Source organism: Streptomyces sp. B6B3 (assembly GCF_039871525.1).
GTDB lineage: Bacteria > Actinomycetota > Actinomycetes > Streptomycetales > Streptomycetaceae > Streptomyces.
On record NZ_JBDPLU010000030.1, the window covers coordinates 1 to 57,671 of the forward strand.

38 protein-coding genes (1 of these 38 running past the window's edge) are annotated in these 57,671 nt (G+C 72.7%); 21 read left to right on the forward strand and 17 right to left on the reverse strand.

Annotated elements, in window-relative coordinates:
• Positions 1–133: 133 nt before the first annotated feature.
• From ABGB06_RS35985 to ABGB06_RS36020, 8 genes are all read left to right on the forward strand, one after another.
• The gene (locus ABGB06_RS35985) at positions 134–1,885 is read left to right on the forward strand and encodes an AMP-binding protein (RefSeq protein WP_347598654.1); all 1,752 of its coding nucleotides are present in this window, start codon (positions 134–136) and stop codon (positions 1,883–1,885) included.
• Positions 1,882–2,997, forward strand: a complete 1,116-nt coding sequence (locus ABGB06_RS35990) for a serine hydrolase domain-containing protein (RefSeq protein WP_347598657.1) — start codon at positions 1,882–1,884, stop codon at positions 2,995–2,997. Before ABGB06_RS35985 ends, ABGB06_RS35990 begins: the two co-directional genes overlap by 4 nt.
• Before the next feature lie 5 nt (positions 2,998–3,002).
• Positions 3,003–4,946 carry an ABC transporter ATP-binding protein gene (locus ABGB06_RS35995; protein ID WP_347598660.1) on the forward strand — a complete coding sequence of 648 codons (1,944 nt, stop codon included), beginning with the start codon at positions 3,003–3,005 and terminating at the stop codon, positions 4,944–4,946.
• On the forward strand, positions 4,943–6,805 hold the full coding sequence (locus ABGB06_RS36000) for an ABC transporter ATP-binding protein (protein WP_347598663.1): 1,863 nt from the start codon (positions 4,943–4,945) through the stop codon (positions 6,803–6,805). The genes ABGB06_RS35995 and ABGB06_RS36000 overlap by 4 nt, the downstream gene beginning before the upstream one ends.
• 265 nt (positions 6,806–7,070) lie before the next feature.
• Positions 7,071–7,322, forward strand: coding sequence for a hypothetical protein (locus ABGB06_RS36005; protein WP_347598666.1), 252 nt, complete (start codon positions 7,071–7,073; stop codon positions 7,320–7,322).
• Between the two features lie 544 nt (positions 7,323–7,866).
• The gene (locus tag ABGB06_RS36010; RefSeq protein WP_347598669.1) at positions 7,867–9,462 is read left to right on the forward strand and encodes a peptidoglycan-binding protein; all 1,596 of its coding nucleotides are present in this window, start codon (positions 7,867–7,869) and stop codon (positions 9,460–9,462) included.
• Positions 9,463–9,592: 130 nt separating this feature from the next.
• The gene (locus tag ABGB06_RS36015; protein ID WP_347598672.1) at positions 9,593–10,939 is read left to right on the forward strand and encodes a family 43 glycosylhydrolase; all 1,347 of its coding nucleotides are present in this window, start codon (positions 9,593–9,595) and stop codon (positions 10,937–10,939) included.
• A gap of 105 nt (positions 10,940–11,044) precedes the next feature.
• Positions 11,045–12,364 carry a histidine kinase gene (locus tag ABGB06_RS36020; RefSeq protein WP_347598676.1) on the forward strand — a complete coding sequence of 440 codons (1,320 nt, stop codon included), beginning with the start codon at positions 11,045–11,047 and terminating at the stop codon, positions 12,362–12,364.
• 36 nt (positions 12,365–12,400) lie between these two features.
• Here ABGB06_RS36020 and ABGB06_RS36025 read toward each other — a convergent pair whose 3' ends face one another.
• Both ABGB06_RS36025 and ABGB06_RS36030 read right to left on the reverse strand, forming a co-directional pair.
• Positions 12,401–13,999 carry an alpha/beta hydrolase gene (locus ABGB06_RS36025; RefSeq protein WP_347598679.1) on the reverse strand — a complete coding sequence of 533 codons (1,599 nt, stop codon included), beginning with the start codon at positions 13,997–13,999 and terminating at the stop codon, positions 12,401–12,403.
• Between the two features lie 226 nt (positions 14,000–14,225).
• Complete coding sequence (locus tag ABGB06_RS36030; protein WP_347598682.1) at positions 14,226–15,491, reverse strand: MFS transporter; 1,266 nt, start codon at positions 15,489–15,491, stop codon at positions 14,226–14,228.
• A 72-nt stretch (positions 15,492–15,563) separates the two neighbouring features.
• Here ABGB06_RS36030 and ABGB06_RS36035 point away from each other — a divergent pair, with 72 nt between their 5' ends.
• From ABGB06_RS36035 to ABGB06_RS36055, 5 genes are all read left to right on the forward strand, one after another.
• Positions 15,564–16,403: a LysR family transcriptional regulator gene (locus tag ABGB06_RS36035; RefSeq protein WP_347598685.1), complete on the forward strand. Its 840-nt coding sequence runs from the start codon at positions 15,564–15,566 to the stop codon at positions 16,401–16,403.
• A 301-nt stretch (positions 16,404–16,704) separates the two neighbouring features.
• Complete coding sequence (locus ABGB06_RS36040) at positions 16,705–17,715, forward strand: helix-turn-helix domain-containing protein (protein WP_347598688.1); 1,011 nt, start codon at positions 16,705–16,707, stop codon at positions 17,713–17,715.
• A 250-nt stretch (positions 17,716–17,965) separates the two neighbouring features.
• Entirely contained in the window at positions 17,966–21,079 is a 3,114-nt protein-coding gene (locus tag ABGB06_RS36045) for a tetratricopeptide repeat protein (RefSeq protein WP_347598691.1), read from the forward strand.
• Positions 21,080–21,151: 72 nt separating this feature from the next.
• On the forward strand, positions 21,152–21,490 hold the full coding sequence (locus ABGB06_RS36050) for a metalloregulator ArsR/SmtB family transcription factor (protein WP_347598694.1): 339 nt from the start codon (positions 21,152–21,154) through the stop codon (positions 21,488–21,490).
• Positions 21,487–21,963: an SRPBCC domain-containing protein gene (locus ABGB06_RS36055; protein WP_347598697.1), complete on the forward strand. Its 477-nt coding sequence runs from the start codon at positions 21,487–21,489 to the stop codon at positions 21,961–21,963. The genes ABGB06_RS36050 and ABGB06_RS36055 overlap by 4 nt, the downstream gene beginning before the upstream one ends.
• A gap of 89 nt (positions 21,964–22,052) precedes the next feature.
• On the opposite strand, the gene ABGB06_RS36060 is transcribed toward ABGB06_RS36055, so the two are convergent.
• Positions 22,053–23,309, reverse strand: coding sequence for a hypothetical protein (locus ABGB06_RS36060; protein WP_347598700.1), 1,257 nt, complete (start codon positions 23,307–23,309; stop codon positions 22,053–22,055).
• Positions 23,310–23,454: 145 nt separating this feature from the next.
• Positions 23,455–24,174: a hypothetical protein gene (locus ABGB06_RS36065; RefSeq protein WP_347598703.1), complete on the reverse strand. Its 720-nt coding sequence runs from the start codon at positions 24,172–24,174 to the stop codon at positions 23,455–23,457.
• A 478-nt stretch (positions 24,175–24,652) separates the two neighbouring features.
• Here ABGB06_RS36065 and ABGB06_RS36070 point away from each other — a divergent pair, with 478 nt between their 5' ends.
• Together ABGB06_RS36070 and ABGB06_RS36075 are read left to right on the forward strand one after the other, a co-directional pair.
• Positions 24,653–24,988, forward strand: coding sequence for a metalloregulator ArsR/SmtB family transcription factor (locus ABGB06_RS36070; RefSeq protein WP_347598706.1), 336 nt, complete (start codon positions 24,653–24,655; stop codon positions 24,986–24,988).
• Positions 24,988–25,800: a cation transporter gene (locus ABGB06_RS36075; RefSeq protein WP_347598709.1), complete on the forward strand. Its 813-nt coding sequence runs from the start codon at positions 24,988–24,990 to the stop codon at positions 25,798–25,800. The genes ABGB06_RS36070 and ABGB06_RS36075 overlap by 1 nt, the downstream gene beginning before the upstream one ends.
• A gap of 40 nt (positions 25,801–25,840) precedes the next feature.
• On the opposite strand, the gene ABGB06_RS36080 is transcribed toward ABGB06_RS36075, so the two are convergent.
• Both ABGB06_RS36080 and ABGB06_RS36085 read right to left on the reverse strand, forming a co-directional pair.
• Positions 25,841–29,782, reverse strand: coding sequence for a glycoside hydrolase domain-containing protein (locus ABGB06_RS36080; RefSeq protein ID WP_347598712.1), 3,942 nt, complete (start codon positions 29,780–29,782; stop codon positions 25,841–25,843).
• A gap of 70 nt (positions 29,783–29,852) precedes the next feature.
• Complete coding sequence (locus ABGB06_RS36085) at positions 29,853–33,860, reverse strand: glycoside hydrolase domain-containing protein (protein ID WP_347598715.1); 4,008 nt, start codon at positions 33,858–33,860, stop codon at positions 29,853–29,855.
• A gap of 470 nt (positions 33,861–34,330) precedes the next feature.
• Between ABGB06_RS36085 and ABGB06_RS36090 the strand changes: the two genes are divergently transcribed.
• The gene (locus ABGB06_RS36090; RefSeq protein ID WP_347598718.1) at positions 34,331–35,326 is read left to right on the forward strand and encodes a LacI family DNA-binding transcriptional regulator; all 996 of its coding nucleotides are present in this window, start codon (positions 34,331–34,333) and stop codon (positions 35,324–35,326) included.
• A 90-nt stretch (positions 35,327–35,416) separates the two neighbouring features.
• Here the strand turns inward: ABGB06_RS36090 and ABGB06_RS36095 are convergent, their stop codons facing one another.
• Positions 35,417–36,052 (reverse strand): LysE family translocator, encoded by a 636-nt coding sequence (locus ABGB06_RS36095; protein ID WP_347598721.1) that lies wholly within the window; start codon positions 36,050–36,052, stop codon positions 35,417–35,419.
• A 310-nt stretch (positions 36,053–36,362) separates the two neighbouring features.
• On the opposite strand from ABGB06_RS36095, the gene ABGB06_RS36100 reads away from it, so the two are divergent.
• Positions 36,363–37,241, forward strand: coding sequence for a formate/nitrite transporter family protein (locus ABGB06_RS36100; RefSeq protein ID WP_347598724.1), 879 nt, complete (start codon positions 36,363–36,365; stop codon positions 37,239–37,241).
• 111 nt (positions 37,242–37,352) lie between these two features.
• Here the strand turns inward: ABGB06_RS36100 and ABGB06_RS36105 are convergent, their stop codons facing one another.
• From ABGB06_RS36105 to ABGB06_RS36125, 5 genes are all read right to left on the reverse strand, one after another.
• Entirely contained in the window at positions 37,353–39,047 is a 1,695-nt protein-coding gene (locus ABGB06_RS36105; protein ID WP_347598799.1) for a putative PEP-binding protein, read from the reverse strand.
• Between the two features lie 5 nt (positions 39,048–39,052).
• On the reverse strand, positions 39,053–39,349 hold the full coding sequence (locus tag ABGB06_RS36110) for an HPr family phosphocarrier protein (protein WP_347598727.1): 297 nt from the start codon (positions 39,347–39,349) through the stop codon (positions 39,053–39,055).
• An 87-nt stretch (positions 39,350–39,436) separates the two neighbouring features.
• A complete protein-coding gene (locus tag ABGB06_RS36115; protein ID WP_347598730.1) occupies positions 39,437–41,536 on the reverse strand; it encodes a fructose-specific PTS transporter subunit EIIC in 2,100 nt (699 codons plus the stop codon).
• Complete coding sequence (gene pfkB, locus ABGB06_RS36120) at positions 41,529–42,578, reverse strand: 1-phosphofructokinase (RefSeq protein WP_347598733.1); 1,050 nt, start codon at positions 42,576–42,578, stop codon at positions 41,529–41,531. Before pfkB ends, ABGB06_RS36115 begins: the two co-directional genes overlap by 8 nt.
• Positions 42,575–43,336, reverse strand: a complete 762-nt coding sequence (locus ABGB06_RS36125; protein ID WP_347598736.1) for a DeoR/GlpR family DNA-binding transcription regulator — start codon at positions 43,334–43,336, stop codon at positions 42,575–42,577. Before ABGB06_RS36125 ends, pfkB begins: the two co-directional genes overlap by 4 nt.
• Before the next feature lie 1,018 nt (positions 43,337–44,354).
• On the opposite strand from ABGB06_RS36125, the gene ABGB06_RS36130 reads away from it, so the two are divergent.
• Positions 44,355–46,814: a SpoIIE family protein phosphatase gene (locus tag ABGB06_RS36130; protein WP_347598739.1), complete on the forward strand. Its 2,460-nt coding sequence runs from the start codon at positions 44,355–44,357 to the stop codon at positions 46,812–46,814.
• Between the two features lie 52 nt (positions 46,815–46,866).
• On the opposite strand, the gene ABGB06_RS36135 is transcribed toward ABGB06_RS36130, so the two are convergent.
• The 5 genes from ABGB06_RS36135 to ABGB06_RS36155 all read right to left on the reverse strand — a co-directional run bounded on the left by ABGB06_RS36135 (position 46,867) and on the right by ABGB06_RS36155 (position 52,354).
• Complete coding sequence (locus tag ABGB06_RS36135) at positions 46,867–47,160, reverse strand: hypothetical protein (RefSeq protein ID WP_347598742.1); 294 nt, start codon at positions 47,158–47,160, stop codon at positions 46,867–46,869.
• A 124-nt stretch (positions 47,161–47,284) separates the two neighbouring features.
• The gene (locus ABGB06_RS36140; protein WP_347598745.1) at positions 47,285–47,761 is read right to left on the reverse strand and encodes a barstar family protein; all 477 of its coding nucleotides are present in this window, start codon (positions 47,759–47,761) and stop codon (positions 47,285–47,287) included.
• The gene (locus tag ABGB06_RS36145; RefSeq protein WP_347598748.1) at positions 47,758–48,690 is read right to left on the reverse strand and encodes a hypothetical protein; all 933 of its coding nucleotides are present in this window, start codon (positions 48,688–48,690) and stop codon (positions 47,758–47,760) included. The genes ABGB06_RS36140 and ABGB06_RS36145 overlap by 4 nt, the downstream gene beginning before the upstream one ends.
• 730 nt (positions 48,691–49,420) lie before the next feature.
• Positions 49,421–49,789: a hypothetical protein gene (locus ABGB06_RS36150; protein WP_347598751.1), complete on the reverse strand. Its 369-nt coding sequence runs from the start codon at positions 49,787–49,789 to the stop codon at positions 49,421–49,423.
• A gap of 135 nt (positions 49,790–49,924) precedes the next feature.
• A complete protein-coding gene (locus ABGB06_RS36155; RefSeq protein ID WP_347598802.1) occupies positions 49,925–52,354 on the reverse strand; it encodes a SpoIIE family protein phosphatase in 2,430 nt (809 codons plus the stop codon).
• A 664-nt stretch (positions 52,355–53,018) separates the two neighbouring features.
• On the opposite strand from ABGB06_RS36155, the gene ABGB06_RS36160 reads away from it, so the two are divergent.
• From ABGB06_RS36160 to ABGB06_RS36170, 3 genes are all read left to right on the forward strand, one after another.
• The gene (locus ABGB06_RS36160; RefSeq protein WP_347598754.1) at positions 53,019–55,184 is read left to right on the forward strand and encodes a hypothetical protein; all 2,166 of its coding nucleotides are present in this window, start codon (positions 53,019–53,021) and stop codon (positions 55,182–55,184) included.
• Complete coding sequence (locus ABGB06_RS36165) at positions 55,181–56,812, forward strand: hypothetical protein (RefSeq protein WP_347598757.1); 1,632 nt, start codon at positions 55,181–55,183, stop codon at positions 56,810–56,812. Before ABGB06_RS36160 ends, ABGB06_RS36165 begins: the two co-directional genes overlap by 4 nt.
• A 243-nt stretch (positions 56,813–57,055) precedes the next feature.
• Positions 57,056–57,671 carry the 5' portion of a DUF3500 domain-containing protein gene (locus tag ABGB06_RS36170; protein ID WP_347598760.1) on the forward strand. Its footprint extends 470 nt past the window's final position, so 616 of the gene's 1,086 nt are visible here — the first part of the coding sequence; the start codon lies at positions 57,056–57,058; its stop codon lies off the right edge, out of view.

The window sequence follows — 57,671 nt, forward strand, 5'->3', positions numbered from 1 at the left end:
TCAGCGGGCCGGGAGAACTCAGGAGTCCATCCGGCGCCCACGCGGCCACCGCGAAACCCGTCTACATCAGTCAATCCAGCGGCCCCTGACGAGGTCGGCCTGGAACCGCCTACTCACGAATTAGGAGCGGGAAGTGAACGCGGTGCACGACGTCATCGAGCCTCTCCGCCGGCACGCCGCCCGCCACCCGAAGCGGTCGGCCATCGTGACCCACGGGGGCGACAGCGTTTCCTACGGACGGCTGGCCGACCGCGTGTCCGTCCTGGCCCAGCGGCTCGTCGACGGCGGCCACGCGGCCGGCGGGCGCCTGGGCCTGTGGTTCGAGGAGGGGGACTGGATCGGCTTCGCGACGGGCTACTTCGCCGCCCTGGCCAGTGGTGCCACGGCCGTCGTGCTGCCCGGCGACGCCGACGGCCGGGCGCTCCGCCTGCTGGCCGACGACGCGGGCGTCACCGCGACGCTGGCGGCCCAGGACGCCTCGCCGCTGGGCACCGTCACGGACCTGCCCCACATCCGCTCCGGCGCGGAGCACGACGGCGTGTCCCGCACCCCGACCGCGGCGGCGCCGGCCGATCCGGCCGCCGCGGGCGACGTCATCTTCACCTCGGGCTCGACCGGACGTCCCAAACCGGTCGTGGCGTCCCTGGGCCATCTGAGCCGTCTCGTCACCGAGTACGGGGCCCGGCCGGCCGGGCCGGACGTCCTCGCCAACGGTTTCTCGCACTCGAGCGCGCTCGGGACCCGCGTCGGCCTGCTGTACGCGGTCGCGCGCGGCATCACCATGGCAACGTGCGTCCCCTTCGACGCACGCGCGTTCCTGCGCCTGGCCGACCGGCACCGGGCGGCCTCGGCCGTGCTGCCCGCGGCGACGGCGCACGCCCTGCTGCGGGCCCTCGGCGCCGAGGACGCCCCGCGGCCGAGGGCCCTGCGCCGGCTCAGGTTCGGAGCCGACCACCTGAATCCGGCCGTGCACCGCGAGTTGGCGGCGGCGCTGCCGTGGTGCGAGGTTCTCAACGTCTTCGGGCTGACCGAGGCCGGTGACGCGCATCTGGTGATCACGGCCGACGACTGCCACCTCGGCCCCGGGGGCCGCCCCGCGCGGGGCACGGAGGTTCGCGTGCTCGCGGAGGACGGCTCGTGGGCCGCGCCCGGGCAGCCGGGTGCCATCTGCCTGCGCGGCCCGCTGGAACCGATGAGCTATGTCGGGGACCGGCGGCTGACCGCGAGCACCTGGCGCGACGGCTGGACCGTCACCGGGGACCGCGGCCGGCTCGACGACGACGGCCGCGTGCGGCTCGAGGGCCGGGCCGAGTTCATCGCCCGGATCGGTGGCAGGTCCATCGCCACCGCCGACGTGCGCGACGCCCTGGAGTCGCACCCCGACATCGCGGCGGCGGCCGTCGTCACCATGCCGCACCAGACGCTCGGGCAGACCCTGGTGGCCGTCGTCGAGACCGCCGAACCGGTCGGCGCGGGCGGTCAGCCCGACGAGGCGGACCTGATGGAGTTCGTCCGCGGGTCCCTTCCCGGCCATGCCGTGCCGTCCGTCATCCTCCCGGTCGGCCAGATCCCGCTGGCCCGCACGGGCAAGCCGAGCCCGGCCGCGATCCGCGAACTCGTCCGCCGCGCGTCCGCCCCCGCCCGCCGCCCGTGCGAGACCGAGCTGGAGAAGCTCGTCGCCACGGTGTGGACGAGCGTTCTGGGCCTCTCCGCGCCCGTGGGCCCGGACGACAGCTTCGTCCGGCTGGGCGGCGACTCCATGACCGCCGTCGAGGTGCTGGCGATCCTGGAGGAGGAACTCGGTGACGAGATACCGTCCGACGTGATCCTCTCCGCCCGCACGCTGGGGGAGCTGGCCCGCGGGCTGGAAGGCCGGCGGGCGTGAGCGGCGTCGACGGCTGGCCCCCGGTCTTCCGGCCATGCCGTGACGAACTGGCGCGACGCCTGTCCGAACGCCCGACACTCGGCGCCCAGGTCTGCGTGTCACGGAACGGAGAGCGTCTTCTCGACGCGGCGATCGGCTACGCCCGCCCGGGGATCGACATGACCCCCGACTCGATGCTCTATCTCAGTTGCGCGGTCAAACCCCTGATCGCGACGGCGGTCTGCCGCCTGGTGGACGAGGGCGAGCTGGCGTTCGGCGACCGGGTGGCCGACCACCTGCCGGAATTCGCGGCCGGCGGCAAACAGGACGTCACCGTCGAGGACGTCCTCACCCACGCCGGCGGCTTCCGCGCCTTCCGAGGGCCGGGCCCCTATGCCGAACGCTTTCAGGACGTCCTCGCACGGGTGCTGTCGACGGAGCTGGAGGAGGACTGGATCCCCGGCAGGGACCAGGGGTACCACCAGGAGACGGGCTGGTACGTGCTCGCCGCCCTGCTGGAGGCCAAGCGTGCCGGCGACTACGCGGAGACCGTCCACGAACTGGTCTGCGCCCCGCTGGGCATGACGTCCACCCGGCTCACCATGACCCCCGACGTGTACGGGACGGTGAGCGGGCGGCTGGCCGTGCCGTCGCTGGCCGACCGCACCGGGATACGTCGCCTGCCGTACCTGATCACCCGGATCGCGTGCGCGACCCGGGTGCCCCCGTTCGGGGCCTACGGACCGATGAGCGAGTTGGCGCGGTTCTACGAGCAGGCCCTGGCACGCCTGCGGGGAGCCGGCGGCTGCTTCCCCCTCTCGCGGACCGTGACGCGCGCCATGGTGGAGTCGGTCCGGGGGCCGTGCCCCGACCTGACATGGCGTTACGACTGCGACTACGGCCGCGGCTTCTTCCGCGACCTCAGCCGGCACTGGGGCTACGCCGACCGCTGGTCCGCCTCGTCGTTCGGCATGGCGGGCCTGATCGGTCATGTCTGCGTGGGAGCCGACCCCGAGTCAGGGGTCGTGGTCGCGGCGTCCTTCGGCGGGCTGACGTCGGGTGGCCAGGACTGCGGGGAACTCATGAATCAGCTCTACGCCTGCGCACTCGCAGGAACGCCGGGAACACCGTGAACACCGTGAACGCCAGGAACACCGCGGGCACCGTGGACACCGGGAGGGAGAGAAGCGGCGGGATGGTGCGCGCCGCCCTCCGAGCCGTACGCCGGCGCGGGCCGCTGCTGCGCGCCCTGTCGGCCGTGAGCCGACCGCTCGTCCTGACCGCGCTCGCGCTCCGGCTGGTGAGCAGCATGGTCCCGGCCGCCGTGGCGCTGAGCATGGCCGAGCTCGTCCGCCGGGCCACGACGGCCTCCGCGAACGACCCGTTCGGCGCCGTCGCGGGCCCGCTGGCGGCGTTCGGGCTGGTGCTGCTCGTCTCACGGATCGCCTCCTCGGCCGGGCAGCCGCTGGACTACCTGATCGCCTCGCGCATCGACGGAGCGCACCGCCAGGAGGTGATGCGCCTGGCCTCGACCAGCAGCACGATCGCCGCGCTCGAACAGCCGCGCGTCCAGGAGCTGGTACGCGACGCCCGGGCGGATCCGCAGTCGTGGACCGAGCGAACGCCGGGTGACGGCGCCGTCGACCAGCTCAACCTCGTGGGAGCGACCGCCGGCGTCGTCTTCAGCGCCGCGGTGCTCGCCGGCTACGCCTGGTGGCTCGTGCCCGTCCTCGCCGTGCCCGCCGTCCTCAACGCGTGGGTGCGCCGCCGCCAGCAGGGGGAGTTCACCCGGCTGTGGGTCTCCCAGTCGCGGGAAGGGCTGCGCGCCCATATCTGGCAGGAGGCCATCGTGTCCCCCGGGGAGGGCAAGGACCTGCGCACCTTCGGACTCGGCGAGTGGACCACGGAGCGCATCGGCGGCCACATACGGGACATGTTCGCCCCGGTCTGGGCGGCCAACCTCCGCTACGTGGGCAAGCAGTGGATCCAGTTCGTGCTGGTGGCGCTCCCGCTGACCGGCAGCTATCTGGTCTTCACCCGGGAGGTGGCGACCGGCGGCCACGACATCGCCGCCCTGACCGCCGTCCTGTCGGCGAGCTGGGGTGTCTACGCGTCGGCGAAGTCGCTCGACCCACGGAACACGCACGGCGCGGTCGCGTGCCTGAAGGCGCGTGCGGAGCTCAGGGAGCTCCTCGACGAGGTGCACGACGTCGGCGACGGCGTCGGCGAGGACCACCACCCCGTCCCCGATGCCACGCCCACCACCCCCGACGTGTGCTTCGAGAACGTGGTGTTCCGCTACCCGGGAGGCGCCGAGGAGGCTCCCTCGGCCGTCCCCGTACTCGACGGCCTCGACCTCCGGATCAGGCCCGGGGAGCTGCTGGCCCTCGTCGGCCTCAACGGGGCGGGCAAGTCCACGGTCATCAAGCTCCTGTCCGGCCTCTACCGGCCCGACGGCGGACGGATCACGGCGGACGGGGCCGACATCGCGCTCCTCGACCCGGATGCCTGGCGGCGCGGGCTCCACGTCGTCTTCCAGGACTTCGTCCGGTATCCGCTGTCCCTCGCCGACAACGTGGGCCTGGGCCAGGGCCGGCTGCCCCGGCGGGATGACGCCCTGCGGGCGGCGGCCGACGACGCCGGGCTCACGCCGGTCCTGGAGAGGCTGCCCGCCGGCTGGGACACCCCCCTGGCCCGGAGCCGGAGCGGAGGAACGGACCTCTCCGGAGGGCAGTGGCAGCAGGTGGCCCTCACCCGCGCGTTCTACGCCCTGCACACCGGATCACGCCTGCTGGTCCTGGACGAGCCGACCGCGCACCTCGACATCCGCACGGAGCTCCAGATGTTCTCCCGGCTCGCCGAACGCAGGCGCGGCGCGAGCGTGGTGCTCATCACCCACCGGCTCTCCACCGCATGTCGGGCGGACCGCATCGCCCTGTTGGACGGCGGACGCATCGTCGAGTCGGGCACCCACGACGAACTGATGGCGTCGCACGGCAGGTACGCCGAGCTGTTCGCCCTCCAGGCCCGGCGGTTCCACAGCGGTGGGGAGCAACCCGCCGAGGAGGGTGCACCGTTGTGAAGCGCTACCTGGCCCTGTGGGCCGAACTGCTGCGGCTCTCGTGGCGGCGCGTCCCCGGACTGACCGCGGTGCTGCTCGTGCTCAACGCGCTCATGGCGACCAGCACGTTCGCCATCGCGCTCACCCTGAAGGCGGTCGTCGACGAGGCCGACGCGGGACGACCCGCCCAGGCCATGGCCGCGGCGGCCGGCGCCGCCCTGGCCTACGCCGTCCTGGCCGTGCTCCAGGACGTGCTCCACTCGCTGCTGATCCTCGCGGTGGAGCGGGTCGGCCTGACCGACCTACAGGACCGGATCCATCGCGATCTCCTCCTGTTGGACGGCCTGGAACACCTGGAACGCACCGACTACCTCGACCGGGTCACGGTCGTGCGCGGGTCGGCGTGGGGTCTCATGCACTCGGCGTGGACCGCCGTCGGCGTCGCCTTCGCCGTGGCGCAGCTCGCTGTCTCGCTGCTGCTGATCAGCTCGGTCAGTCCATGGCTGACGCTGCTCGGGGGGGTCGCCGCGGTGCCGCTGTGGTGCGATCGCCGGGCACAGACCGTCATCGCCGACACGGAGACCGCCACGGCGGAGTCCCTCCGGCTGCAGCGGCAGCTGTTCGACACCGCGACGGCGGCCGACAGCGGAAAGGAGATCCGCGTCTCCGGTACCGGCGCGTGGCTCGTGGAACGGCAGGCCGCGGCGTGGCACGACGTGGTGAGCGGCAGGTTCCGGGCGCGGCTCGTCGCCACGGCCTGGCGGCTGGCCGGGGGAATCGCGTTCACCCTGGCCTTCGTGGGCGGTCTGGCGATCGCGGTCCACCTGACCGTCACGGGCCGGGGCACCCCGGGCGACATCGTCCTGACCATCACCGTGGCCACCTCGCTGATCGGCTCCGTGCAACTCGCCGTGCGGCGCACGACGGAGGCCGCCGGGGCCCGCCGGCTGATCGAGCCCTACCTGTGGCTGCGGGACCACGCGGCCGGCGAGAGCGCCTCCTCGGGTTCACGGCCGGTGGCCGAACGTCTGACGGACGGCATCCGGCTCGACCACGTGGGATACACCTACCCGGGCTCCGAACGGAAGGCGCTCGACGACGTCACCGCCCACATCCCCCCGGGCTCGGTGGTCGCGATCGTCGGCGAGTACGGGTCCGGCAAGACGACCGTGGTCAAGCTCCTGCAGAAGTTCTACCGGCCCACCGAGGGCGCCATCCGGGTGGACGGCACGGACCTGTGGCACCTCGACACCCAGGGCTGGCGCGCCCGGTCGACCGCCGTCTTCCAGGACTTCGGCCGCTTCCGCACGGTCCTCGCGGAGAGCATCGGCATCGGCGACCTGCCCCATGTGGACGACCGGGCGAGGATCACGGAGGCGGTGCGCGCCGCGGCCGCGCAACCCGTCGTCGAGGGACTGCCGCGGGCCCTGGACACACAGCTCGGACGCTTGCTCGGCGGAGTGGAACTGTCGGAGGGGCAGTGGCAGAAGACCGCGCTGAGCCGTGCGGTGATGCGCCGGGATCCGCTGCTGATCGTCCTCGACGAGCCGACGGCCTCGCTCGACGCCCCGAGCGAACAGGAGATCTTCGAGCGCCACATGGCCCACGCCCGCGAGGTCGCCCGGCGCACGGGAGGCATCACGGTCATCGTCTCGCATCGCTTCGCCACCGTGACCGGCGCCGATCTCATCCTCGTGCTCTCCCAGGGGCGCCTGGTGGAGTCGGGGAGCCACGAAGCCCTCATGGCCGGCGACACCCACTACGCGGAGATGTACGGCCTCCAGGCAGCCGCCTACACGGCTCCCCCGCCGCCGGGCGAGACCGTGCCGGACCGTGGGAGCCGTCATGCCGAGGGCGGCGGCGCCAGGACGCGACCCTGACGACCGGGGGCGGACCACGCGGCGGCGCCGACGCGTCGGTGCGCCCCGCCGATCCCGGTCGGGGCATCGCTCTCGGCGCACCGTCTCGGACCGGACCGTGGGCCTGCCGCCGTACGTTCGCCGGGCCCGACGGTGACGATGCGGTGCTCGTCGCTCCGGTCACGGAGACCCTGTGCACGTTGTCCCGTGCCCGCAGCCACGACCCCGCCGCCGGGCGTCCATGCCACAGAACACCGTGATGGCCTTGTTGGCGGTAGGGGGAGACATGGGGAACTCGGATGGCGGCGTCGGCGCCTTCTTGTTGGTGGTGCTCGCGGCCGTGGTGATCGTGGCGTTCGTCCTCGTCGTCACCGGCGACCGGCGGACCCGCGGCGGTGGAGGCACCTACTCCGGAGGCAGCGGCTGGGGCGGGGACGGCGGCTCCGGAAGCGGCGGCTGGGGCGGGGACGGCGGCGGCTGGGGTGGCGACGGCGGAGGCGGCGGCGGAGGCGGAGGAGACGGCGGTGGGGGCTGCTGAGACCGGCCCCGAGCGTCCGGCCTCCGGCTCCCGCCGCGCCGGGTTGACACGCGGCCGCCCTGGCCGTGACGAGCCTGCGGCCGGCCTGCGGCTCCCGCCGCGCCGGGCTGGCCCGCGGCCGCCCTGGCCGTGACGCGTGTGCGGGTGATCAGGCCGCGGCGGAGGGCGAGCCGACCGACGTGGCGGGCCGGCCGACGTGGCGGGCCGGCCGACGTGGCGGGCCGGCCGACGCGCCTGACGGCGCTCGCCCCGCCGCGTCGTGCCCGCTGCGGCCGCCAAGACGCCGCCACGGCCCCGCGCGGGCAGCGCGGACGCGGGCAGCGCGGACGCGGGCAGCGCGGACGCGGGTGGGGCCGTTTGACCCAGCGAACGCGCGCGCCGTCCCGGCCCTGGCGATCATGGCAGCGACGTCAACCATCCGCACCGGGTCTTGAAACTCTGCGCGCGTAGATCCATCCTGAGACGCGCGCGGACATGACGACCCACCAGCCCCGCGTCCACGTTGTCATGGTCGCGCCATTCCCCCACCAAGAGGAGCCCTTCGATGGCACACACGCGCGAGCGGGCCCGGCTCGGCAAGAGCTGGGGCCTGGTCACCACCGCCGTCCTGGTCATGGGCGTCGTCGCCGCCCCGTTCACCACACCGGGGTCGGCCACCGCCGCCATGTCCGCCGCACCCGCCCAGTCCCCCCACACCGGCACCCCGTTCAACGCCGCGTTCGACGACGCGGCTCGGGAGTTCGACGTGCCGCGCGACCTGTTGGTCGCCGTCGGCTACGGCGAGAGCCGCCTCGACGGCCACGACGGCCTGCCGAGCCAGGCGCGCGGCTACGGCGTGATGCACCTGGTGGACAACCCGACCCACCGGACGCTCGACCTCGCCGCCCGGGAGACCGGCCTCCCGGCCGAGGAACTGCGGCGCGACGACGCCGCGAACATCCGCGGCGGCGCGGCCGTGCTGCGCGCCTACGCCGACCGGCTCGGCCTGTCGGCCGCCGACCGCGGCGACGTCGACGCCTGGTACGAGGCCGTGGCCCGGTACAGCGGGGCCACCGAGGACGCCACCGCCCGCGGATACGCCGACCACGTCTACGCCCTCCTGCGCGAGGGCATCCACGCGCCCGTCGAGGGCGGCGAGACCGTCGAGGTCGCACCGCGTGGCGTCGAGCCCGAACGCGGCCCGTACGCCGACGCCCCGGTCGGCACCCTCAGCGAGGACTATCCGGACGCCCTCTGGGTCCCCGCGAACTCCGCCAACTACAGCAGCGGCCGGTCCCAGGCGATCAGCGCCGTCGTCATCCACGTGACGCAGGGCTCGTACGCGGGGACGATCAGCTGGTTCCAGAACCCGGACTCGGAGGTGAGCGCCCACTACGTCGTCCGGTCCTCGGACGGTGAGGTGACGCAGATGGTCCGGGACGCCGACACGGCCTGGCACGCCCGTTCCGGGAACGCCTACAGCGTCGGCATCGAGCACGAGGGCTGGGTCGACGATCCGGCCTGGTTCACCGACGCGATGTACCGCTCGTCCGCCGCGTTGACGGCCCACCTCGCCGACGAGTACGGCATCCCCAAGGACCGCGAGCACATCGTCGGCCACAGCGAGGTGCCGGACAACGACCACACCGACCCCGGGCCGAACTGGGACTGGGACTACTACATGGAGCTGGTCGGCGGCGACCCCGGCGACCCGGGCGCCCCGGCCCTGGACTTCCCCGCGTACCCGACGCTGAGCTCCGGCTCGACGGGCCCCGAGGTGGCGGCCCTCCAGCACCTGCTGACGGGGAACGGGCACGACGCCGGCGCCAGCGACGGCCAGTTCGGCCCGCAGACCGAATCCGCGGTCCGCTCGTTCCAGACCGCGCTCGGCCTGACCGTGGACGGCGTCGCCGACGCGCGTACCTGGACGGCGCTGCTGGCCGCGGGCAGCCCGGACTCCCTGAGCGAGGGCAGCACGGGCGAGTCGGTGTCCCGACTGCAACGGGCACTGACCGCCGCGCTCGGTCGCACCGTCGACATCGACGGCATCTTCGGCCCGCTCACGTCCGAGGCGGTCAGTGAGTACCAGCAGAGCCGCGGGCTGGGCGTGGACGGCCTCGTCGGCCCCGAGACGTGGGGCGCGCTCCAGGCCGGGGAATAGTCCCTGGGCGGGGGCCGGCATCGCGGCCCCCGCCCACCCCGACCGGCCAGCCCACCCCCACCAACCAGCCCACCGATGACGAGTCCCAACGGAACGAGCCACCTCCCCCACCCAGACGAAAGGCCCGTTCATGTCCCGACCGACACGTGTCCTGCTGGGCGTCGTCACGGCCGTGCTCGCCGCCCTCCTGCTGCAGCCGGCGCCGGCCACGGCGACCGCGGCGCCGGAGGCCCGTACCGACGAGGTCGGGGCGCTCTCCGTCGCCCCGCGACTCGTCATCAACGACGACTTCCCCGATCCGGACGTGTACGCGGAGGGCGACGCGTACCACGCGTACTCGACGAGCTCGCGGCACGGCCGGGTGCCCTACGCCACCGCGCCGGGACCCGACGGCCCGTGGACCGTGCGCGGCGACGCGATGCCGACCCCGCCGGCCTGGACGGGCGACGGCGGGTTCTGGGCGCCGGACGTGTCCCGGCGGCAGGACGGCCGGTACCTCATGTACTTCACCGGACCTGACGCCGCGTCAGGCCGCATGTGCCTGGGCGCGGCGCTCGCCGACAGCCCGACTGGCCCCTTCGTGCCGACGTCGAACCGGCCGCTGGTCTGCAACCCGGACGAGGGCGGCGACATCGACCCCTCCAGCTTCGTCGACACCGACGGCACGCGGTACCTCCTCTACAAGAACGACGGCAACGCCGTGGGTCAGCCGGCGATCCTGTGGCTCCAGCGCACCGAGGCCGACGGCGTGACCCTCGTCGGCGGACGCACCGAACTGCTGCGCAACGACCTGCCGTCCGAGGAGGGCGTCATCGAGGCGCCGGTCCTGGTGAAACGGGACTCCCACTACGTGCTGTTCTACGCGGCCGGCGTGTACAGCACGCCCAACTACCAGACCAGCTACGCCGTCTCCGGCTCCCTCACCGGCCCGTACACCCGCGCCTACCGGCCGCTGATGACGACCGCGAGCCTCGACGGCGCCGTCAGCGGGCCCGGCGGCGCGGACATCGGCGACGGCCGGATCTTCTTCCACGGCGCGCTGTCCGCCGGCGGACGCGGCCTGTACGTGGCCGATCTGGGCTGGGACCACGACTACCCGGTGGTGCGCGGCAGTCGGGTGCGCCACGAGGCGGAGCGCGGCGCGCTGAGCCACGCGAGCGTGCGGGAGACGTCGACCGCCTCGCAGGGCGCGGTGGCCGCCGGGATCGACTACGCGGACAGCTGGGTGGACCTGACGGTCTTCGCGGCCAGCGCCGGACCGCACACGCTGCACATCGCGTACGCGGCGGGTTACGGGGACGCCCAGCACGCGCTGTCGGTCAACGGGACGCGCGTGGGCACGGTCGACTACCCGAACCGCGGCTGGGAGAACTGGACCGAGGTGTCGGTCCCGGTCGAGCTGGCGGCGGGGCACAACACCGTTCGGCTCCAGTTCCTGACGCGCTGGGCGGAGTTGGACTACGTGGAAGTCGCCTGAGCCGGGGCCAGCCCGGACGGTAGGGTCGGTGACCGCCGTACGGCGCCGGTTCCGGTGGCGCCGGGTGGCCGAGCCCATGCACGCGGCGGGGAGTGGGAGTGCGCCATGCCGGACCGAACGCCCCGGAGGGCGGCGACCGCGCGCCGGGGTCTCCGGTGGTGGACCGACCGCTCCTCCGCCGCCCGGCTCGAACTGATCACGCACGGCGTCTTCCACTCGTACTCCCTCGGGCTCGGCGCCGCGACGGCCGTCTACCTGCTGCCCGGGTTCGACGAGCCGTCGGCCGACGTCGCGGTGGCGCTGCTGCTCCTCGCGCACGGCGTGTTGGGGGGGCTGGCGGCCTCGCAGGCGCTGCGCTGGGAGGCGGGCCGGCGATCCCGGCCCACGGCCCTGATGGCCACGGTGGCCGCGACGGCCGGACTGGTCCTGCTGCTGGTGCTCCACCAGCAGACGCACGAGGCGACCGGGAACCACGAGATCGCGGCGGAGCAGGCGGGCACGGCCCTCTACGCCATCGGCAGCACGATGGTCCCGGTGGCGGTGCTGACCGTGCGGGCCCTCCCGGCGCTCCGGATCGCCGGGCTGGTGGCGGCGACCGTCGCGGTGGTCACGGCCGCGAGCGCGGCGGCTGGGCTGCCGGGCGTCGTGCTGTTCGTCAACGGCTGGCTGGCGTTCTGGTTCGGCTGCGCCGCGATCTTCGTCACCCGCCTCTCGGCCTGGGGCATGCGGATCGTGTGGGAGCTGCTCGAGGCCCGGGACACCCGGGCGCAGCTCGCGGTGGCCGAGGAGCGGCTGCGTTTCGCCCGCGACCTGCACGACGTCATGGGCCGCAACCTCTCCGTCGTGGCCCTGAAGAGCGAGCTGGCCGCCCAACTGGTGCGGCGCGGGGCCACGGACGCGGCGGTCGACGAGTTGGACGAGATGCAGCGCATGGCCCGGGAGACGCAGACCGAGGTCCGCGCCGTCGTCCGGGGCTACCGCGAGGCCGACCTCGCCACGGAACTCGCCGGCGCCCGCGGCGTGCTGGAGTCCGCCGGCATCGACTGCGACATCGTCACCCCCGATATCGACCCCGACCCCGATTCCGACCCCGACGGCCACGGTGCCGCGTCCCTCGCCCCCTCCGTGCAGGCGGCGCTGGGCTGGGTGGTGCGCGAGGCGACCACCAACGTGCTGCGCCACGCCGACGCGGCGAGCTGCGAGATCCGCCTGCGGGCGGCGGCGGCGGAGACCGTGCTCACCGTCACCAACGACGGCGTCCCGGCCAGCCCCGAGGCCGGTGCCCGGTCGGGCGCCGCGGCCGGCGGCACGGGGCTGGCCGGGCTGCGTGAACGGCTCGCCGCCCTCGGCGGCACCCTCAACACCCGGGCGCGGAACGGCACCTTCGTCCTGACCGCGTCCGTCCCCGGCCACGGGAAGCCATGACTCCGCGGGCCCGCCCGCGCCTCGGGTGGGGCCGGATCACTCGATGACGCACCCGGCGTCGGCCGGCGGGGTGGTGAGGTCGACGAGATAGTCGGCGACGATGTCGTCGACGCACGCGTTGCCGCTGATCAGGGCGACGCCGTGCTGCTCACCCTCGACGCTGAGCAGGCTGCCTCCCAGCGCCTCGGCCAGGCGGGTGCCGCCGTCGTAGGGGGTCACCGGATCGCCGGTGACGGCGATGGTCAGCGTGTCGGGCAGGCCCTCGATGTCGGTGCCGTAGGGGTAGCCCAGGGTCGGCTCGGCCGGCCAGGACTCGCACATGTTCCTGGTCTCGCCCAGCGGCCGGCCGGGGTCGGTGAACGGAGCGGCGTCGAGCAGCACCCGCCTGAGCTCCGTCTCCCGTTCCGGGCTGTACCGCTCCTCGTCCAGGCAGTTGATGACCAGGTTGGCTTCGAGGGAGTCGCTGTAGCCGCCGTCGGCGTTCCGCTCGTGGTAGCCGTCGTGCAGTCCCGTGAGGGTGTCTCCGCGGCCGTCCCGCAGCTCGCGGATCCCCTCGATGATCGTGGGCCAGCTCGCCTCCGTGTACAGCCCGGCGACGACCCCGTCGATGGCGTCCGTGAAGGTGAGCACCCGCCCGTCCCCGGCCGGGACCGGCTCGTCGAGCAGCGGCCGCACGAGGTCCTGGAACCGCTCGGTCACCGCGTCGGGGTCGGAGCCCAGCGGGCAGTCGGGCAGTTCCGTGCACGAGGCGCCCATCAGCTCGAACGAGCGCTGCAGGCCGGCGAACTGCGACTCCCGCCGTTCCGCGGTGCCGGCGTACGGGTCCATCGCCCCGTCGAGAACGAGCGCCCTGACGTTGTCGGGGAACATCTCGGCGTAGACCGGTCCGAGCCGCGAGCCGTAGCTCGTGCCGAAGTAGTTCAGCCGGTCGTCGCCCAGCACCGCGCGCAGCACGTCCATGTCCCGCGCGGCGTCCCGGGTGCCCATGTGGGCGAGGACCTCCTCGCCCCCGGAACGCTCCGCGCACTGCCGCACCAGCTGCCGCGTCGCCTCCTCCGTCCAGTTCTCCAGGAACGGCTTCGACATCGCGTCGTCCTCGCGCTCGGCGTCGGTGTAGCAGTCCAGCGCGGGCGTGGACGCGCCGACGCCGCGCGGATCGAAGCCGATCAGGTCGAACCGCTCCACGACCGGGCTCTGCGGTGCCAGCAGGGCGATCGCCGCGGCGAAGCTCATGCCCGGATATCCGGGGCCGCCCGGATTGGTCAGCAGCGATCCGATCGGCTCCCCCTCCCCCGACGCCGGCACCCGCAACAGCGCGATCGACGCGGTCTCGCCGCCGGGTTCGGCGTAGTTCAGCGGCACCTCCAGGCGGGCGCACTCGAACCGCTCGTCCGCGAACACCTCCACGTCGGCCTCGGTGGTCGCGTAGGGCTCGCACGGCTCGAAGGCCAGATCCTGCTCGTAAAACCGCCGCAGCTCCTCCGGGGGTTCCTCGGACGACTGCCGCGACGCGTGGTCCGGAGACCCCGCGGGTGGCTGCTCCGCCTTCGACGACGCGCAGGCGCCGAGCATTCCGACCATCAGCAGCGTTGCGCCGAACGCCGCCGTTCGATGGACGCGGGCACGGGTGGGCATGGTTCTCCTTACCGACGCCGCCGGCGGCTGACGGGAGGGCCGGACATCCGCCGGCCGCGCCCGGGTCGTCGCCGCCGCGGCGTGTTCGAGGGTGTGGTGGAGTCCATGTTCCGCGTGGTCCGGGGCCACTTCGAGTGCGGTCCGTCACCGCTCCGGATGACGGATGTAACGAACGGGCGGTGACGTATCGCACCGCGCAGCCGCCGGCCTCCCGGTGGCCCTCGGGCTACACGCCCACGCCCGTACGCGCGTGACGTGCCTCGTCACCGGACCGGCGCGGCCGTGGGCCGGGTGCGCCGACCAGGCCGAGTTCGCCGAGCGGAGACCGCGTCCGGGCGGCCGAGCGGCGGGACAGCAGGTATCCGGTCAGCGCGGCGACGAGGCCGGCCAGTCCGGCCGCCGCGAAGCCACCCGCCGGTGCGGAGACGTCGATCGCCACCCCGACGATCGGGGACCCGAGCGCGAAACCCGCGCTCATCGCCGAGGACTGCAGGCCCGTCGCCTCCCCCCGCACGCTGGCCGGCGCCAGCCGGCTCACCGCGTCGGCCACCGTGGACAGGGTCGGCGCGGTGAGCAGCCCGGCGCCGACGACGGCCAGGCACAACCAGGGCCAGTCGTGGGCGAGCCCGGCGGGAATCGTCACGAGCCCGAGCAGGGCGAGCAGCAGCCAGGTGGGCAGCGGCCGGGACAACGCGCCGTACATCAGCCCGCCGACGATGGAGGCCACGCCGAACACGACCACGACCAGGGCGGCCCAGGACACCTGGCCCGCCTCCTCAAGGGTGGCGACGATGGCGAGGTCGACGCCGCTGAGCAGCAGCGTCGTGCCGAGCGCCATCGTCAGTACGGCGATCATGCGGGCGCCCAGCCACTCGCGGCGCGGGGGCCGTCCGTTGACGGCGGCGGCCGCCTCGTCCTCGGCGCGCAGCGGCGGGTTGAGCAGGGCGATCCCGAGCCCGCCGGCCACGATCGCGGCACCGACTCCCCACGCCACCACACCGGGAGACGCGTTCGCCGCGCACAGGATCACCACCGTGGGGCCCACGACGTACGACAGTTCGCCCTGCACCGACTCCAGCGCGAACGCGGCCCGGCGCTGTCCCGCGGTCGTCATCGCGGCGATCGCCTGCCGGGTCACCGACGGGGCCGGCACCATCAGCAGACCCGCCACGAAGGAGGCGCCCAGCAGGATCCCGAACGGCAGGATCGGCACGCTCAGCCAGAACACGACCTGCGCCGCGACGGTCACCAGCAACACCGCGCGCAGGCCCCGCCGGTCGATCACCCGGCCCAGCAGCGGCCCGCCCAGCGCCAGCCCGGCGGTCAGCGCCGCCGCGACGGCACCGGCCGCCGCGTAGCTCAGGTCCAGGTCCAGCACGACGTACAGCGTCAGCGCCATCACGTTCGCCGTGATCGCGGCACGGGCGAGCAGCGAGACGCCGAGCAACGACGCCAGCCCTGGTACGGCGAGCACCTGACGGTATCCGGTCACCCACCTGACGTTAGAACGTTCCGCACGTCATAGGTAGTGGTTAATTCGCTGGGGGCAGCATAATGTCTTCTTATGGCCAGGGATCTCGAGACCGCGTTGTTGCGCTCCTTCGTCACCGCCGTGCGGGCGGGCAGTATCAGCCGTGCCGCGACGGCGCTCGGGCACACCCAGCCCGCGCTCAGCCAGCAGTTGCGCAGGCTTGAGAGCACCGTCGGGCGTCCGCTGCTGCACCGGTCGCCGTCCGGCGTCTCGCCGACCCGGGCGGGCGAGGAGCTCCTGCCGTACGCCGAACGCATACTGTCGCTCTCCGCCCAGGCGCTCACGGAGGCCGGGCGCGCGCTCACCGGCCACTGCGGCGTCGGGCTGCTCGAGGACCTCGCCGCGTCCCAGCTTCCGCAGGTCCTCGCCGACCTCGCCCAGCTGCATCCCGGCGCGACGCTGGAGGTGCTCAGCGTCTCCACTCCCGAGATGCGGGAGGCCTACGACGCGGGTCGCGTCCAACTCGTCCTCGACGAGCCGCACTTCCCCGGACCGCCGCGCTGGACGGTGCGCCGCCCGCTGGTCTGGGCGATCGGCCGGGGTGTGGACGTGACCGCCGACCCGCTGCCGGTGGTGCTGTTCACGGGTCCCTGCTCCTGGCGCGCGTCCGTGCTGGAGACGCTCAAACGGGCCGACCGCCGCTGGCGCGTGGCGTTCGAGAGCAACAGCCTGGTCGGCGTGCTCGCCGCGCTGCGGGCCGGGCTCGGCGTCGCGGCGCTCATGCCCGCGAACCTCGAACCGGCCATGGCCTGCCACGACGCGGACGCGCTGCCCACCCTCCCCGACATCGAACTCGCTCTCACCCGGCACCCCCGGACCGAGGGCGACCCGCTGGTCGACGCCGTCGAGACCGCCCTGCGCCGCACGATCTGAGCCCCGCGGCCCGCCCGTTATGCCGGCACTACCGCGCCCGCGCCATGCTGAGGATCACGAAGGAACGGTGGCGCCCCCACACCCGCCTCGCGCACCGGACGGGCGCACAGGACGGGGTGATCGCGTGCGTGCTCTGCGCGGTGTGCCTCCTGGTGAACGATCCCGCGTGCCGGGCCGCCACCTGCTGGTTCTAGATGTGACCCAGATTCGTTCTGGTTCGGAGTCGCACAGTGAGTACGCGTAGCCGGTTCCCGTGGACGGCACTCATCTGGCGGGCTCGCGTCACAGGCGGCGTACTCTCATGCTTCGAATCCACTTCACCGGCGAGGACCTCGTCGGGACCCGGGTCGCGCCCTCGGCAGACCCCCTGTGGGAGATCCTGCTGAGCCTGCACGTGCTTCAGCGCCCGGCCGGGCAGCGCCCGAACGGGCCCTGGCGGCGCCAGCTCAACCAACGGCTCCTCGCCGCCAACCACGCCGAATGGATCGCCCCGACGAGGAAGCTCCTCCCGCTGGCCCCCGTCGCCGGCTACAACCCCGACTTCCTGACCCCGATCCAGGGACTGCTCGGCCTGGAGGAGGCCATCGCGACCATCCTCGCCACGCCGGAGGACCGGCTCCATCGTGAGCTGCGGCTGCTGGCCGAGGCGGGACACGGCGTTCCGGCTGACGAAGCCAGGTCGCAGGGGGCACCCGCCTTCCTGGCGAGCCTCGCCGAGGCGCTACGCCGTTACCACCGCCTCACCCTGGCCCCCTTCTGGTCCCATGTCCAGACGCTGGTGCGGACGGACCGCGCCGTTCGGGAACGGCATCTCCTGGAAGGCGGGGTGGAGCTTCTGCTGGCCCGGATGGGCCCGCGCATGCACTGGACGCGCCCGGTCCTGCGGGTCGACTATCCGAACGACCGGGACGTCCACCTGGGCGGACGCGGACTGCTGCTGGTTCCCTCCTACTTCTGCGAGGGCACGCCCGTCGGCCCCGCCGATCCGACGCTGCCACCGGTGCTGGTGTACCGGGTGGACCGGAGCGGGGCGCGGCCCGCGACGCGCGGTGCCCGCCAGCATCTGGCATCCCTGCTCGGCGCCACCCGGGCCGCCGTCCTGATGGCGGCGACGACGACCCGGTCCACGACGGCGCTGGCGCGCCTGATCGGGGTGTCCATCGCCACCGCCAGCTATCACCTGTCCGTGCTGCGCGACGCCGATCTGGTCTCCAGCCGCCGGCAGGCCAACGTCGTTCACCACACCGTCACGCCGCTGGGGCTGTCCCTGCTGAACGGGGTGGAGGACCCCTCGACGCACCTCGGCGTCTGAACGTCGGCGGATCCCCGCCGGGTGACCTATGCTGCCGTCCATCGCGTGGCCCCGACTCGCGTCCACCGACCGAGACCCTCCCGCCCGCCCGGAAGGGCGTCTCCCCGTTCCGGGAGTCAGCCGCGGGATCGGCTCCGGTCCGCGCGTCGTGTCGACGGCCGTCGACACCCGGGGAGACAGACCGAGGAGATTCCGTTTGCCGACTGGTTTCCTCCTGCTGGGACCGATCGAAGCGCGTCGGGGAGACCGCGTGCTGAACACCGGTCATCTGAGACAACAGTGCGTGCTGGCGGCCCTCCTGGTGGACGCCAACTCCGTCGTCTCGATCGACCAGCTCGTGGACCGGGTCTGGGGAGAACGTCCGCCGGCGCGGGCCACCGCGACGCTGTACACCTACATCTACCGGTTACGCGCCGCACTGGCCGACGCCGACGACGTGTCCCTGGAGCGGGAGCACGGCGGCTACGCGCTCGGCGTCGATCCCGCCAGCGTGGACCTGCACCGCTTCCGCGACCTGCTCGCCCGGGCCGCCGCGGGAGCCGGCGACGTCGCGCGCCTGCTGGAGGACGCGCTGCGACTGTGGCGATCCGCGCCCTTCGGGTCCCTCGACACGGACTGGATCAACTCCGTACGCGACACGCTCGTCGCCGACCGGCTCACGGCCGAACTGGACCTGTTCGACCTCTACCTGCCCCGCGGGGAACACGCCCGGCTGCTGCCCACGTTGACCGCGAGGACCGCGGAACATCCCCTCGACGAGCGGCTCGCGGCCCAGGTGATCCGCGGGCTGCACGCCGCCGGCCGCCAGGGCGACGCGCTGCTGCACTACGAGCGGGTGCGGCGGTCCCTGTCCCGGGAGCTCGGCGTCGATCCGGGCCCCCATCTGCGGCGTCTGCACCAGCAGATCCTCACCGCCGATCCGGCGCTCGACGCCACCCCGCCCGCCGCGCTGCACGTCGTCCCGACCCAGCTGCCCGCGGACACGGCGGCGTTCACCGGTCGCGACCGGGAGCTCGACGAGCTTCTCGCCCTCTGCTCCGACCGCTCCGATCGTCCCGACCGCTCCCACCAGGAACCGGGAGCGGTGGTGGTCAGCGTCATCGACGGCATGGCGGGAGTGGGCAAGACCACCCTCGCGGTGCGTGCCGCGCTCCGGCTCGCGCCCGCCTTCCCCGACGGGCAGGTGTTCCTCGACCTGCACGGACACACCGAGGGCCGGGAGCCCATGGATCCCGCCGCCGCGCTGGAGGTGCTGCTGCGCGCGCTCGGGGTGCCGAACGAGCGCATCCCGCCCGGCCTCGACGAGCGCGCCGCCCTGTACCGCACCCGGCTCACCGGCACGCGAGTGCTGATCCTGCTGGACAACGCCAGCGGCGAACGCCAGGTGCTCCCCCTGCTGCCGGCCGCCCCTGGCTGTCTGGTCATGGTCACCAGCCGCCGCCACCTCCTCGGCATCGACGACGCGCGGCACCTCTCGTTGGACGTCCTCTCCCGCGAGGACGCGACCGCGCTGTTCACCCGCGCCGCCGGCGCCCCCCGGCTGGCCGCCGAGCCCGCCGAACGGGTGGTGGAGGTCGTCGAGTTGTGCGGCCGGCTCCCGCTGGCCCTGCGGATCGCCGCCGCCCGGCTCCGCTCCCGTCCCGTCTGGAGCCTGACCCACCTCGTCCAGCGCCTCACCGACCAGCAGGACCGGCTGACCGAGTTGCAGGCCGGCCAGCGCAGCGTGACCGCCGCGCTCGAACTGTCCTACCGGCACCTCACGTCGGACCAACGGCACACCTACCGGCTCCTGAGCCTGCACCCCGGCACCGACATCGACCGCGACGCCGCCGCCGCGCTCACCGGCCTGCCCGTGGCGCGGGCCGCCCGGCTGCTGGACGACCTCGTCGACGCCCATCTGCTGGCGGAGCCGTTGCCGGGCCGGTACCGCAGCCACGACCTGATCCGGGCCCACGCCACCGCGACCGCCCTCGCCGAGGACACCGAACCGGAGCGCCGCGGCGCGCTCGCCGGCCTCCTCGCCCACTACGCGCACGCCACCTCCGTCGCCATGGACGCGGTCTACCCCCACGAGACGGGGCAACGACCCGCCGTTCCCCCGGTCGTCCCGTCGGCCCCGGACATCGCCTCGCCCCTGCGGGCGGAGGCCTGGCTGGACGCGGAACTGGACAACCTGCTCGCCGCCGCCCACCACGCCGCCAGCCACGGGCAGCCCGAGCACGCCCTGCACCAGTCCGCCGCCCTGCACCGCCACCTGCGCGTCCGGGGCCGCTACGGCGAGGCGGTGGTGCTGCACGACCACGCCCGGCGCGTCGCCGGCGACTCCCGGGACGAGTTGGCGGCGCTCAACCGCCTCGGCGACGTCCACTACATGCGGGACCGGAACGAGAAGGCGGTGGACTGCTTCGAACGGGCCCTGGACCTCGCCCGCACCACGGGCGACCGCGACGGCGAGCAGAACGCGTTGACGGGGCTCGGGCACATCCACCGCCATCTGGGCCGGTACGAGCGGGCCGCGGACTGCTTCGAACGGGCCCTGGACCTCGCCCGCACCACCGGCAACCGCGCCGGCGAGGGCTACGCGCTCTACGGCCTGGGCCACGTCCGCGGCAAGTCGGGCGGCTACCAGGGCGCGGCGGACTGCTTCGAACGGGCGCTGCGCCTCGCCCGCGCCACGGGCGACCGTGATGGCGAGCAGAGCGTGCTGGCGGCCTACGGACACGTGCACGGACATCTGGGCCGGTACGAGCGGGCCGCGGACTGCTTCGAACGGGCCCTGAACCTCGCCCGCACCACCGGCAACCGCGGCGGCCAGGGCTACGCGCTCTACGGCCTGGGCCACGTCCGCGGCATGCTGGGCGATCACGAGCGGGCCGCGGACTGCTTCGAGCTGGCCCTGCGCCTCGCCCGGGCGTCCGGAAACCACCACGGCGAGATGTACGCGCGGCACGGCCTGGGCGACGTCCACCGCATGCTCGGCCAGTACCCGCGGGCCGCCGAGCACTACCGGCAGCTGCTGGAGACCGCCCGGGCGTCCGGCGACCGCAACGGCCAGTTCGAGGGCCACGAGGGCCTCGGCCGGTGCCATCACGCCCTCGGCGACCACGCGGACGCCCTCGCCTGCCACCGCGACGCCCTGGCCATCGCCGCCGACCTCGGCCAGCTCGACGACGAGTGCCGGGCCCACGACGGGCTCGCCCACGCCTACCACGCCCTCGGCCGGCACGCGGACGCCCGTCGCCACTGGCGAACGGCTCTCGCCCTCCTCGCCCGGCACGGCAGCGACCACACCTGGGACCCGCGGGTCACCGCCGACTCCCTCCGCGCCCGGCTCGACCGGGTCGACTGGGAGGAGGAGGGGTGACGGGCGGGTGGCGTGGCCGACTCGACACTCAGCCCTTGCGCTAACCATTAGCTTCCGGCAATACTTTGCCGCATGGCACAGTATTCGGCGCATCTGGACGGCGTGTTCGTCGCCCTCGCCGACCCGACCCGGCGCGCCGTCGTCCGGCGGCTCGGCCACGGGCCCGCGAGCGTCGGCGACCTCGCCCGCGCGTTCCCGATGACCCTTCCGTCGTTCATGAAGCACGTGCGGACCCTCGAGACGAACGGACTCATCCGCACGGTCAAGTCCGGCCGGGTGCGCACCTGCGTGCTCAACCGCGAGCGGCTCGCCCTCGTCGACGACTGGCTCGCGGAACAGCGCCGGATATGGGAGGAACGCACCGACCGCCTCGAACAGTTCGTCACCGACCCGGAGGAGGACCAGCGGTGAACCCCGACACCGACCTCGACCTGCGGCGGATCATCCGCGCCCCGCTCGCCACCGTGTGGCACGCCTGGACCGACCCGTCCCGACTGGAGCGGTGGTGGGTCCCGGCTCCGTCCCGCTGCCGGGTGGACCGCCTGGAGCCGCGCCCGGGCGGGGCGTTCGTGACCCGGCTGAGCGACGACGGAGTCGACTTCGTCCCGCACCTGGACGCCTGCTTCCTCGCCGTCGACGAGCTCCGACGCCTCGTGTTCACGAACGCGATCGACAGCACCTGGCGTCCCGCGACTCCCGCCCCGGTCGCCATGACCACCACGGTCACTCTGACGGATCACCCGGAGGGCACGGACTACCGGCTCGTCGTCCGGCACGCCGACCCGGAGGCCCGCGCCCGTCACGAGAAGCTCGGCTTCGCCGAGGGCTGGGGTTCGGTCACCGGCCAGTTGGCCGCGCTCGCCGAGAGCGTGGACCCGCGATGAGGATCACGCTCAACGAGTTCGTCACGCTCGACGGAGTCAGCCAGGGACCCCGCGCCGCCTAGGCGGGCGTCACCGCCTTCGTCCAGCCGTCACGGCCCGCCGTGCTCGCCTCGGCGATCCGGTGAGAACACCACCTCTTCCAGATGGTCGAGGACCCCGTGGGCGAAGTTGCGCAGCAGTTCCGCGCCGCTGCCGTTCGCGCCGGGGTCGGGCCCGAGCGCCCAGTCGAAGCCCGCCGACCCGCAGTCGTCCTCGTACACGCACGGCGCGTACTGGTTCCACTGGTTGAGCATGAGCCCCCAACTGGCGCCGGTGGCGGTCAGCTCGTCGATGGCCGCCCTGTCCTCGTCCAGCGTCTCGTCGGTGTAGGTGCCGGCGGTGTTGTTGGTCTCGTTGACCACGATCGGGTAGTCGCGCTCCTGCTGCTGTTCGGCGGCGGCCTCCGCGCAGCCCTCCGCGTCCAGCCCGTTGCAGTGCAGCAGCGCGAGGTCCGCGGCGTCCGCGACCGCGTCGTCCGGCCACGAGCCGTCCCCGAACCGGGACGCGCTCACGGCGAGCCGGAAGTCGGCGTCGTCGAACCGCGACTGCGCGAGCTCGATCAGCTCCGCCATGCCCTCGTCCGAGTGGATGATCTCGTGGTCGTAGGCGTCGTCGTCGTTGTACTCGTTCGCGATCTCGATGATGACGTTCCGGTAGTCGTTCTCGATCAGCCAGTCCGTCGCGTTGGTCACGGCCTGCCGCACCGCGTCCTCGTCCTCGAGCACCTGGTCCTGGTGGAAGTAGAAGAGGCCGAGCACCACGACCATGTTCCGCTCCGCGTGGGCCTCGATCACCTGCCCGGCCCGATCCGTCCACTCCTGACGCAGCGATCCGTCGCTGTCGAAGGCGGCGTTCTCCGCGCCGCCGTAACCGGGGTTGCCGCCCTGCAGGTTGACATCGGTGGCGAGCAGCCCGTGCTCCCGGTAGGAGTCGAGGTTCGCGACGAACGCGTCCGTGTTGGCCTGCGCGGTGAAGTCCGGGTCGTACTCGAGGATCTCGCCGCTCTCGTCGTCGAAGACCCCGTTGGCGGCCCGGAGGTTCGGCAGCGTGCCGCGCACCTGCTCGCTGAACCCGTCACCCTGCCAGCCGGGCGTGTAGGTCAGCTCCCAGTCGCCGTCGCCCTGCCGGACGTAGAACTTGTCGGACTCGTAGTCCGACCCGATCAGGTGGCCCGGCAGGATCTGCAGCGAGCCCGCCGCACCCCGCGCCTCGGGAGCGCCACCCAGCGACGACGCCGCCACGACGACCGCGGCGACCCCGGCGACCGCCCAACCCCACGACACGATCCGATGTCCACGTGGTGACACCTGAAGCAGCTCCCTCCGTGACGGGCCCCCGACGAACGGGGCAGACCGCGCGAAGCTACCCCGCCCGGCACGAGACCCCTCCCGAGCGGGGCCCCGCGTGCCGGGACGGCGACCGCCGCCACGGATGACGCTTCGGGTGACCGGCCTACTGGGCCACGTCGTCCGTTCCCGGGCCGCCGGAGAGGTCGTCCTCCCCGCCGCCGCCACGGATGTGGTCGTCGCCGCTGTTGCCGTAGATGACGTCGGGGTCCGGCCCACCGGAGAGCTGGTCTCCGCCCTTGCCGCCGGCGACGTGGTCCTCGCCGCTGTTGCCGTGGACCAGATCGTCGCCCAGACCGGCCAGGATGTCGTCGTGGCCGCGCCCCCCGTGGACGGCGTCGTCGCCGTCGCCCGCCTCGACGCGGTCGTCGCCGTCGCCGCCGTAGAGGAGGTCAGGGCCCCAGTAGCCGACGAGTTCGTCGTCGCCCTCGTCACCGTGGAGCTCGCCACCGGCCCCGATCCGGTCGTCACCCGAGCCGCCGTGGACGGTGGCGGTGCCGCTGACGTTGCCGGAGACGACCAACGTGTCGTTTCCGTCGCCGAGTTCGACGTGCACCGGGGGTTCGACGTAGGAGCTCGTGCAGACGACGAGCGTGGCGTCGGCGGCGTCGGGGTGCTCGCAGCCCTGGCCGGCGACGATCGGCACCCTGTCGTCGATGGTGAACTCGGTGTGCTGTTCCCAGAGTTCGTCGATGTCCATGATCACGTCGTTGGCGAGGTCGCCACCCGTGTACTGGACGGCGCCGCTCTCCACGTACACCGCGGCGTCCGCGACGGTGCCGGCCGCGGCCGACGGCGCCACCAGACCCATCCCCGCCAGGGCCACGACCCCCGATCCCACGATGACCGCGGCCCCACGCCCCCTGACGCCCCGCCCGTCGCGCTCCCGATCTCCCCGACGCCGAAGAGTTGCACGCATGACTTCCCCTCCCTGAGCCGTCCTGCCCCATCCCGTCCGGTCCCTTCCGGCGGATGATGCTCGTTTGACGCCCGGGACGGAGGATGCGTTGTGCTCGGCGCCCGCACCCGCGGGGACGCGGCCGGTCCTTTCCGCGACGCGGGCGGTTCAGCGCCTGGACCGAGCGCTCCGGCTCGATCCCCGCCAACAGCCAGGCCGACACCGAACCCGACTTGTGACGCGTGCTGCTGGGCGAGATGTCCGCCCAGGACTTCCGCGACAGCCTCGCCCAACAGCTCGACGACGCCCAGGCCGAATGACAGGAACGGCGGTGAGCGCCCCGTTCGGCCCTCGTCGTTGATTCAGGATTCTATGAATTCATGGAAACATGTACTACTCTGCTCGGATGCTGACTGTTGCTTCTGACATCGAGGTGTTGGCGCGGTTCGGTCGGGCGCTGGCCGATCCGATCCGTTGCCGGATCCTGGTCGCCCTGCGTCAGGATCCGGCGCATCCGTCCGATCTGGCCGAGGCGTTGGGGATCTCCCGGACGCGCCTGTCCAACCATCTGGCATGCCTGCGGGACTGCGGACTGGTCGTCGCCGTGCCCGTGGGCCGCCGCGCCCGCTACGAGCTGGCGGACGCACGCCTCGGCCACGCGCTGGATGACCTGCGTGCCGCCGTGGTGGCGGTGGCCGCGGACCGCACGTGTGCGGAGGCGGAAGAGAAGGGCTGCTGCTGATGGCGGGCATACCCGTGCCCCTCTCGCCGGGGCCGTCCCCGGCGAGGCGCGAGGCCTTGGCCCGCCGGGTGCGGTGGCTGGTCGCGGCGACCATCACCTACAACGTCATCGAGGCGGTGGTGGCGATCACCGCCGGAACGCTGGCCTCCTCGACCGCGCTGATCGGGTTCGGGCTGGACTCGGTGGTGGAGGTCTCCTCCGCGCTCGCGGTGGCCTGGCAGTTCTCCGCCACCGACCCGGCCGCGCGGCAGGCGCGCGAGGCGCGCGCCCTGCGCGTCATCGCGGTGTCGTTCTTCGCGCTGGCCGCCTACGTGACGGTGGACGCGGTACGGGCGCTGGTCGGCGGGCACGAGCCGGACTCCTCCCCACCAGGCATCGTGCTGGCCGCGCTGTCGCTGGTGATCATGCCTTTCCTCTCGGCGGCACAGCGCGGGGCCGGGCGGGAGCTCGGCTCGGCCTCGGCGGTGGCGGACTCCAAACAGACCCTGCTGTGCACCTACCTCTCCGCGGTGCTGCTGGTCGGGCTGGTGGCCAACGCCCTGCTCGGCTGGGGCTGGGCCGACCCGCTGGCGGCGCTGGTGATCGCCGCGTTGGCGATCAGGGAGGGCCGGAACGCCTGGCGCGGCGACGCCTGCTGCGCGGTCGCACCGGTCGCGTCGGCCGCGTCGGCCGAGGCACCGGCCGAGGCACCGGGCCAACGCCGAGCCGATGCGGGGGCCGGTGACGGCTGTGGCTGCGCACCAGGCTGCGCCTGCTGCGCCCCGCGTCCGGGGCCCGGCCCGGCCCCGGACGCGGGGGCCGGCCGGGTCTGACCTCCGCCCCGGCCTCAGCGCGGCGGGGCGGCGGGGTCGGTCACGGGAGCTCGCGGATGGCGATGGCGTCGTAGACCATCCAGGAGCCGGCGGTGCTGGTGAGGGTGACGGCGTTGCGGCCGGTGCGGAGCTGGTCGGCGGGGAGGGTCACGTCGAGGGTGGTGGGGCGGATGGCTCCGTCGGTGCCGTCGCCCCAGTGGAAGCCCTGGCCACCGCCCTTGGGGAGGGCGACGGTGGTGGCCGGTCCGTCGTTGAGGGAGATGTCCATGGTCGGCGGCCCGGATTCCTGGGTGTCGATGAGCCAGGCGGTGAGGGCCAGGTCGGCGGCGGGAGCCTCGTCGAGGTCGAAGCGGAGGGTGAAGGTGTGCGGTTTGGCCCCGGCCCACGCGTCGCTGGGGCCCGGGTGGATGTAGCTCCAGGCGGTGGCCGGGTCGCTGGTCCCGATGGTGAGGTCGACGTCGTCGGGGAAGGTCGTGGGGTAGTCCCCGAAACGGTCGGGCGACAGCGCGAACTCCCCCGTGGCCAGGTCGACGCTGCCCACCAGTGCCACCTTCCGGCTCACGGTCGCGGACAGCTCACGGTCGAAGCCGTCCCCCTCCCACCGGGCGGTGAGCGTCAGGGGCTGCTCGCCGAGCGCGTCCGCCGGTGGGGTGAGGGTGAACGTGGTCATGGTCCTGCCGCCGGCGGGCACGTCGAGCGATCGGGTCGCGGGTTCGACGGTCCAGCCCTCCGGCCCGCTCAGGCTGACGTCGGCGGCATGCGCCCGATCGACGTCGTTGCTGTTCACCTGCACCTGGACGGTCGACGGAGTGTCCTGCAGCAGGATCAGCCGATCCGGGACGGTCTCGATCGACAGCACGGGTGCGACGTTGAGGTAGGTGATGGCGTCGGGGAGTTCGGTGCCGTCGGCGGCCTGTCCGGTGATGACGAGGCGGTGCAGTCCGTCGGGGATGTCGGCGGCGATGCGGAGGGTGAGGTCCTGTTCGGCGGTGTCGCCGGCGGATGCGGTCAGGCTTCCCTCGGCGGGCTCGACCTCGATGCCGGCCGGCGCGACGACGCGCCAGGCGGCGGCGACGGACCGGTCGGTCAGGTTCTGGGCGGCGAGGGTGAGGGTGCCGGTCCCGCCGGAGTCGACGCGCACCGTGTCCCGGGTGGTGTAGAGCACCGCGGGCGCCTCCGGCGACTTCGACGGCGGCAGCTCGGCCACGCCCCAGTCTTTGTTGGGTTCCGGGCCCATCCACAGCTCCAGCGTGCCGCCGGCGGTGAGCTGGTCGTGGTGGAACCAGGCGTTGTCCTGCCCGCGCCCGTTGAGGGTGGCGCGCTGGATGTACATGTGCTCGGCCGAGTTGTCGTGGGTGACGATCCGGAACCGGCCGCCCGGGTAGTAGTCCGGGTGCAGGTCGATGGTGACCGCGTCGAACACCGGCGAGGTGATGTCGTACACCGGACGCGGCAGACTCGCCCCCGTCACCTCGAACAGACCCATCGCCATCAGGGCACTCATCGACCCCATCTGGCCCTGGTCCTCGTCGAAGTGGCCGTAGCCGTCGGTGACCGAGGTGGCGCCGTAGGTCTTCTCCTTCACCTGCCGCACCCAGTACTGGCTCAGCCAGGGACGTCCCACGTAGTTGAACAGGTGCGCCACCTGCAGCCCGGGCTGGTTGCCGTAGCTGACGTGGCCGTGCCCGTACTCGGCGATGAAGTTCGACTCCGCGGACTCCTCGAAGGCGTGATTGAGCTTGTCGGCGTAGGCGGCCCGGCCGCCCAGCCGGTTGGCCAGCCCGAGGACGTCATGGGAGGTGAACCAGGACGCCTGCCACGCGTTCGCCTCGACGAAGTCGTCGTGCGACAGCGGGTCGAAGGGCTCCAGCCAGCGGCCGTTCATGCCGCGGGGTCGGATGAACCCGGTGGAGCGGTCGTACAGGTTGCGCCAGTTGTTCGATCGTTCGATGAGGAACGCGCCCGCGTCGGTGTCGTCCCACACCTCGATCTCGTTGAGCCCCACGTTCTCGCCGGTGCCGCCGGTCGCCTCGAACCGCACCCAGCTGACCCGCCGCGGCCTGAAGGACACCACCTTGTTCCGGCCGTCGTTGGGAATGCCGCGCACGGTGATCGAGGTCCCGTCGCTGAACACCAGCACGCCGGAGTTCACGTTCGCGTCGTCGTCCGGCCGGTCGCTCAGCACCACCTTGTGGACCCGCTTCCGCTCCGCCCAGCCGAGCTTGATCCAGGGCTTCGTCTCCTCCGACGCCCAGCCCACGTTCACCGGCTCGGTCACGCTCGACCGCGTCGGCCGGCCGTCCACCGCCCGCACCCCCGCGAGGTTGGAGTCGTTCACCTGCGAGGACACCGACACCTCGGCGAACTGCGCGACGTTGATGCCACGCTTGTCCAGTTGCCGCGCCAACTGGCCCAGCGTCCAGTCCTGGAACGAGTACTCCAGCGTCTGGCCCGCGCCGCCCTCGAGCGGCCCGCCGCACACCTCGTTCGGCACGTACCCGAGGTCGAAGTAGTAACGGGCACCGCCGCAGCTACCCCAGCGGCCGTACTCGAAGGCGCCGGCCTCGAAGAGGCCGCCGAGCGAGTGGGCGTCCAGCATGGCCTCGTAGGCGAGGTCGATGTCGAAGTCCCTGATGCCCTTGTTCCAGGCGCCGCTGATGAACGACGTCGTCGGGCAGCCGGTCATGACCCACGAGTAGTCGCCGGCCACGGGACCCCGCGGCAGCAGCCCGCCGTCCTGGTACATCCGCAGCTGCGACCGCACGATGCTGGAGTAGATGTCCGGATAGGCCAGGCCCAACATGGTGTTCAGGTTCCACTGCGTCAACCACAGCGCGTCGTAGTTGTACATCGCGAAACGCGGCACGCCGTCGGCGTCCGACGGGATCGTCCCGACCTTGCGGTGTCCCCACGTGTTGTCGAGGTAGGTGCCGTCGACGTCGCTGATCACGCTGCGCCCGCACAGGACGTGGAACAGGTCGGTGTAGAACTTCACCCGCTGCTGCTCGGTGCCGCCCTCGACGTCGATCCGGCCCAGCATCCGGTTCCAGTGCCGCTGCGACGCCTCCCGGACCGCGTCGAAGTCCCACCCGGGCAGCTCCGCCGCCAGGTTCCTGCGCGCCCCGGCCACCCCGGTCCAGGAGAGCGCGACCTTCATCCGCACGACATCGCCGGCGTTCAGACCGTCGTAGCGGACGTAGAAACCAGCGGTGTCGCCCTCCACCTTCTCGACCGCGGCCCCGCCGTCGACGAGTTCGCCGTCCGCCCAGCCGTGCAGGGAGTCGAAGGCCCTGTCGAACCGGATGCTGAAGAACAGCTGGTTGTTGTGTGCGGGGTATCCGGTGCCGTGCTGGAAGACGTAGCCCTCCACCTCGCGATCGCTCCGCCTGGTGATCCGGGCGTTCGTCATGACCGCTTCGCCCAGCGTTCCGCCGAGGTTGACGATGATCTCGCTGCGGCCGGCGTTGTCGTACGTGTAACGGTGCAGGCCGACCCGGTCGGTGCAGGTCAACTCGGCGGTGATGCCGTACCGGTCCAGGTGCAGCCGGTGGTAACCGGGTTCCGCCACCTCGGAGTCGTCGTGCCGCACGAACGACTGCCAGCCGGTGTCGCCCTCCAGCTTCGGCGCCTCCTCACCAGAGGTGGGCATCACCTGAACGCCGGCGATCTGCCAGCAGTGCAGGTGGCTGAAGCCCTTGACCTGGTTCTCCTTGTGCAGATAGCCCGTCCCCCACGCCGTGTGGGTGCTGGTGTCCGGGCGCAGCTTCACCAGCCCGAAGGGGTTGCTGGCCGACTGGAAGAAGAAGAACCGACCGCGATCGGCCTCCACCCAGGGGTTCACGAGCTTCACGTAGTCCCGTCCGGCCTGCTCCGCCACGCTCTCCCCCGCCGTGGCCCCCCAGGCGCCGGCGGGTGCGTAGGCGCCCACCACGCCGGCGCCCAGCATGCCGCCGGTGGACTGGAGGAGACGGCGACGAGACATTCCACCGATGGTTTTTCTTGCAGGCATGGCAGTTCCCTGTCGGTTGTCTGGTGATGGGTGACGAACGCGATTACCGCGTCTCGCGGATGGCGATGGCGTCGTAGACGATCCAGGAGCCGGCGGTGCTGGTGAGGGTGACGGCGTTGCGGCCGGCGCGGAGTTGATCGGCGGGGAGGGTCACGTCGAGGGTGGTGGGGCGGATGGCTCCGTCGGTGCCGTCGCCCCAGTGGAAGCCGTCGCCGCCGCCGCTCGGCAGCGTGACGGTGGTGGCCGGTCCGTCGTTGAGGGCGACCCGCATCGACGGTCCGGACTGCTGGGTGTCGATGAGCCAGGCGGTGAGGGCCAGGTCGGCGGCGGGAGCCTCGTCGAGGTCGAAGCGGAGGGTGAAGGTGTGCGGTTTGGCGCCCGCCCAGGTGTCGCTGGGGCCCGGGTGGATGTAGCTCCAGGCGGTGGCCGGGTCGCTGGTCCCGATGGTGAGGTCGACGTCGTCGGGGAAGGTCGTGGGGTAGTCGCCGAAACGGTCGGGCGACAGCGCGAACTCCCCCGTGGCCAGGTCCACACCGCCGACAAGGGCGACGGCGCGGTGGACGGTGACAGCGGGCTGGTGGTCGGCGGTGCCCCATTCTCCCTGCGCGTGCACCGTGAGTGTCTGCGGCCCGGCGGCGCCCTCCGGTGGGGTGACGGTGAAGGTGGTGGTGGCGGTCGCGCCGGCGGCGATCCGCACGGCGCGGGTCGCCGGCTCGACGGTCCAGCCCTCGGGGGTCCGCAGCGCGACGTCGGCGCCGAGGTCCTGGGCGTCGTTGCTGGTCAGCCGGACCTGGAAGGTGACGGGCGTGGCCTGCAGCAGGGGCAGCTCCGCCGGCTCGGTCGAGACCAGCACCGCCGGTGCGACGTTGAGGTAGGTGATGGCGTCGGGGAGTTCGGTGCCGTCGGCGGCCTGTCCGGTGATGACGAGGCGGTGCAGTCCGTCGGGGATGTCGGCGGCGACGCGGAGGCTGAGGTCCTGTTCGGCGGTGTCGCCGGCGGATGCGGTCAGGCTTCCCTCGGCGGGCTCGACCTCAATGCCGGCCGGCGCGACGACGCGCCAGCGGGCAATCACGGGCCGGTCGGTGATGTTGTCCGCGGCGAGGGTGAGGGTGCCGGTCCCGCCGGGGTCGACGCGCACGGTGTCCCGGGTGGTGTGCAGAACGGCGGGTGCCTCGGGCGACTTCGACGGCGGCAGCTCGGCCACGCCCCAGTCCTTGTTGGGTTCCGGGCCCATCCACAGCTCCAGCGTGCCGCCGGCGGTGAGCTGGTCGTGGTGGAACCAGGCGTTGTCCTGCCCGCGCCCGTTGAGGGTGGCGCGCTGGATGTACATGTGCTCGGCCGAGTTGTCGTGGGTGACGATCCGGAACCGGCCACCGGAGTAGTAGTCCGGGTGCAGATCGATGGTGACCGCGTCGAACACCGGCGAGGTGATGTCGTACACCGGACGCGGCAGACTCGCCCCCGTCACCTCGAACAGCCCCATCGCCATCAGCGCGCTGATCGACCCCATCTGGCCCTGGTCCTCGTCGTGCCCTCCGTATCCCTTCGTCGTGGACGTGCCGCCGTACGTGATCTCCTTGACCTTGCGCACCCAGTACTGGGTCAGCCAGGGATGTCCCACGTGGTTGAAGAGGTGCGCCATGTGCAGGCCGGGCTGGTTGCCGTAGTTGACGTACGCGTTCTCGTCGCCGTTCTGCCCCGACCCCGTGAACTCGGCCTCCTCGGACAGCTCGAAGGCGCCGTTGAGCTTGTCGGCGTAGGCGGCCCGGCCGCCCAGCCGGTTGGCCAGCCCGAGCACGTCGTACGAGGCGTACCAGGTGGCCTGCCACGAGCTGGCCTCGACGAAGTCGTCAGGGGACAGCGGGTCGAACGGGTCCTTCCAGCGGCCGTTCGAGTCCCTGGGCCGGACGAACCCGGTGGACCGGTCGAAGAGGTTGCGCCAGTTCCCCGAACGTTCGATCAGGAACGCGCCCGCGTCGGTGTCGTCCCACACCTCGATCTCGTCGAGCCCGACGTTCTCGCCGGTGCCGCCGGTCGCCTCGAACCGCACCCAGCTGACCCGCCGGGGCCTGAAGGACACGACCTTCTTCCGGCCGTCGGTCGGAACACCGCGCACCTCGATCGAGGATCCGTCGCTGAACACCAGCACCCCGGAGTTAACGCTCGAGTCCTCGTCCGGCCGGTCGCTGAGCACCACCTTGTGGACCCGCTTCCGCTCCGCCCAGCCGAGCTTGATCCAGGGCTTCGTCTCCTCCGACGCCCAGCCCACGTTCACCGGCTCGGCGACACCGGAGCGGATCGGCCGGCCGTCCACCGCCCGCATCCCCGCGAGGTTGGAGTCGTTCACCTGCGAGGACACGGACACCTCGGCGAACTGCGCGACGTTGATGCCACGCTTGTCCAGTTGCCGCGCCAACTGGCCCAGCGTCCAGTCCTGGAACGCGTACTCCACGGTCTCCCCGGCTCCGCGGGAGCGCCATTCGGCGTGCAGGTCGTGGGGCACGTATCCGGTGTCGAGGTAGGCACGGCCCCCGCCCTGGTTCTCGCCCCAGGTGGCGTACTCGTACGGCGCCTTGTCGAAGAGGCCGCCGAGCGAGTGGGCGTCCAGCATGGCCTCGTAGGCGAGGTCGATGTCGAAGTCCCTGATGCCCTTGTTCCAGGCGCCGCTGATGAACGACGTCGCCGGGGAGCCGGTCATGACGAACGAGTAGTTCCCGGCCACGGGACCCCGCGGCAGCAGCCCGCCGTCCTGGTACATCCGCAGCTGCGACCGCACGAGGCTGGAGTAGATCTCCGGGTAGGCCAGCCCCAGCACGGTGTTGAGGTTCCACTGCGTCAACCACAGCGCGTCGTAGTTGTACATCGCGAAACGCGGCTGTCCTGACCGGTCGAGCGGCAGCTGACCGATCCGCTGGCGGCTCCAGGTGTCGTCGAGGTACGCGCCGTCGACGTCGCTGATCACGCTGCGCCCGCACAGGACGTGGAACAGGTCGGTGTAGAACTTCACCCGCTGCTGCTCGGTGCCGCCCTCGACGTCGATCCGGCCCAGCATCCGGTTCCAGTGCCGCTGCGACGCCTCCCGGACGGCGTCGAAGTCCCACCCGGGCAGCTCCGCCTCCAGGTTCCTGCGCGCCCCGGCCACCGAGGTGAAGGACAGCGCGACCTTCATCCGCACGACGTCGCCCGCCTCGATGCCGTCGTAGCGGACGTAGCAGCCAGCGGTGTCGCCCTCCACCTTCTCGACCGCGGCCCCACCGTCGACGAGTTCGCCGTCCGCCCAGCCGTGCAGGGAGTCGAAGGCCCTGTCGAACCGGATGCTGAAGAACAGCTTCGTGTGTTTGTCGTCGCTCTGGCCGTAGTAGTGGCCGTTGGCGAGGGTGCCGGCCTGCGCCACGTACCCCTCGATCACCCGGTCGCTCACCCTGGTGACGTGGGCGTCCTGCATCTCCGCCTCGCCGAGCACACCGCCGAGGTTGACGACGATCTCGCCACGGCCGGCGTGGTCGTACGTGTAGCGGTGCAGGCCGACCCGGTCGGTGCAGGTCAACTCGGCGGTGATGCCGTACCGGTCCAGGTGCAGCCGGTGGTAACCGGGTTCCGCCACCTCACCGACGTCGTGGTTCACGAACGACTGCCAGCCGGTGTCGCCCTCCAGCTTCGGCACGTCCTCACCAGAGGTGGGCATCACCTGCACGCCCGCGATCTGCCAGCAGTGCAGGTGGCTGAAGCCCTTCACCTGCGACTCGCTCCTGCGGTAGCCGGTGCCCCAGACCGAGTGGGTGCTGGTGTCCGGGCGCAGCTTCACCAGGCCGAAGGGGTTGCTGGCCGACTGGAAGAAGAAGTACCGGCCGACGTCGGCCTCCACCCACGGGTTGACCAGACGCACATAGTCCCGGGAGGGCCCGGCCGAGGGCGTGTCCCCCGGCACGGCCGCGGAGGCTGTGCCGCCGCGGGCACCCGCTCCCAGGGTGCCCGCGACCAACAGCCCGCTGGTGGAGGCCAGGAAGCGTCGGCGGGACGGTGTCTGAGGGGAGGAATCGGACTGCGACATGTCTCTGCCCTGTCTCTGAGGCGGCTCACGGGACCGTCTGATGCCGTCCACCCGCGTCTGTCGACGACCCTGGAAACCTGTGCTTCAGCACGTTCGGGGGCTCCAAGAGGTCGGAGTGTCGGTCGGTTCGGGTAGTGGATCTCGAATAGTTATCGTTACCATGCTGCAGTGCGGTTGGAACGTAAGGGCCCGATCCGTCGACGTCAAGAGGGTGCGTCATCCCGGATCCCGTCGCACCCTTCTGAACTGGCACGAAGAACATCGAATGCGTGGCGGCGGCGACGCTCTCCTCGCCCAACAGGCTCCGCCCTGCCGAGGGGTGGCGTCCTTCGGGCTGATATCGATACCATCAAGTTCGGTGCTAGCGTGGTGCCGCTCGGCAGGTCGACGGAAGGATCGCGGGGCCTCGACGTGACGCAGCGGGGGAGAAGACGGTGACCGAGGGTTCTCCTTCCCGTCGCCCTCCGACGATGCGCGACGTCGCCGATCACGCGTCGGTCAGCCCCATGACGGTGTCCCGCGTGTTGCACGACGACCCCGGGGTGAGCAAGGCGACCCGGGAGCGGGTGCTCGCCGCGGTCGACTCCCTCGGCTACCGGCGCAACGAGGTCGCCCGCAACCTCCGGCTGGGGCGGCCGAGCGGACTGATCGGACTCGTCGTCACGAATCTCGCGAACCCGTTCTACTCCCAGTTCGCCCTCGGCGTGGAGGCGGGCGCCGGCCGGCACGGCTGGAAGGTCGTCCTCACGAACACCGACGAGGACGTCGAACGCGAGCGCCGGCTCGTGGAGGAGCTCACCGCCCGCCGGGTCGACGGCGTCATCGTCGTGCCGGCCGGCAACGACCACTCCCACCTCGCCCCCCAGCCCGGCTCGGTGCCCATCGTCCTGGGCGCCCGCCCTCCGTCCGGCGTGCCGCTGGACTGCGTGCTCGTCGACGACTTCGGTGGCGCCCGCGAGGCGACGGCCGGCCTCCTGGCAGCCGGCCACACCCGGATCGGGTTCCTCGGCCTGCCCCCGTCCGTCTGGACCAGCTCCGAACGGTTCCGTGGTTTCTGCGTCGCGCTCGAGGAGGCGGGAGTCGCGCTGGACGAACGCTACGTACGGCTCCGGCAACGCACCATCCCGGCCGCCGAGGACGCCGCCCGGGAACTGCTCGAACTCCCTCAGCCCCCGACGGCGTTGTTCTGCGCCAACAGCCGCAACACCCTCGGCGCCTTCCGCGCCACGAGCCGGCTCGGCCGCACCGTCAGCCTGGCGGGTTTCGACGACTTCGAACTGGCCGACGTACTCGGCGTGCCGCTGATCGTGGCGTACGACCCGCGCGAGCTCGGCCGGCGGGCCGCGGAACTGCTGCTGCGGCGCCTGAACGAGTCGGATCCCGATCCGGACAACGCCACGCCGCTGCGCATCGTCGTCCCCACGAGGGTCGTTCGCTACGGCGACCCCGGCTCCGGCCATCCCTGACGAGGCCCGGAGCGACGAGCCCGCCGGCCGAGGACCGGCCAGGGGCGGGGGCTCCCAGGCCGCGTCGGTCCGGAGGTTCGGGGAACGCGCTCAGGGGGACTCGGTCGCGAGCAGGCCGGCCATCCCGAGGAGCACGCCGCCGGTGGCGCGGTCCAGCCGACGGTGTGCCCGGTAGCTCAGCCGAACCGCCCTGATCACGCTGCCCGCGGCGGCGAACGCCCCGGCCGCGACCGCCTCCGCGACGAGGTAGCAGGCGCCGAGGACCGCGAGTTGGGTCGTCACGGAACCGCCCGCTGGCACGACGAACTGCGGCACGAAGGCGGTGAAGATCAGCACCGCCTTCGGGTTGGTGATCGCGACGAGGAACTCCTTGCGCGCCAGCGCGCTCAGCGTCGGCCGCTCCCGCGCCGCGGGCTCGACGACCGCCTCGTCCGGCTCACCACGCCGGCGGAAACCAGCCCACAGGATCGTGACGCCCAGATAGGCGAGGTAGCCGACGCCGGCCCACTTGATGATCGTCAGCGCCCATTCCGACGCCGACAGCAGCGGCCCCAGACCGGCCACGACCGCGACCACGAGCACGGCGAAGGCGACGAGCCGCCCGCAGACCCCGACCATCGCACCACCGAACCCGCGCACCATGCCATGCCGCAGCGCCAGCAGGTTGTTGGCTCCCGGGGTCAACGCGACCAGCAGGGCCACCGCGAGAAAACTCGTGATCCACACAGCGAACGCCCTTTCCCGCATCGGACTCGTCAGCCACGCATCCCTGGGGGAAGGTAGCAGCCGCTGCGGTCCTGGGGCGTCGGAAGAGCGGTCACCGGCCTCGTTCCCCGCCGTCCCGCCCGGTGCCATCGAGGTCGCGCGGCCTGGTCGTCGGCAGCCGGGCACGCCGGCACCGGGCGGGTAGGGTTCGGCCAACGGCGGCGTGTCCGGCGCCGGAAGTCGCACCTCCCCCACACACAGGGCTGCCGGGGCCCGAGGCCGGGCGCCGCACCGGACGCGCCACCCGTTGCCCCGAGAGAGAGCGTGCCCCATGTCCTATGTGAACCCCCCAGACCTGGCCGTGAAGATGATCGACGCGGGGGAGTCGAAGGTCTTCATGTCCGCCCGGGACACGCTGATCCGCGCGTTCATGGCCGGTGCGATCCTCGCGCTGTCGGCGGCCTTCGCGGTGACGGTGGCCGTCGAGACGGGTCAACCGCTCGTCGGCGCCCTGCTGTTCCCGGTCGGGTTCTGCATGCTGTACCTGCTGGGCTTCGACCTGCTGACCGGCGTCTTCACCCTGGTCCCGCTCGCGCTGATCGACCGGCGCCCCGGCGTCACACCCCGTCTGGTGCTGCGCAACTGGGGCCTGGTCTTCGTCGGCAACTTCGCCGGAGCGCTCATGGTCGCGCTGATGATGGCGGTGATCGCCACCTACGCCTTCTCCGTCGACCCCAACGAGGTCGGCCAACGCCTCGGCACGATAGGCGAGAGCCGCACCGTGGGCTACGCCGACCACGGCGCCGCCGGCATGCTCACGCTCTTCATCCGCGGCGTGCTGTGCAACTGGATGGTCTCCACCGGCGTAGTCGGCGCGATGATGTCCTCATCCGTGTCAGGCAAGGTGATCGCCATGTGGATGCCGATCCTGGTCTTCTTCTACATGGGCTTCGAGCACTCCGTCGTCAACATGTTCCTCTTCCCCTCCGGCCTGATGCTCGGCGGCGACTTCTCGGTCGGGGACTACTTCGTGTGGAACGAGATCCCCACCGTCCTGGGCAACCTGGTCGGCGGCCTGACCTTCGTGGGACTCACGCTGTACGCGACCCACGCCCGCACCGGCACCCGCACGGACGGCGGTCGCCCGACGGTCGACGAGGCGAAGCCGGCGAGCTCCGCGCCCGAGGAGACCAACGCCTCCGCCAGGTGACGCACGCCCAGCAGCGGCCACCGCGCCGACGGCGTTGGTCGCCTCGCCTGCCCGCACGAGCCGCCGTGGCGGCCGCCGTACCCGGGCACCCTGGCCCTCCTCGGCGGCCCGTCACCCTTCCCGTGTCGCGGTCCGCACCGCCGCTCGTGCCGTCGCCGCGTCCGGTGCGGCCAGCGCGCGTTCGGCCAGGCCGCGGCAGTCGTCCACCGTGTGCGCCGCCAGCGACGCGCGCACCGGGTCCAGGCTGGCGGGCGGCATGGACAGGCTGCTCACCCCGAGTCCGGCCAGCACCAGGGCCAGTTCGGGATCGGCCGCCGCCTCTCCGCACACGCCGACCGGCCGCCCCTGGCGCGCGCCCGCCTCCGCCGTCATCCGGACCAGGTCGAGCAGCGCGGGCTGCCAGGGGTCGAGCAGCGCCGCGAGGCCGGCGAGGGTGCGGTCGGCCGCGAAGGCGTACTGCGACAGGTCGTTGGTGCCGATGCTGAGGAAGTCGCAGGCCGCCGCCAGCTCGGCGGCGCGCAGGGCCGCCGCCGGCACCTCCACCATCGCCCCGGCCAGCGGCAGCCCGTGGGCACGCACCCGCCCGGCGAACTCCGCCGCCTCGCGCGCGATCGAGACCATCGGCGCCATCACCGCCACGTCCGCGTCGGTCCCGCGCACGGCCTCGGCGATGGCGGCGAGCTGGTCCGCCAGCAGCTTCCCGCCGTCCCGCGCCGCGGTCCGCAGTCCCCGCACGCCGAGCGCCGGGTTCTGCTCCTCGGGTTCGGCCTGGCCCGCCGCGGTGACGAACGGCAGCGGCTTGTCCGCGCCCGCGTCCAGCGTCCGCACCACGACCCGGCGGCCCGCGAACGCCGCGAACACCTCCCGGTAGGCGGCCACCTGCTCCGCCACGGACGGCGCCGTTTCCCGGTCCAGGTACAGGAACTCCGTACGGAAGAGCCCGACGCCCTCGCTGTCGGCCGCCGCCCCGTCCGCGAGCTCCCGCATGGCGCCGAGATTGACCAGCAGCCTGACCGGGTGGCCGTCCGCCGTGCGGCCCGGGCCGCTCACCGCGGCCGCCCGCCCGCGCCGCCGTTGCTCCCGCGCCGCCGCCTCGGCAACGGCCCGCGGCGCCGGGTCGGCCGTCACGGTCCCCGCCGCCGCGTCCACCAGCACGCGCCGTCCGTTCGTCAGCTGCGCCGCCCCCGCGCAGCCGACCACGGCGGGCACCCCGAGCGCCTTGGCCAGGATGGCGGTGTGGCTGGTGGGGCCGCCTCGCTCGGTGACCAGGGCCAGCACCCGGGACGGATCGAGCAGCGCCGTGTCGGCGGGCGCCAGGTCCGCCGCCACCAGGACGTACGGGTGCCCCGGTTCGGGAAGGCCCGGCATCGGTAGGCGCAGCAGCCGTGCCACCGCCCGGTCCCGCAGGTCGTCCAGGTCTGCGACGCGTTCGGCGAAGTACCCGCCCGCGGCCGCGAGCGCGGCACGGAACTCCCCGAACGCCGCCGCGAGCGCGTGCGGCCCGTCGGTCCCCTCGCCGCCGTCGTCGCGGACCGGCTGGCGGATCAGCGCCTCGGCGCGGTCGCCCAGTGCCGGATCGGCCACCATCAGCGCCTGGGCGGCCAGCACCTCGGCGGCGGAACCCGTCGTCTCGGCGGCGCGCCGTTCCAACTCGGCGGCGGTGTCCCGCAGTGCCCCGAGCACGGCCGCGACCTCCTCGCCCGCCCGCTCGGCGGGAACGGGCCGCGGCGGCGGCAGATCGGGCGGCGGCGCCATGCGGGCCACGGGTCCGGCGGCGCTGCCGGGGCCGATGCCGACCCCCGCCATCACCGTCACGGCTGCCCCGCCACGTCGGAGGCGCCGGTCGCGTCGAGATCGCGAGCGAGCAGGTCGGCCAGCTCCGCGACGGCTGACTCCGCGCCGTCGCCGTCGGCCGCGAGCGTCACCGCGTCGCCCTGCCGGGCGCCGAGCGCGAGCACGGACAGCAGGCTCCTGGCGTCGACCGGGGCCTGCCCGTCGCGCGCGATGGTCACCCTGACGGGCTGGCTGGCCGCGGCCTTCACGAAGAGGGCCGCCGGGCGGGCGTGCAGCCCGCTGCGCGAGCCGATGACCACGGTGTGGTGCGTCATGAGAATCCACTCCAGAGAAGATGACCGCGTTGACTGAGCGTTGACTGAGCGCTGACTGAGTGCTGGCTGACTGCCCGTATGGTCCGGCTACGGCACCGCGGGCCTGGCCTGGGACGTGGGCGAGGGCTTGGTCGAGGGCCTGGCCGGGCGACCGGGACCGGAACGCGCCGCGACCGGAACGGCGGGTGTGCCGCCCGGCTCCGCCTCCCGCCGCTCCGCCGCGACGCCCGCGTGCCGCCGGCCGCGGCTCTTGAGCAGTACGACGAGCGCCGCGCTGACCACCGTCCCCACGGCGATCGCCAGCAGGTACGGCACCGGCCCGCCGACCAGCGCGACCACGAAGACGCCGCCGTGCGGCGCCCGCAGCGTCGCGTCGAACGCCATGGACAGGGCACCGGTCACCGCCCCGCCGGCCATCACCGACGGCAGCACGCGCAGCGGATCGGCCGCCGCGAACGGGATCGCGCCCTCGGAGATGAACGAGGCGCCCAGCACCCACGCGGCCTTGCCGTTCTCCCGCTCGGCCTTCGTGAACAACCTGCCGCGCACCGCCGTGGCCAGCGCCATCGCCAGCGGCGGCACCATGCCGGCGGCCATCACCGCCGCCATGACCTTCAGGCTGCCGTCCGTGGGGGCGGTGAGGCCGCCCACCGCGAAGGTGTAGGCGACCTTGTTGACGGGGCCGCCGAGGTCGAAGCACATCATCAGGCCGAGGACGACGCCCAGCAGGATGGCGTTCGAGCCGGACAGGTCGTTCAGCCAGTCGGTGAGTGCCTGCTGGAGTTCGGCGATGGGCTTGCCGATCACCACGAACATCAGGAAGCCGACGACGGCCGAGCCGATCAACGGGATCACCAGGACCGGCATGATGCCGCGGAGCGTGGGCGGGATGTGGACGCGCTGGATCAGCATGACCACGCCCCCGGCGAGCAGCCCGGCGACCAGGCCGCCGAGGAAGCCCGCCTCGATCGTCACGGCGATGGCGCCGCCGACGAAGCCGGGCACGATCCCGGGTCTGTCGACCATGCCGAAGGCGATGTATCCGGCCAGCACCGGGACGAGGAAGGCGAAGGCGGCGCCGCCGACCTGGTTGAACAGCGCGGCCCAGCTGTCCGCCTCGGCCCAGACGAAGTGGTCGCCCACGGCGGGCGCGTCGGCGATCTCGTAGCCGCCGATCGCGAACGACAGCGCGATCAGCAGGCCGCCCGCGGCGACGAACGGCACCATGTAGCTCACGCCGCTCATCAGCCAGCGCCGCAGATGCGACCCGAAGCCCTCGCCGGCGGGCCCCCCGTCGCGTACGCCGTCGCGCTCGCGCTCGTCCGAGGCGGGGGCGCTCGCCGTGCTCTCGCCGCGTGCGGCCTTCTCCCGCACCTCGGCTATCAGCTCGCCGGGCCGGTTCAGGGCGGCCTTCACGCCGACGTCCACGGTCGGCTTTCCGGCGAAGCGCTCCCGCTCGCGCACCTCGACGTCGTGCGCGAAGACGACGCCGTCCGCCGCGGCGATCACCGCGGGATCCAGCCTGGAGAACCCGGCCGACCCCTGCGTCTCGACCACCAGCTCGACGCCGGCCTCCCGCCCGGCCCGCTCCAACGACTCGGCGGCCAGGTAGGTGTGCGCGATCCCGGTCGGACACGACGTCACGGCGACGACGCGGAACGGCCGCCCCGCGGGACCGGAGGGGTCGGGGCCCGCGGGATCGGGGGCGGCGGGGCCGGATCCGGTGGGTGCCGCGGCGCGGTGGTCGTCCCCGCGCAGCAGGGACGCCGCCTCCGCCGCGTCGTGCCCCGCGCGCAGCGCGGCCGCGAACTCGGGGTCGGCCAGGCGACGGGCCAGGGCCGACAGGATCACCAGGTGGTCCTCGTCGGCTCCGTCCGGCGCCGCGATCAGGAAGACCAGATCCGCCGGCTGCCCGTCCATGGCCCCGAAGTCGATGCCGCGCTCGCTCCGCCCGAACGCCAGCGTCGGCGCCGTGACGTGCGCGCTGCGGCAGTGCGGGATGCCGATCCCGCCCTCCATGCCGGTCGGCATGAGTGCCTCGCGCGCCGCCACGTCGGCCAGGAAGCCCTCCAGGTCCGTCACACGGCCGGCCACGGCCATCCGTTCGGCCAGCGACCGCGTGGCCTCCTCCTTCGTCCCGGCGTCCAGGCCGAGATCCACCAGGTCGGGAGTGATCAGCTCACTCATCGCAGGGCTCCTTCTTCCGGTTGTTCCCCCGCTTGTTCTCCCGGCTGCTCCCCCGGTTGTTCTCCCGCTTGCTGTTCAGGGGACGGTCCAGCGGAATGTCCGCGGTCACCGTCACCGCCGCCAGGTCCAGATCGCCCGGCGCGGGCATCGCGCTGCCCGGCAGCCGCACCGCCGCCGCGCCGTGCGCCACGGCCGCCGCCAGCGCCTGGGGGTACCTCCCGCTTGCGGGGGAGGGCCCGGCGCCGCCCCCGAAGGTGAGGAACCCGGCCAGCGAGGCGTCGCCGGCGCCGACGTCGCTGCGCACCGACCCCGCCGGCACGGGCGCGGCCCCGTGGTACGCCACGCCCGACGCGTCGACGAGCACCTGCCCGTCCGCGCCCAGGCTGGCCAGCACCGCTCGGGCGCCCCGCCCGCACAGCTCCTCCGCCGCCTTCACCGCGTCCCCGACCGTGGCCAGCGGGCGGCCCACCGCCTCCGCCAGCTCGTCGGCGTTCGGCTTCACCACGTCGGGCCGCTCCCGCAGCGCCGCCGCCAGCGCCGCGCCCGAGGTGTCGAGCGCGATCCGGGCGCCGGCCCGGTGGGCGCGGGCGACCAGTTCCGCGTACCAGTCGGGGGTGAGGCCGCGCGGCAGACTGCCACAGCAGGCGAGCCAGTCGGCGGCGGCGGAGCGCGCCCGCACCGCCTCGAGGAGCGCCTCCGCCTCGGCGGCGGCGATCTCCGGGCCGGCGGCGTTGACCTTGGTCAGCGTGCCGTCCGGTTCGACGAGCGTGATGTTGACCCGGGTCGACCCCGCCACCGGCACGCCGACCGCCTCGATGCCCCGCGCGTTGAGCAGCCGCGCGAGCAGCGCGCCCTCGGGGCCGCCCAGTGGCGCGACGGCGATCGTGCGATGTCCGGCGGCGGCCACGGCGCGTGAGACGTTCACGCCCTTGCCGCCCGGCTCGACCCGGTCGGACTCCGCCCGCAGCACGGCGCCGCGCACCAGCGACGGCAGCTCGTAGGTGCGGTCCAGGCTCGGGTTCGGCGTCACCGTGAGGATCACGCCCGCACCACCTCCGTGCCCTGCCGCTCGATCGCGCGGGCGGCGGCGGGCGGCAGGCCGGAGTCCGTCACGAGCACGTCCACGTGCGACAGGTCGCCGAAACGCGCGAAGTGCTCCTGCCCGTGCTTGGCGGAGTCGGCCAACAGCACCACCCGGCGGGCGGCGGCGAGCGCGGCGCGCTTCACCGCGGCCTCGGCCAGGTCCGGCGTGGTCAGGCCGCCCTCCAGGGAGAATCCGTTCGTGGCGAGGAAGGCGACATCGGCGCGGATCTCCCCGTACGCGCGCAGCGCCCAGGCGTCGACGGCGGCCCGCGTGCGGTGCCGCACCCGGCCGCCGACCAGGTGCAACGCGATCCCGGGGTGGTCGGCGAGCCGCGCGGCCACGGGCAGGGCGTGCGTGACGACGGTGAACGAGGCGTCCACCGGAAGGACGGCGGCGAAGCGAGCGGCGGTCGTCCCGGCGTCCAGGATCAGGCTGCCCTCGGCCGGCAGCTCGGCCAGCGCCGCCCGCGCTATGCGGTCCTTCTCGTCCGCGGCGACGGCGTCACGCTCCGCCAGGTCGGGCTCGAAGTCCAGGCCCCCGGCGGGAATCGCCCCGCCATGCACCCGCCGGATGAAGCCGCCGCGGTCGAGCACCTTCAGGTCCCGCCGCACGGTCTCCGCGGTCACCTGGAACTCGTCGGCCAGCGACAGCACGTCCACCCGGCCCCGCTCCCGGGCCTGCCGCAGGATCTCCTGCTGGCGCTCGGCTGCGTACATGTGGTTTCACGCCCGTTTCATGCCCGGATAAGTTGAGACGCTCGGAGATTACGCCCTCCCGTCCGGAAAGTAAACAGACTCGGGCATCGCTCCGGACACGAACGGACGGCCGCGGGGAGACCCGCCCCACCCGCGCCCAATCGCGGACGCGTCGCGAAGGCCGGCCAGGACCCGTTTCGAACCCGGCGGGCCGGTTCCTCCGCATCGCCCACCTGGCCGCTAGCGATAGCTTCGCTCCAGAGTCTTTTGGAACACAGAGCGACCATTTACGCGCAGAAAAGCTAGTCGGTCACCTAGCTTGTCCCCCATGTTGATTCGCCCTCAGAGCCCTTGCCAAGCTTTGTGATTGATTGCGTGCGCTTTCGTTGCCCTCCGCCGGAGCAACGAACCAGCGGTCGTCTCCGCAGCCGGTCCCCGAATGGTCCCCCCGGCCACCGCGCTGGGCCTCGGGAACGTCGCGGCGGTCGCGCGGGGCGGAGCCCTCGGCGGCGGCCGTGACCGCCGAATCGTTGTCCAGACCCGGAAGAGCTCCGATCCCGAACCAACTCTGGCGAAAACACCACCCAACCGGCAGCTTCGCCAGACCACAGCGCACTCCTGCGTACCGAAAAGGCCCCGAAACGAAGCCATGCTGGGAGCCGCCCCCCGCAGCACCTCGGCGGCACCCGCAGCGTGACCGACGCCGATGCGATGCTCCGATCGGTCGAACGCGTCCCTCGATTCCGAGCACCGCACGACTCACCGGGCCGTCCCGAGTGCCGTGAGCTCCCCGGACCGACGTCCAGGCCGCCCCCGAACCCGCATCGGCGGTCCGCACCCACCTCGCCCGGCCCGCTCTCGGCGCACTCTCCGCGCAGGGGTCACCACGGAGCGGACCGGGAGTCGGGGCCCACCGGTCGGGGTGCCGGTCGCGGTCGGTTGAGCGGGGTGCGTCGTGGAGGGATGCTGGACGTGCAGCTCAGCCGGGCGCGCTTGACCAGGGCATGCGGGCACGGCATGACCAAGGGGTGAGCCATCCATGGACGACGAGCCCGCCACCAGGGGTGCGGCGGCGAACGCGCGAGTCCCCGAGGACTTCGCGGTCGTCATCGCCCCGGGCGGCGAGGTCATGGCGTGGAGTGCCGGGGCTCGGCGGCTGCTCGGACACGAGGCCGAGGAGATCGTGGGGCGGCCCGCCTCCGACCTGCTGGCCACGGAGCTGCCCCGCGCCACGCTGCGCCATATGGACGCCGGGGAGCCGTGGACCAGCGCCGTGGGGCTGCGGCACCGCGACGGCTACCGCGTCCCCGCGCAGCTCCGGGGGACGCCCCTGGCGGTCGCCGACCGCGGGCCACTCTGGCTCGTCACCGCCGCACCGGTCACGTACCCCACCGGGCCCACCGCCTCGGATGAGGCGGAGCTGTGGGACCGGAGCCTCGCGCAGCTGCCGCTGCCCGTGGCCATCTACGACCGCGACGCGCGGTTCGTGACCTGCAACGTGGTGATGAGCCGGTCCATGGGTCTGACGCCGGAGGAGATGCGGGGCCGGACGCTGTGGGAGATTCTGCCCGTCCCGCCCGTCGACGAGATCGACCGTCTGCAGCGGCAGGTGCTGCGCACCGGCGAGACGGTCTACCGGGAGATGGCACCGTCGCGGGCCTCCGGTGAGATCCGCGACCACGCCTGGTCGATCTTCATGACCCCGCTGAAGGACGAGGCCGGCGGGGTGCGGGGCATGTCGGCGCTGGTCATCGACACCACCGACGAGTTCTGGGCGCGCCGCCGGCTGGCGGTGCTCAACGACGCCAGCGTCCGGATCGGCAGCACCCTGGACGTGACCACGACCGCGGAGGAACTGGCCGACGTGGCGGTCTCGGGCTTCGCCGACTTCGTCACCGTCGACCTGATGGAGTCCGTCATCCTGGGCGACGAGCCGGAGCCGCTGACGCCCACCGAACCCGTCCCCTTTCGCCGAGCCGCGCAGCGGTCGGTGCTTCCCGGCTGCCCGGAGTCGGTGGTGCCGCCGGGCGGGAGCGAGGTCTATCCGCCCGACTCCCCACCGTCCCAGGCGCTGCTCACCGGCCAGGGCACGCGGCACCGGGTGGGCGATCCGCCGATGCGGGACTGGTTGCTGACCTTCCCGCCCCGTGCCGAGGCGGTGCGGCGGCACGGGGTGCACTCCGTGATGCTGGTGCCGGTGCGGGCCCGGGGAGTCACCCTCGGCCTGGTGCAGTTCGTCCGACACCGCACGCCGGAGGCCTTCGGCGCCGACGATCTGGTGCTCGCCCAGGAGATCGTCGCCCGGGCCGCGGTGAGCGTCGACAACGCCCGCCGCTACACCGGCGAGCGCCGCACCGCGCTGGCCCTCCAGCGCAGCCTCCTTCCTGGTTCGCCGCCGCGCATCGCGGCGGTCGACCTCGCGTACCGGTACCTGCCGGCCGGCTCGGCGACCGGCGCCGGCGGCGACTGGTTCGACGTCATCCCGCTGTCCGGCGGACGCGTCGCGCTGGTGGTGGGCGACGTCGTCGGGCACGGCATCCACGCCTCGGCCACCATGGGCCGCCTCCGTACCGCCGTCCGCACCCTCGCCGACGTCGACCTCGCCCCCGAGGAACTGCTCACCCAACTGGACGACCTCGTCATCCGCCTCGACCGGGACGAGGACTCCACCACGGCCGAGCAGGCGGACGAACCCCCGGGCGAGATGGGCGCCACCTGCCTGTACGCCGTCTACGACCCGGTGTCGGGCCGCTGCGCCCTCTCCCGCGCCGGGCATCCGCCGCCCGCCCTGGTCACCCCCGACGGAAACGTGAGGCTCCTGGACCTGCCGGCCGGGCCGCCGCTCGGCCTCGGCGGCCTGCCCTTCGAGACCGTCGAGATCGACCTCGACGCGGGCAGCCTTCTCGCCCTCTACACCAACGGCCTCATCGCGACCCCCGGACAGGACATCGACGCCGGCCTCGACCGGCTGCGCCACGCGCTGCGCGACCCCACCACCCTGAACGACACGTGCGACCGGGTGCTGCGCGAGATACCGACGCGCCCCCCGACCGACGACATCGTCCTGCTCCTCGCCCGCACCTCGGTGCTCGGCTCCCGCCAGGTGTCCACCTGGCCGGTCCCGGCCGAACCCGAGGCGGTCTCCGGCGCCCGCCAGTCGGCCAGCGAACAGATGGCGGTGTGGGGACTGGACGACCTGCTCTACCCCACCGAACTGATCGTCAGCGAACTCGTCACCAACGCCATCCGCTACGGCACCCCACCCGTCCAACTCCGGCTGATCCGCGGCGACGCGCTCATCTGCGAGGTCTCCGACGGCAGCAGCGCCGCCCCCCACCTGCGACGCGCCCGCACCTTCGACGAGGGCGGCCGCGGCATGCTCCTCGTCGCCCAGATCGCCGAACGCTGGGGCAGCCGCCAGATCCCCACCGGCAAAACCATCTGGGCCGAACAACCCCTCCCACCCGATCGTTCACCGGAACGCGCGGCACCGCCGTGAGGCCCCTGCGGGTTATTTGGCCGGCACGGGCCTCGGGGCGTGTCCTCCTGGATCAGGGGATGCTGACGCTGCGCCCGAACTCGAAGGTACCAGCCTGCCCGGGGGCGACCGTGCCAATGGCGTAGCCACCGCAGTTGGTTGCGTCGAAGATGATCGCGGTGGCGTCCGTCTGGTTGTTCACGATCAGCGGGACGATCGGGCTGTTGTAGCAGCCGCTGGGATTGTTGATCTGTTGGAAGCCGATGGTCAGAGTGCCGGTGGCGGCCTGAGCGAAGCCGGCGAGGGACAGGGTCAGGGTGCAGGCCACGGCCAGGGCGGAAAGTGCGGTGTGCAGGGCTTTGTTCACCTTCCAAGCATTCCCGGACGAGTCGCAGGCAGCTGCCTCCCGGGGCGTGACCACCCGTTCGTGCCACATCCCCACCAACGGTTGACGCGCCGCTGCCTCCCAGGGCAGGCGTGGCCTTCACCGGTCAGCTGGGACCGAGCGCGGACACCTCCTCCCTGAGCCTCGCGGTGTGCGCCGCGTCGCAGAGCAGGACGCTGTTGAAGGGGATGCCTTCTCCCGGATGCCCACCGGGCGAGGTGGCCCAACTCTCGGCGGCTCTGGCCAGCGCCCTGAAAAGGATGTGCCGTTCGCCGGGGAGTTCAGGGAGCACGCGCTCCGCGTTCGACACCACGAGAAGGTACCGATCCGCGGGTAGCCAGTGAAGGTCCCGCAGGCAGTCGTGGAGGGCGTCCCAGTTCCATCCGAAGTAACTCGGCAGCCGGAATCGCTCCCAGAACTGGGTGAAGACGCCGTCCGGATCGACCATCGCCGCGCCGTCCAGGCGGGCGACGTAGGACATCCCGGTCGGTGGCAGGGAATCGCCGGCCGACGCCGCGGCGGCCGCGGCGTCCAGTACGTGCAGTCGGGGTGAGCGCGGGTCCCACCAGGACGTGCCCCTCATCCGCCCGCCTCCATGACGATCCAGGTCTGATAGTGCGTCGGCGAGTAGTATGCCGACCCGTCGGAACCCGTCACGATCCGCTCGCCACCCCAGTTCGGGTTGTCAGCCGATTGCACCGTTCCCCACTCGGTGTACTCGATTTCCCGTCCCGCGCTGTCGAACCGAGGCAGTTGGTAGCCCCCGCTTCCACCGCTGTTCTCGAATGGCTGGGGAAACAGCGGACCCATGCGCTGGTCTCCCGCCCCCTGCGCCTCGACACCGTTCTCGCGGATGTCCGTCAGCACCCTCCGCGACTCCTCCGGAACGGCCGTGGGAATCCAGCCACCGAGTTTGGAGGTGTCTCCGAGGATCTGGCCCTCGGCGTGGGGACCTGACGTCTGCGGGCCGCTCCACAGCCCCAGCGGTCCCGCAGACACCTCATGCCCCAGGCGGCTGAGCTCCTCGGCCCGCTCCGCCATCCTGTGGCGGAACCATTCGATCTCCTCCTCGATATCGCCCCAGGTGGCCTCGGCGTCCTTCGCCGCGAGTTGCAGGTACTTGTTCCGGATCCTCTCCGGCAGGTCGTCCGGCAGGGCCCAGCCGCTGGCGGTCAGCGTCGTGACGGCCGTCTCGCCGTTGGGGTGCGCGACGATGAGCGGGACCGGCTCCCCGGTAAACCAGATCCCGAACGCCTCGGTCAGCTCGCCGCGCCCGGCCAGTTCGGCGTTCAACGCCCGCACCCAGCCGTTCCACTCCTCGACGGCCGCCCTGAGGTGATCGAAGTACCTGGTTTCCAACCCCTGAGGACCGAAGATCAGGTCACGGACCCTGTCCTCGGTTTCGAGCGCCAGGTTCATGGCGAACACGAGATGCCCCACCACAGCATCGATGTCGTCGCCGCCGTCCTGGAGGCCCCCTCTCGTCTCGTCGATGCGGCCCTGCCCATCCACGATCGAGGAACCGTCCAGGCCCCCGGCCCGGGTGGAGATCTGGTCGGCCCGCTCCGCGAGGTCCTGCGTCCCCCGGGCCTCAGCGGCCGCCCGGCCGTAGGCAGCCGCGGCGCCAGCTATCTCGTCCGCGTTGATCTCGTCGTTGAACTGGATCTGCCGGGTCCACGGGCGCTTGTTCCCGGAAGTCGCCGCCTCGACCTCGTCCCGGGTGAAATGAAGATCCGGAGCTCCCGGCGACATCCGTGCCCCACCCCCTCACGTCGCGCGACCCGTCCGTAGCTGGCCACTCTCCACGACCGGCCTCGGGAGGGGTCTCCTCGGCGAGAGGACCGCGGCCAGGGCGACGGGGAGACGCCCAGGCGGGGGTCCTGGTCTGGGCGGGCAGACCAACGAGTCGGGGTTCGACCGGAGGTTCCGCCGACAGCGGGGGGTGCGTCACCGGACGGCCGGTGACGCACCCCCCTGTGCCGGGAAGGAGACGGAAGCGGGTTCGTCAGTGCTGGTCCACCACCTGGAAGGTGATGGTGTCGGTGAAGACCCGGCCGTAGGAGTCGGTGGCGGTGACCCGCGCCCGGTGCTCGCCCGTGGCGAGGTTCTCCGGGAGCGCGAAGCGCCTTCCCAGCGTCCTATCTACACGTGTCCACTGCCGCGGCTACTCGACGAGGCGCCAGTCCTGCGATCCGTCCTCGACGGCGTGCGGAGACGTGCGCGTCCGGATCGCCCCGCCGCGTCAGGCGGGGCTCACCGAACGAGTCACCGCTGGTGGCGCCCGGACCTCAGGAGGTTTCGAAGGCGCCGAGATCCGGACCGAGCCGCTGTGGGGCAGCCCGACGTCGACGCCCTGGTCGATCAGGGCGCTGTCCGCGGCGAGGCGGAGGTGGGGCAGGACGGGGAGACCGCCATCGGCTTCCCGGGGCACGTCCCAGCCTTCCGTCGACACACTCTGGAAGTCCGCGTCCGACGGGGTGATGCCCAGGTCCCAGGAGTTGTACTGGGAGTCCGTGCCGTCCATGTTCTCCGTCAGGGTGCCGGTGTAGGCGACGTTGTTGCGCAGGTTGCCGCGGCCCACGGCGGCGCCGCTCTCGTCGATTCCCAGCATGTCGAAGTCGGGATGGTTTCCGTAGCTGGTGTTGTTGAAGAAGTTGACGGGGAGCGGGTGATGGTTGGCGTAGAAGCCCGCCGCCTTGTTGAGGAACCTCTGCGGTCGCCGCGGCCGTTGCGGGCGTGAGCCCGGTCAGGCTGCGGGCACCGCCGAGTTGGTGGGGTTGGCACGGGCTGGCACGGGGAGGTCCAGATCGGCCCAGATGATCTTGCCGTCGCAGACGTAGCGCGTGCCCCAGCGGCGTGCGAGTTGGGCGACCAGGAACAGGCCGCGACCGCCCTCGTCCAGGGTCCTGGGATGCCGCAGCCGCGGCGAGGTGTTACTGGCGTCCGCGACCTCGCAGGTGAGGACGGACTGCCGGATGAGCCGCAGCCTGACCGGCCCCCTGGCATACCGGATGGCGTTGGTGACCAGCTCGCTGACCAGCAGTTCCGCTGTCGTCGTCAGGTCCGGCAGGCCCCAGTGCGACAGCTGCTCCCCCGTCAGGCCGCGGGCGTCGGCGACCATGGCCGGATCGGAGGGGAGTTCGAAGGAGGCGACCCGCTCGGCGGTCAGCGCGTGGGTGCGGGCCAGCAACAGGGTGATGTCGTCGGACGGCGGGCCGGGACCCGGGCCCTCGGCCGCCGCCGTGCACAGTTCCTCCAGTGGCAGGCCGGGCCGTGCGAGGGCCCGCCCGAGACGGGCCATCCCGACGTCGATGTCCCGGTCCGGGGATTCGACGAGCCCGTCGCTGTAGAGCGCGATCAGGCTCCCCTGGGGGACCTCCAGCTCGGCCGACTCGAACGGCAGCCCTCCCAGCCCCAGCGGTGGCCCGGCCGGGAGTTCGGGGAAGGTGACGTCGCGGTCGGGGGTGACCACGGCGGGCGGTGGGTGACCTGCCCGGGCCATCGTGCATCGTCGCGTGATCGGGTCGTAGACAACGTACAGACAGGTGGCGCCCAGCACGGTCGCGGCGGCGGCCTGGTCGCTGGGCTCCTCCTCTATGAGCCGGATCGCCCAGTCGTCGAGGTGGGCCAGCAACTCGTCCGGCGGCAGGTCCATGTCGGCGAGGGTGCTCACCGCCGTCCGCAGGCGGCCCATGGTCACGGCCGCGGTGATGCCGTGTCCCACCACGTCGCCGACCACCAGGGCGACCCTGGCTCCGGAGAGCGGGATCACGTCGAACCAGTCGCCGCCCACGCCGCCGACCCCGGCGTGGACCTCCGCCGGCAGGTACCGGGACGCCACGTCCAGCGCGATCCCGCCGGCCAACCGGCGCGGCAGCAGGCTGCGCTGCAGGGCGAGCGCCGAGTTCCGTTCCCGGTTGTAGCGGCGGGCGTTGTCGATGCACACGGCCGCCCGGTCCACCAGCTCACGGGCGAGCAGCAGGTCGTCCGGAACGAAGGGGGCGGGGTTCCGCGATCGCATGAAGAGTGCGTGTCCCAGGACGACACCGCGCGCCCGCAACGGGACGGTGAGCAGGGAGTGGACCCCGAACTCCCGTATCTTCTCCGCCCGTTCCGGATACTCTCGGGTCCACACCTCTTCGGTGGGGTCCACCGAGGGGACCAGCATGGCGTCACCGTCGATGAGGTACCGGCTGTCTCGGTGCGGAGGCAGGAAGTCGACCTGCTCGCCGAGCCTGCTGACCGCGTCCGGGGCTCCCTCGCGTACCGACCGCAGGCCGCAGCGCCGCATCACGGGCCTGGTGTGGACCGCCTGGATGGTCGGCTCGTCGCCGCGCAGCACCGACTCCAGCAGGTCGACGGCGGAGAAGTCGGCCAGGCGGGGCACGGCGACGTCGGCCAGTTCCTGCGACGTGCGGCCGATGTCCAGCGTGCTGCCGATATGCCCGCTCGCCTCCTTGATCAGCGCCAGGCGCTGCCGCGCCTCCCACCGGTCGGTGACGTCCATGACCAGGTAGCACACGCCGATGACCCGGCCCTCGTCGTCGACGAGCGGGAAGAACGAGGTGGAGTAGGCGTGCTGGCGGTGCGGATCGGCCCAGCTCCAGCCCGTGTACTCGTGGTCGATCAGCGGGGTGCGGGTGTCTCGAACCTCCCGCATCAGCGCCTCGAGCCTCTCGGCGTCCAGTCCGGGCAGCAGGTCGCTCAGCCGGCGCCCCAGCCGCTGCTCGCGCGGGACGCCGCCGGCGCGCTCGAGGGTGTCGTTCAGCCACACGTAGCGCAGGTCCGTGTCCATGACGGCCATGCCGATGGGAGAACGGGTGACGAGCCCTTCCAGTACCGACTCGCTCACCGTGTGCGACGGCGTCCGCACACCCGCGGAGACGAGGAAGCACTCCCGGCCGTCGAGGGAGAACGACGGGGAGACCCGCAGGTGCACATCGAGGCCCCGCCCGTCGCGGGTGCGGGCGGTCGCCGTGCCGGCCCAGCTCATCCCCGTGCGGCAGCGTCGGGCCACGGCTGCCGCCCGCACCCGGTCCCCGGGCGCCGTCAGCAGTTTCGCGGCGGAACGCCCCACCACCTCAGCCGCCGGATAGCCGAGGAGTTCCTCTGCCGCGCGGGTCCAGCCCAGGACCGTGCCGCCCGGGCCGATCACGAGGGTGGCCGCGTTCGCCACCTCGAACGGCCCCGGGCTGCCCGACGCAGCGAACCCGAGTCCGGCCTCGGGCCCGGTGCCCTCGGATCCCACGTTCTCTCCTGCCACCGCTTCCATGATGCGCCCCCATGCGGTGGCCTGCCAGGCGCGGGGCGGACCGCCCGTGACAGGAGCGGAGGCGGTGATGGACCGTGCGTGAGCAGCACACGATGGCGTCGACCGCGGACCGGGCTGGCGAGGCCGTCCGGAGGCGGGCGGGTTGCGGCACACCGACCCGGCGTTCACGCAGCGGACCTGCACGCTTCCCGCCGGAGGCCGAGGGCCGGGGACCGACCGCTCCGGGGCGAGTGGACGAGCACCCGCCGCCCGACCTTCCTCGGGCGCCGGATGGCGCGGCCCCCGGGAGCCACCACGCCACCAGCCGTTCCACCCCTCCAGCCTCACGCGTGCTCGGCCGGCAAGGCGGCGTTGATCACCGCTTCGGGGTGTCTCCACCGGCCTCAGCGTGCCGGTGATCGTATCCGGCCATTCTCGGTCAGTTCACGACATTGCATGGGACCCCTCCCAGGCCCAGTGGGGACACTGGGGAGAGGTAGGGGAACGTCATGTGAAGGGACTGGTGCCGACGGTCACCGTTCCACATGCTGGAGAACTCCGCGCGGTCCCGGAGTTCCAGGGGGAGACGATGGACGCCCATTCGGTGCAACCGCTCTACGGCCAGCGGCCGTTACTCAACGGCCTCGTGCCGCGGATGGTCATGGGCAACGAGGACCCCGACGCGGCGCGCGGTCTGCCGGTCCCAGGACCGATCGTCCAGCTCCTCGGCGGTCGACTCAGCGGCAAGAGTGCGCTGCTGCGAACCCTCCGCGACACCTACGCCGGCCGCACGCCGATGGTGTGGGCGGACCTCACCGATCCGGCCTTCGGCCAGACCGGCCTCGCCAACATCAGGGCGCATGTGGGACGCAGCCGTCGGGCATCGCTCGTGACGCACCTTCTCTACCTGCTCGCCGCCAAGCTGGGCGAGGACGTTCCCGGCATGCGGCGGATCGAGTTTCCGCGGCTCTCGCTCGGCCTGCTGATGGCGACCGCCTGGCAGCCCGGCAGCGCCGGTGGCACCAACGACGGCGGCGACGCCGACAGCAACCACCACAACGCCCCTGACGACGCCGACGCCGACGACGACGAGGGCGTGCTGCCGCCGGACTATCGGGCGGCGCTCGGCCGCCTCGTGGACTGGCTCAACCAGCAGCCCACCATCCGGTCCTCGCGCGAGCGACGGCGGCGCTTCGCCGCCCTCTTCGACGTGCTCGTCAGCAACCTGGCCCCGGTGGTCGGCCTGCCCGACGCGATCGCCGGTCTCGTCGTCGACACCGCCCGCCCCCTGCTGGAGTCCGCGAAGCTCGACGAGGCGCCGTTCCTCTGGTGGGGGCAGCGCTTGCGGACGATCCGGGGCGTACCCCACACCGACAACCTCTGGTGCCTGATCGCCTTCCACTCGCTCTTCCTGGAGGACGGCACCCGCGCCGACGCCGAGGAGGACCTGGTCGCGGCCTTTCTCGACGACATCGACGCGTTCTACACCCGGCGGCGACTGCGCAACGGCACGAAGCGCCCACTGGTCCTCCTGGACAACGCCCACGGCGCCCCAGGCCCTCAGTTCCTCACCCTGCTCGCCCGGGGCTACGACGACCGGACCACCCGCCCGGTCGTGCTGGCCACCCTCCTCGACGACGGCCAGGAACCCCGCCCGGCCCCGCTGCGCAGCATCGCCGACGGGCATCCCGACCACGGCGACCTGCGGCTGGCCCTGCCGCCGCTGACGGGCGCCGAGATCAGGGCCATGCTCAACGCCCGGCGGCTGCCGACCCATCTGGAGGGGCCGGTGGCGCGGTTCAGCGGTGGCCGCGCGGGGTGTGTGCGCCGCCTGGTGGACGCCGCGGTCGGCGAGGCGGAGCGGCCGGGCTTTCCCACGCGGGCGCCGGACGCGGACGACGACGCCCCCACGTTCGCCGAGCACCTGCTTGAGGAACTGCTGCCGGACGAGCGGGTGCGTGACGACCTGACGCGTCTGGCCCCCGCCCTGGACGGCGAGGCCGCCCACCGGCTCTGGCGTGCCCAGGCCCTGCCGCACGCCCACGGCAGCGAACTCGACGCGGAGCAACGTTTCACTGCGGTGCGGAGGGAGCTGACGGCCGGCCACTGGGACCCGCGGCCGTGGCCATGGCCGGCGGGGGAGTTGATCGGCGGGAGCGTGCCGTACGTGGCGGACCGGGCGCTCCGCGCGCTGCTGTTGCACCGCCTGACGGCGTCCCCGTCCGCCGCGGCCGCCCAGCGCTGGACCAACACCCAGCTGTTCCTGCGCGCCCAGTACGCCCCGCGCGGCCTGCCGCCGGAGGCCGCCGAGCACAGCGTGCCGTACCTCCACCACACGCTGGCCCTGGGCGACATGGCCACCGTGGTCCGCTGCCTGCACCACCGGCTCACCAGGAGCCGGCCAGAGGACTGGCTCGCCGCCGTCAACGCCATCGGGGCCGCTCCCCGGCCGCCCGCCGGCGTGGCCCCCGTCTCCGACGGCGCGGACTGCCCGGCCTGCGCCACCCCGTACGACGAGGACGCGCACACGATGATCGCGCGTCTCGTGGACCACGTCTGGCTCCACGCCGCCCCGCTCGCGCCCGTTCCCACCGGGGAAGCGGTTCCCGAGACGATCGCCAGCGCCTGGCTGGTGCTGCACCTCCGCAACGGCGAGCGGGGCGTTCTGGAGGGCGCCGGAAGCGCGTGGCACAACGCGCTGAGGAGCGGGAAGCAGGCGCCCGACCTGCCCATACCGAGAGGAACGCGGCCGTGACACGACGTGGAGCTCTGCTGAGGTCATCGCGCCAGCGGTGGAACGACCTGGGGGTGTTCACCCGGCGGGTACTCCGCTGGGGCGCGCTGCTCCTGGCGATGGCGCTGGTGGTCGGCGCCGGCGTATGGGCGTGGAACGACCTCTTACTCAACGACCCGGATCTGACCTGCGACGAAGACGAGGAGATCACCAAGCACGGCCCCGACGACGAGTGCGTCGGCGTCACCGACGGCTCGTACGTCTTCGCCCCCTACCTGAACGACATCTTCCGCCTCATCAAGGCGGAGAACGACGAGGTGGTGGCGGAGGCGGAGCGGGAGGACGGCGCCGTGCCGTACGTCACCGTCGCGTTCGTCCTGCCCTTCACCTCAGCGGATCCCATCGACAGGGAGGAAATACGACGCGAGACGAAGGGCGCCTACCTCGCACAGTACGGCGCGAACCGTGAGCCGGATCGGCCGAACATCCGGCTGGTGCTGGGCAACGTCGGCGACGCCAACGCCCAGTGGAGGCCGGTCGTCGACCGGCTGGCCGAGATGGGCCGGTCCGAGGAGGACCGGCTGCGCGCCGTCACCGGCTTCGAGGTCAGCACGAGGAACACCGAGGAGGCCATCCGCGCCCTCACCAACGAGGCGCGCCTGCCCGTGGTCCTCGGCCCGCTCACCGCAGACGACATCGAGAACGGGCCGGACAACGAGTTCCCGGGCCTGGCGAGGGTGCTCGCGAACAACAGCGACCAGGCCGCGGCGCTGGCGTCGCACTACGACGACGTCGAGCCCGAGCGCACGCTCCTGGTCGAGGACCTCCGGGAGGGTGACAACTACGTCGCCACGCTCAGGGAGGTGTTCGGTTCGGTGACGCGGGACGCGACGCACCGGCCGGAGCAGTTCCGCTCGGGCAGCGACATGAACGACGAGCGCAACTTCCCCAACGAGGCCCGGCAGATGGTCGACAGCATCTGCACCATGGACGGGGTCGACACCATCTACTTCGCGGGCCGCGACGTCCATTTCCGGATCTTCGTCAACGCGCTGATCGACCGCGGCTGCCAGGACCAGACGTACACGGTGCTCACGGTCCACGGCTCGTCCACGCTGTTCACCGACCCCGAGTTGGACTGGGAAGGGCTGGCCGAGGGCGAGGTCACCGTGCGCTACACCACCAACGCCCACCCGGACGCGTGGATCACCGGGGACCCACCGGACACCGGCGGCTCGGCGGAGGACTTCGAGGAACTGCTCGACCGGCGCAACGAGGTCGCCCGGCAGGCCGGCCTCGCCACCGGCGAGGACTTCGTCGATCTCACGGACTCGGTGGCGATCACCATGTACGACACGGTGTGGACGGCGATCACCGGCATCCGCAGCGCCGTGACGCCGGAGAGCGCCATCCCGTCTCCTGACGAGGTGGCGAGCTCCTGGGCGCGGATGCACGGCGGCTCGGGCAACTTCGTCCACGGCGCCAGCGGTTGGATCTGCCTGGACGCGTACGGCAGGCCGTACAACAAGGCGGTGTCGATCGTGGAACTCGACCCCGCGACACGGAGCATCAGCTTCGAGGGCCTGGCCTGGCCCGCTGGCGGCCCGCCGGACGAGGACTGCCAGCTGCCCAACACTCCCACCGAGTGACCGCCGCGATGATCACCGCCGATCGTGGTTCGTGCGCACCGAGCGCGACCGCTCCCCCGAACGCCCAGGCCTTGTCCCGCCGATCCTGCCGGGCCGCGCCGCCAGCTACGGCGCCGCGTTGTCGCGTCGCGTGAGTGCGCCCGCGTACGAGTTGCGATCCTCCGCCGCACTCGGGGTGTCGGACGGGGCCAGACCGTACGCTGGCGTTCTGAACACTTCGGAGAAGTTTGAGGATGGACAACGGTGAACGAACTGTCACTGCCCGTGCCCGAGACGGCGAGCGCGATGGCCGGTGCCGCAACGAACCTCCTGGCGGCGCTGACCGACGCGCAGCGGGACAGGGTGAGTTTCGACTTCGCCGACGAGGCTCAGCGGCGCGACTGGTCGTTCCTGCCCACCAGGCAACGCGACGGCCTGCCGATCGGCGCGCTCGACGACACGCAACGCAAGCTGGCGCACGAGCTGATCGTGTCCGGCACCAGCATGCCCGGCTACGCCAAGGTGGTCTCGGTGATGGCCATGGAGCACGTGCTCCGCGCGCTGACCGCCGCGAGAAGCCCGGCCGGCGCGGACCTGTTCGATCCGGGACGTTACTGCTTCAAGGTGTTCGGTCGCCCGGGTGACAGCGGGGCGTGGGGATGGCAGCTCGCCGGGCATCACGTCTCGCTCAACTTCACCGTCGTGGACGGACGTCACGTGTCCCCGACGCCGTCCTTCCTTGGCGCGGAGCCGGCCAGGTTCGGCACGCTCGCCCCACTCGCCGACGACGAGGAGGCCGGCTTCCGGTTCGTCAACTCGCTCAGCCCCGACCAGCGCGGCTCCGCGATCATCCACCATCGCTCACCGCCGGACTTCGCGA

Coding starts and splice junctions, on each gene's coding strand:
- ABGB06_RS36035 (WP_347598685.1), top strand. CDS start 15,564: ATGGCCAGGGATCTCGAGACCGCGTTGTTGCGCTCCTTCGTCACCGCC.
- ABGB06_RS36080 (WP_347598712.1), bottom strand. CDS start 29,782: ATGTCTCGTCGCCGTCTCCTCCAGTCCACCGGCGGCATGCTGGGCGCC.
- ABGB06_RS36160 (WP_347598754.1), top strand. CDS start 53,019: ATGGACGCCCATTCGGTGCAACCGCTCTACGGCCAGCGGCCGTTACTC.
- ABGB06_RS36125 (WP_347598736.1), bottom strand. CDS start 43,336: ATGTACGCAGCCGAGCGCCAGCAGGAGATCCTGCGGCAGGCCCGGGAG.
- ABGB06_RS36040 (WP_347598688.1), top strand. CDS start 16,705: ATGCTTCGAATCCACTTCACCGGCGAGGACCTCGTCGGGACCCGGGTC.
- ABGB06_RS36070 (WP_347598706.1), top strand. CDS start 24,653: ATGCTGACTGTTGCTTCTGACATCGAGGTGTTGGCGCGGTTCGGTCGG.
- ABGB06_RS36150 (WP_347598751.1), bottom strand. CDS start 49,789: ATGCTGGGAATCGACGAGAGCGGCGCCGCCGTGGGCCGCGGCAACCTG.
- ABGB06_RS36010 (WP_347598669.1), top strand. CDS start 7,867: ATGGCACACACGCGCGAGCGGGCCCGGCTCGGCAAGAGCTGGGGCCTG.
- ABGB06_RS36140 (WP_347598745.1), bottom strand. CDS start 47,761: ATGAGGGGCACGTCCTGGTGGGACCCGCGCTCACCCCGACTGCACGTA.
- ABGB06_RS36130 (WP_347598739.1), top strand. CDS start 44,355: ATGGACGACGAGCCCGCCACCAGGGGTGCGGCGGCGAACGCGCGAGTC.
- ABGB06_RS36100 (WP_347598724.1), top strand. CDS start 36,363: ATGTCCTATGTGAACCCCCCAGACCTGGCCGTGAAGATGATCGACGCG.
- ABGB06_RS36075 (WP_347598709.1), top strand. CDS start 24,988: ATGGCGGGCATACCCGTGCCCCTCTCGCCGGGGCCGTCCCCGGCGAGG.
- ABGB06_RS36105 (WP_347598799.1), bottom strand. CDS start 39,047: ATGGCGGGGGTCGGCATCGGCCCCGGCAGCGCCGCCGGACCCGTGGCC.
- ABGB06_RS36005 (WP_347598666.1), top strand. CDS start 7,071: ATGGGGAACTCGGATGGCGGCGTCGGCGCCTTCTTGTTGGTGGTGCTC.
- ABGB06_RS36090 (WP_347598718.1), top strand. CDS start 34,331: ATGCGCGACGTCGCCGATCACGCGTCGGTCAGCCCCATGACGGTGTCC.
- ABGB06_RS36110 (WP_347598727.1), bottom strand. CDS start 39,349: ATGACGCACCACACCGTGGTCATCGGCTCGCGCAGCGGGCTGCACGCC.
- ABGB06_RS36085 (WP_347598715.1), bottom strand. CDS start 33,860: ATGTCGCAGTCCGATTCCTCCCCTCAGACACCGTCCCGCCGACGCTTC.
- ABGB06_RS36050 (WP_347598694.1), top strand. CDS start 21,152: ATGGCACAGTATTCGGCGCATCTGGACGGCGTGTTCGTCGCCCTCGCC.
- ABGB06_RS36025 (WP_347598679.1), bottom strand. CDS start 13,999: ATGCCCACCCGTGCCCGCGTCCATCGAACGGCGGCGTTCGGCGCAACG.
- ABGB06_RS36115 (WP_347598730.1), bottom strand. CDS start 41,536: ATGAGTGAGCTGATCACTCCCGACCTGGTGGATCTCGGCCTGGACGCC.
- ABGB06_RS36020 (WP_347598676.1), top strand. CDS start 11,045: ATGCCGGACCGAACGCCCCGGAGGGCGGCGACCGCGCGCCGGGGTCTC.
- ABGB06_RS36015 (WP_347598672.1), top strand. CDS start 9,593: ATGTCCCGACCGACACGTGTCCTGCTGGGCGTCGTCACGGCCGTGCTC.